This window comes from Streptosporangium sp. NPDC000239 (assembly GCF_040300765.1).
In the GTDB taxonomy this organism is placed as follows: domain Bacteria; phylum Actinomycetota; class Actinomycetes; order Streptosporangiales; family Streptosporangiaceae; genus Streptosporangium.
Genome location: NZ_JBEPEI010000037.1, coordinates 1 through 40,629, shown reverse-complemented (window position 1 = coordinate 40,629; position 40,629 = coordinate 1). Strand labels below are relative to the sequence as shown.

Genomic DNA, 40,629 nt, shown 5'->3' with positions numbered 1-40,629 from the left:
GACGCCGAAGTCGTGCCTGGCTATCCTGCGCAGGTCGTCCAGGTAGGACTGAGGAGTGAGGGAGCGCAGCGGACGAACGACGAGGGAAGACACCGACGCGCCCAAGCCCGCGACGCCGCCAGGCGGAGCAAGGAGACACAACCCGCGACGCCGCCAGGCGGAGCAAGGAGACACAACCCGCGACGCCGCCAGGCGGAGCAAGGAGACACAGCAAAGGGACACAACCCGCGACGCCGAAGGCGTCGCGGAGAGACACAACTAGTTTTCCAGGCGCGGAGAGAAAGCTCCCAGAGGGAGGTCGAGGGTTTGGTCGTGTTCCCTGAGATCTCTCAGGGAGAGTTCGGCGAGGGTCACCAGGTAGCCCGCCTCACCTGGCCAGACGACCGCCCACAGCCAGTTTCCCAGGGCCTCGCCCGCGTAGACCGCCCGGTCGGGGGCCGCTTCGACGCACCACATGGGCGTGGGATGGCCCATGATCTCGACCTTGGCGTGCGGCGGCCCTTCGCCGAAGCCCTCTCCCGGGTCGGTTCCCGCGATTCCGGCGAACCCGGCGCCGAGTCCCACTCCGGGTTCCTCGGCGATGATCAGCATGTCGGCGGGGCCGTGGGTCAGTGAGGGGCCGGAGATCGCGACCACGGTGCCTCTGACGCCGCTGCGTTCGTCGCCCGCCTCCGCGAAGCCCGTCACCAGCCATCCCTGCGGCAGCGGCCACGGAAGCCAGGCCGGGACCCTGGAGTTTCCGAGGACCTCGATCGCAGCCTGAGAGGGGCGTTTCGGCGACTGCAACGGCAGGACGTCACCGTGCGGTCCACACCGCCAGGCGCTCGACCAGGCACTGGGCGGGCGGAGGGGGCCGAAACAACGCGGACAAATGGGCTCGGCTCTCACGCCTACCCACGGTGCTTTGTCCACACCCGGTTCGTCAAGGGCGCTTCTCGTTGCGCAGCCGTAATCTTGTTCATGTGCGCGTAAATTGTGTGGGAGCGATCATCCGTGACGCGGAGGACCGGTTGCTCCTCGTACGGCGAGGCCGTCCCCCGGGGAAGGGCCTGTGGTCCATCCCCGGAGGGCGGGTCGAGCCGGGCGAGTCCGACGCCGAGGCGCTGGCCCGTGAGCTGCGTGAGGAGACGGGCCTGACGGTCAGGGCCGTCGGCCTGGCGGGCACGGTCGACCGTCCGGGCCCCGGCGGCGTCGTCTACGAGATCCACGACTATCTCGCCGAGGCCTCCGGCGGCACGCTCCGCGCCGGGGACGACGCGGAGGACGTCGGCTGGTTCACCGAGGACGACCTGGCCCGGCTGCCTCTCTCGCCGGGCCTGCTCGACGACCTCATCGGCTGGAAGATCATCGAGAGGCCGTCAGGGTCGAGCGCCACAGGGTGAGGTGGTCGCTGTCGTAGGTGGTCGAACGCCCCAGGGCGACGACCTGGTCGCCGGCGACGGTGACGGCGCCGAGCCGTTGCGCGCCCTCCCCGGCGAGGCCGTCCTCCGTCTGGGTGTGCGGCTGCCACTTCAGGCCGTCCTCCGAGGTCCACGCGACGCCGTCCCCCTCGCCCGGCGCTCCCTGCCAGCCGACCGCGACCACGCCGTCGGCCGTCGCCGCCATGTCCAGTACGGCGGCCGCCCCTTCGGCGGGCAGCCAGGAGAACTCCCATGAGATGCCGTTGTCCTCCGACATCGCCCCGAAGGCCCGTTGCCCGTCGCCCGTGACGGCGGTTCCGGTGGCGACGATGGTCGTGCCGTGCTGGACCACGTGTCTCAGGCCCGCCGCCGTCGCGCCCTCGGGCAGCACGGGTTTGCGCGCGACCCAGTTGATCCCGTCGGCGGACACCCAGACCACACCGGTCTCGTGGCCGTCGGTGCCCATGCCGCCGACGGCGACGTACCCGGAGGAGGTGACGGAGACGTCGTACAGGCGCACGCCGACACCGCCTGCGGGCAGACGCGCCGCCCGGGTGAAGCGTTTGAGGTCGGCGGTGAACCACAGCACCGGGACGGTCGCAGACGGCCCCCGGTCCTCTCCGGCCAGCACGTAGCCCGAGGGACCCGCGGCCACCGCGTGGGGGGCGAGGAAGTCGTGTTCCGCGGCGGGGGCGAGGGGGCCGGTCGCGGGAAGCCTGCGCCAGGTCGCGCCGTCGGCCGAGGCGACCAGGAGCGGCCCCGTCGAGGAGGCGTCGGTCATCGTGCCGCCGACGGCGAGCCAGCCCTGCCTGCCCCGGGTGACGTCGCTGAGGGCCTGGCGCCACGAGCCGCCGAGAGCCTGTGCCGGGCCCGCGCCCTTCCAGGTGTGGCCGTCCCTGCTGGTCCATATGCCCGCGTCTCCGGCGACCGCGCCGACGGCGACGAACGCGCCGTTCCCGGCGGCGATCCTGGCGGTGTCGCGGGAGGCCCTGGTCAGGCCGTCGATCCGGTCGAGGGCTACGGGACGCGCCTGTCCTCCCTCGGGGGCCGTGATGAGGACCAGGCGGTTGTCCACGTCGGCGGCGCGTTCGTCTCCGCCGACGACGAGGGTGCCCTCCTCCGAGATGGCCAGGGCCCGGAGCGAGCCGGGCACGTCGCCCAGGTCGGTGGACCTGCGCCAGTCACGGCCGTCCCTGCTGGTGTAGACGGCGTACCGTTCGAAGCCGGATTCGGCGACCGCGGCGATTCCGGCGTCCGAGGAGGCAAGGCGCCTGACCCCGGAGCCCTCCCGGGCCAGGCCGGTGATGCCGCCGCACCGCTCCCAGTCGTCGCCCCTCTCCGAGCAGTAGACGACGACGTCGCCCTTCGCGTCGCGCCGCTGGATCGGGACGAGTACGAACCCCGAGGAGGAGGCCGCGAGCGCGCCCGCCTCAGGGGTGACGCCCGAGGGCGCGGAACCGGCCCGCGTCCAGGTCTTCCCTCCGTCCGCCGAGCGCAGGACGGCCGGGGAGCCGCTCCGTCCCGGGTCGCCGAGCGCGACCACCGAGTCGCCTCTGGCCACGACCGCCTTGAGTCCCCTGACCCGGTCCGGGGTGCCGAGTTCACCGGCTTCGACCCTGCTCCACCCCTGCCCGTCGGGGGAGGTCCAGGCCACGGCCCCCGATGAGCCGTCCTGGAGCACTCTCGTGCCGACCGCGACGAACCCGGAGGAGGTCCTGGCCAGGTCCATGATCTTGTCGCCGGTCATGAACGCGCCCAGTTTCGCCGGGGCCACGGCGGTCCAGGTGGTGCCGTCCTCGCTGGTCCACAGGCCCCGGCCCGCGCCCAGGAGGTCGTTGCCCGCGGCCAGCCAGAGGCCGTCGCCGCCCGCGACCCTGCCCACGGTCGTGGGGCCGTTCTCGTAACCGGCCGGGCCGGTCACCTTGCCCAGCTGCCAGGTCACCCCTCCGTCGGGGGAGACGAGGAACAGCGGCCTGGGCACGGGGCTGGTCGTGTCGCTGCCCACGGCGACCATGACGGAGCCCGCCGAGGCCACGGCGTTGAGCACCTGGCTCGATCCGGTGCCGCCCGCGTCCGCCGGCGGGGCGAAGTCGGTGTCACCGGGACTCACCTCGGCTCCGACGAGTTGCAGGCCGGTGGTGAACGGCCCGCCGTTCCAGCTCCACAGCACCGCCCCCCCGCCGACCGCGGCGGCCAGTACGGCGGCGACCACGACGGGCACGACCAGGCCTCTGCGCCCGCGTCCGGCCGGGCTCGAACGGCGCAGCGCGGAGGGGGCGGTCGTGGAGCGGTGGTGCCGTCCGCCGGACCCTCTCCTGCCCGGCGGCCCCTCGGCGACCAGCAGGTCGGGCCTGGCGGGCCTGCCTCCGGGGGGACGTCCGAGCCGGTGCACCGGCTCAAGGTCGTCGTCCTCCCCCGGTACGGCGGGCTCGTCCTCGTCCGGTTCCCACGGCTGGGCCGGCGCCTCCTCCTGGAGGTCGTGCCACACGTCGTACGGGCCGGTCCGGTCCTCCTGGACGGGCTCGGCGGGGCTGCGCGGCGGCCCCGAGGCCACCAGCAGGTCGGGCCGGTCGCCACGGCGGCGTCTGACCGGTTCACGGGGGACGTCCGGCTCCTCGGTCTCCCCCCAGGACGCGTCGGGACCGGGGGCCGAGAAGACCGCGTGGGCGTCGTCGCGCCCCGAGTGGCCGAGAAGGTCCCCGTAGTCGCCCTCTCCGGTTCTCCTGGGCGTCTCGGCCGCCGGGCCGAGAGGGTCGGAGTCGTCGAACCAGGAGGGGCTCAGGAGGTCTCCGTAGTCGCCGTCACCGGGGGCGTCGTCCCGCTCGCGGGACGGCCCGGAGGCCACCAGCAGGTCGGGGCGTTCGCCGTCCCGCCTGCCGTGCCTGCGCTCGGGCGGGCGGTCCGGCCACAGCTCGGGGCCGGAACGCTGGTCGGGGTCCGGCGGGCTGCCCGCCGGGGAGGCGTACGGCTGGGTGTGGGCGCGACGGCGCTCACCGCCCAGGCCCTCGGGGCGGGCCCTGGGGGGCTCGTCCTCCGGGGTGGGCGCGGCGAACGGCGGCAGCCTCCACGGGGAGGCGAGCGGAAGTCCTCGGGGGTCGTCGTCAGAGGGGCCTGGGGGGGAGTGCTGGATCGTCGGAGGCGAGTCCGGATGCCGCCGGCGTCCGCCTCCGTGCGTCCCTTCGTCGTCCGCCGGCCACTCTCGTGAGCGCGGTTCGTGGGGGCCCGGGGCCACGCTCAGCACCTCCTCGCAGGAAGCCCGTCCAGCCCGGGGTTGGGCACTCCGGACCGTTCCATTCATCTCCGTGACACTCCGTCGCGTCACCGTACGGCCACGGCGAAGCGCAGGAGACCTTACTACTACCCCGTTCCGCGGAAACGATCACCTCCGTGGGGCGGCGGGGGTTCCAACCGTGCACATCAAGAGCAACACGCCGGAGCCCCGATGACGAGACCTCTCTAGTCAGATTTATCGGCGCGGCGCCGGAATTATCACTATCTGTGGCTTTAATTCCGAGATTTCATGACGGGAAAAACCCTCGGGCCGGGAGTCAGGGGGCCGGTGGGGTGAAGGCGGTGGTCCGGGTCATCCCCGCCGCCCTCCCCTTGGCCGTCACGACCAACGCCATCTTGCGGGACGCCTCGTCGATCATCTCGTCACCGAGCATGACCGCGCCGCGCCCCTCGACCGTCGTGTAGTGGTCGTAGGCGTCCAGGATCAGCTCGGCCCGGTCGTAGTCCTCCTGGGACGGCGAGAACACCTCGTTCGCCGCCTCGATCTGCGTGGGGTGGAGCACCCACTTTCCGTCGAAGCCGAGGGCCGCGGAGCGCCCCGCGACCCGGCGGAAGCCGTCCAGGTCCCTGATCGCCAGGTAGGGGCCGTCGACGGCCTGCAGGCCGTGCGTGCGGGCGGCCATCAGGATGCGCATCAGGATGTAGTGGTAGGCGTCGCCCTCGGTGTAGCCGGGAGGCTGTTCCCCCACGACCAGCGTCCGCATGTTGATCGAGGCCATGAAGTCGGCGGGGCCGAAGACCAGCGTCTCAAGCCGCCTGGAGGCTCCGCCGACCGCGTCCACGTTGACCAGGCCCCTGGCGCTCTCGATCTGGGCCTCGATGCCGATCCGGCCGACCGGCAGGCCGTTGGCCTTCTCGATCTGGGTCAGCAGCGTGTCGAGCCAGACCACCTGGGCCGGGTCCTCGACCTTGGGCAGCATCAGGCAGTCGAGGAACTCCCCGGCGCCCTCGACGACCTCGATGACGTCCCGGTAGGTCCACTGCGTGCTCAGGTCGTTGACCCGCACGACCCGGGTCCTGCCCGACCAGTCGCCCTCCCGCAGGGCCGCCACGACGTTCTTGCGCGCGCCCTCCTTGGCCGACGGCGCCACGGAGTCCTCAAGGTCGAGGAAGACCTCGTCCGCGGGCAGCCCCTGGGCCTTCTCCAGGAAGCGGGGATTGCTGCCGGGCACCGCCAGGCACGAACGTCGTGAGCGCATGACCCAACGCTAGCGGCAGCCCGCCCCGCCGGGGACGACGGGCGAAGGCCGTACATTCGTGCCATGGGAGTGATCGAGGAGGGCGCCAGGAAGTCCGGGGTCCTGTGGCTGTCGCTGGACCGGCAGCGGCTCGCCTGGCACGTGTGGCACGACGGCGCGATCTATCTCGTCACCGGCGGGGACGAGCAGGACCTGCCCCGCCTCGCCGAGGCGGAGCGGGTCCAGGTGACGCTCAGGAGCAAGGACAACGGGGCCCGCCTGGTCGTCTTCGACGCGGCCGTCGAGGTGGTCGACCAGGCCGCCTCCCCCGAGGCGGTCGCCGTGCTGGCCAAGGAGCGGCTCAACGCCCCCGACGCCGCGGGTCTGCCCGAGCGCTGGGCCGCCGCCTGCACGGTGGTACGGCTGACGCCCCAGGAACCCGCCTGAGGCCCGGCTGAGGCCTGCCTGGGACCCGCGGCCTCAGCCGACCCTGGCCGGTTCCCCGGCCTCGACGGGGACGGGCAGGTCCGCGGTGGCGCGCTGGGCCAGGTAGGCGCCGAACAGGACGATGAGACCGCCGACGATCTGGAAGGGGCCGAGCGCCTCGCCGACCAGCACCCAGGCGATGATCGCCCCGGCGATGACCTCAAGCGAGGCGACCGTCGAACCGACGGCGGCCGACAGGCGGCGTACCGCGGTGACACCGAGGATGTAGGCGGCGACGGTCGCGATGAGGATCATCCACAGCGCCGCGGCCAGCACGGGCAGGGGATGGCCTCCTGCGGGGGCGACGACCTGGCCGAAGGCCCGCCACGGGATGTTCCACGGCTGGGAGACCGGCACGAGCACGATCGCCGCGCCGACCAGGCCCCAGGCGATCAGGCCGAGCGGGTCGACGTCCCCGCCGAAGCCGTCGCTGAGCAGGAAGTAGCCCGTGCAGCAGGCGGCGGCGCCGAAGGCGAGCAGCAGTCCGAACGGGTCCAGGGCCATGCCCGACCACACCTCGACCACGATGCCGAGACCGACGACCGCGACCACGGCGCCGACGAAGGCGGCGCGCGGCAGCCGTACCCGGCGGACGAAGCGCACCCAGAGCACGACCAGCACCGGGGCGGTGAACTCGATGAGCAGGGTGACGCCGACCGGCAGCCTGGTGATCGCCGCGAAGTACAGCGCCTGCACCCCGGCCACCGCGACGACCGCGTAGGCCACGAAGAGCGGCAGCCGGGAGCGCGGGATGCGCAGCGCGGCGGGCCGCAGGAGCGCCAGTACCCCGGTGAGCAGCAGCCCGGCTCCGGCCATCCGCACCCAGACGGCCTCAAGAGGGGACAGCCCGGCCGCGCCGAGATATTTGGCCATCGGCCCGGAGAACGCGAAACACCAGGACGACGCGAAGGCGATCAGCAGACCGTCACGCCGCACGGATTCACCACCCATGTAACTACCGTTCGCATGCTTTGATGCTGACATATCGGATATGCGCGCAGCAAGGGGACGTCCGAAATGTGAGCGAGCCTTGAACCGCCCCGGCGAGAAGGCGACCTACCCTGCAAATGTGAAGATCTTCATCGCGCGACTCGCGGGAACCCCGGTCTTCGACCCGGTGGGTGACCAGATCGGGCGGGTGAGGGACGTCGTGGTGGCGTTCGCGGGCGCCGCTCCCCCACGCGTGCACGGCCTCGTCGTCGAGGTGCAGCCCAGGCGGCGGGTCTTCCTGCCGATCACCAGGGTCCGCGGCATCGAGGCGGGCTCCGTCGTCTTCAGCGGCCAGATCAACGTGCGGCGCTTCGAGCAGCGGGCCACGGAGAGCCTGGTCATCGGCCAGATGCTCGACCTGGAGGTGCAGGTCGAGGGCGAACGCGTGACCGTCCTGGACCTGGCCATGGAGCAGGTCAGACGCGCCGAGTGGCTCATCACCAAGGTCGCCGTCGTCAGGGTGGGCCAGGGCCTCGGCCTGCGGCGGCGCGGCCCGGCCAGGATCGTCGACTGGGCCGAGGTCAGCGGTTTCAGCGCGGTGCAGAAGGACCAGGGCGCGGCCGGCCTGCTGGTCGCCTTCGAGACGATGCGCGCCGCCGACCTGGCCGGCGCGCTGCACGAGCTGCCCGCCAAACGCCGCACCGAGGTCGCCGCCGCCCTCGACGACGTACGGCTCGCCGACGTGCTCGAAGAGCTCCCGGAACGCGACCAGATCGGCATCCTGGGCAGGCTCACCCCCCGGCGCGCCGCGGACGTCCTTGAGGAGATGAACCCCGACGACGCGGCCGACCTGCTCCAGGACCTCCCGGCCGAACAGGCCGAGGCCCTGATGGCGCTGATGGAGCCCGAGGAGGCCGCCCCCATCCGGCGGCTGCTGGTCTACCCGGAGGACACCGCGGGCGGCATGATGACCAGCGAACCCGTGGTGCTCCCGCCGAGCGCGACCGTCGCCGAGGCGCTCGCCCACATCCGCCAGCGGGAGGTCACGCCCTCCGTGGCCGCGCAGGTCTACGTGGCCAGGCCGCCCATCGAGACCCCGACCGGCCGCTTCCTCGGGCTGGCGCACTTCCAGCGGCTGCTGCGCGAGCCTCCCTCGACGCTGCTCGGCGGGGTCGTGGACAGCTCGCTCGACCCGATCAGGCCCGAGTTCACGCTCAACCAGGTGGCCTCCTACATGGCCACCTACAACCTGATGGCGGTGCCCGTGGTCGACGAGCTCGGCCGTCTGGTCGGCGCCGTCACCGTGGACGACGTTCTCGACCACCTGCTGCCCGAGGACTGGCGGGAGCGCAACCACGAACCGGGAGCCGAACATGGTTGACCGTCTCGACCAGCCGAGACAGCAGGGCCTGCGTCTGCGCGCGCACTACGACCCCGAGGCCTTCGGGAAGCTGTCCGAACGCATCGCGCGTTTCCTCGGCACCGCCAGGTTCCTCGTCTACATGACCGTCTTCGTCGGGGTCTGGGTGGTGTGGAACGCCCTGGTGCCGGGCGAGGGGAGGTTCGACCCCTACCCGTTCATCTTCCTCACCCTGATGCTCTCGCTCCAGGCCTCCTACGCGGCGCCGCTGATCCTGCTCGCCCAGAACCGGCAGGACGACCGGGACCGCGTCCAGACCGACATAGACCGGGCCGCGGCCGAACGCAACCAGGCAGACCTGGAGTACCTGACCCGGGAGATCGCGGCTCTGAGGATCGCCCTTGGCGACGTGGCCACCCGCGACTACGTCCGCTCCGAACTCCAGCGCCTGCTGGAGGACCTCCAGCAGCCCCGGCCCCCGGCGAACGACCTCCTCTGAGGGGTCAGTCGTCCGCGGGGAAGAGTTCGGTCAGGATCGAGGCGCACCGGCGCAGTTCCTCAGGGCCCAGGGTGTCGAGGAGCTGGGCGCGGATGCCCCGCAGATAGGTGGGCCGCGCCTGCGCCAGCCGTACGGCACCGGCCTCGGTGAGCACCGCGAACAGGCCACGCGCGTCGCTGGGACAGGCCTCGCGGTCGACCAGGCCGTCACGCTGGAGGCGGTCGATCAGCCGGGTCAGGCCGCTGCGGGAGAGCAGGACCCGCTCGGCCAGGTCGTTCATGCGCAGTCTGCCCTCCGGCGCCTCCGCCAGATGGGAGAGCACGTCGTAGGAGGCCAGGGCGAGGTCGTGACCGACGAGCAGGTCGGTCTCCAGTGCCCGGGTGACACGCGCCTGGACGCGTTGCAGCACCCTCCAGACCACCAGCTCCTCTGAACTGACGGCCTCCTTCGGCTCGTCCGCCGTAACGGTCACGCAGTAACCTTAGACTGTTGCACGCGCACCTACATAGGGGATCACCCGGGTGCGGGAGCCCGGAATTCCCGGCGTCAACTCCCGGTTCATACCATGGGTCCGTGACCCCTCCCACTCTCAGCCGGGAGCGGCACGAACTGTCCGTGAAACGCCTGGACGACAATAGACAAGGAGGGACGGCAGCCCCGCCGCCTCATCGCGACGCCCGTTGCCGACACTTCGATGGCACCTACCCCGGAACTGGTCACGGCCGCGCTGGCGACCGTCAACGACCCTGAGATCCGTCGGCCGATCACCGAACTCGACATGGTCAAGAGCGTCGACATCTCCCCCGAGGGGGTGGTGCGCGTCGGAATCTACCTCACCGTGTCCGGCTGTCCCATGCGTGACACCATCACACGCGACGTCACCACGGCCGTCTCCAAGGTCGAAGGGGTGACCGGCGTCCAGGTCGAGATGGACGTCATGAGCACCGAGCAGCGCAAGTCTCTCCAGACGAAGCTGCGCGGCAACCGGGGGCCGGAGAAGGAGATCCCCTTCGCCCAGGCCGGTTCCCTGACCCGGGTGTTCGCGGTCGCCTCGGGCAAGGGCGGAGTCGGCAAGTCCTCGGTGACCGTCAACCTCGCCGCCGCGATGGCCGCCGGCGGTCTGAAGGTCGGTGTCGTGGACGCCGACATCTACGGCCACAGCGTGCCCCGCATGCTCGGCGTCTCCGACCGTCCGACCAAGGTCGAAGACATGATCATGCCGCCGGTCGCGCATGACATCAAGGTCATCTCGGTCGGCATGTTCAAGCCGGAGGGCAACACCCCGGTGGTGTGGCGCGGCCCGATGCTGGACAGGGCGCTGCACCAGTTCCTCGCCGACGTCTTCTGGGGCGACCTCGACGTCCTGCTGATGGACCTGCCCCCCGGCACCGGTGACATCGCGATCTCGGTGGCGCAGCGGATGCCCTCTGCCGAGATCCTCGTGGTGACGACCCCGCAGCAGGCCGCCGCCGAGGTGGCCGAGCGCGCCGGTTCGATCGCCGTGCAGACCCACCAGCAGATCGCGGGCGTCATCGAGAACATGGCCTGGCTGCCGTGCCCGCACTGTGACGAGCGGATCGCCGTCTTCGGCGAGGGCGGTGGCCAGACGGTCGCCGACGCGCTCACCCGCACCCTCGGCGCCCGTGTGCCGCTGCTCGGCCAGGTGCCGATCGACATGCGGCTTCGCGAGGGCGGCGACGAGGGCAAGCCGCTCGTGCTGACCGACCCCGACGCCCCGGCCGCCGCCGAGCTGATCAAGATCGCCTCGGGCCTGAGCAGGAGGTCGAACAGCCTCAAGGGCATGCAGCTCGGCATCTCCCCGACCAGGGGCCGCTAGAGCGGGACGTACGGCGGGCCTCAAGAGGCCACTGCGGGGTCACCGAGAGGTCAGGTGGCCTCGGAGTCGTAGGGCGGGAGCTCGCCGTACCCCAGTTCGTCGAAGTCGTCCAGGACGTCGGTCCCCGTGCGGCCGGAGACGGCGGCCCCTCCGGCGACGCCCGCCGTGGCGCCGCGCCATTCGTCCTCCAGGTCACCGGTGAGGTGCTTGCGGACGAAGTTCTTCGGGTTCAGGTCGGTCGGGTCGAAGTTGGCGAACTCCGGCCCGAGGCCGTCCTGCAGGTCCTGCTTGGCGTTGTTGGCCATCTGCCGCAGGGAACGCAGCGTCTTGCCCGCCTGCGCGGCCGCCTGGGGCAGCTTGTCCGGCCCGAAGACGAGGAGCGCGATGACCACAAGCGCCAAGATCTCAGGCCAGCCGAGTCCGAACACCGTGATCTCCTAGCGGGATGACACCAAGGCGGCGCTCCGGGCACACGCCCGGAGCCTTTTCCAGACTAATGCCCACGACCCGTGCCCGCACCAGCCCCTCCATCGATCATGAGGGACTGGGCGTGGGCTGCGGGGACGCGGCACCGACGGTCACGACGACCGTCTTCTCCTGGCCGCCGCGCTGGAACTTCACCGTCAGCCTCTCCCCCGGCGCCTTGTTGCGGATCAGCGCGATCAGCTCGTAGCCGTCCTGCAGCACGATGCCGTTGACCTCGGTGATGATGTCCCCGGGCTTGAGCCCGGCCTTGTCGGCCGGCCCCTCGGGCTCGACGGGCTTGGTGGCGCCCCTGACCTCGGTGTCGATGCGGACGCCCGCGCCCTGGTAGGACTGGTCGATGGTGACGCCGATCCGGGACTTCTTCGCGGTGCCGGTGGTGATCAGCTCCTCGGCGACCCTGCGGGCGTGGTTGACCGGGATGGCGAAGCCGAGGCCGATGCTGCCGCTCTGGCCGCCGACCGACCTGCCGAGGGTGGCGATCGCCGAGTTGACGCCGACCACCTCACCCGCCGAGTTGACCAGCGGTCCGCCCGAGTTACCGGGGTTGATGGCCGCGTCGGTCTGGATGGCGCTCAGCCAGGTCGTGTCGGTGCTGTTCTCCTCACCGGCCTGGACGGGACGGTTGAGGGCGCTGACGATGCCCGAGGTGACGGTCCCGGTCAGGCCGAGCGGGGAGCCGATGGCGACGACCGGGTCGCCGACGACCACGTTGTCGGAGTTGCCGAGGGCGATCTCCGGGGCGCCGAAGGTCTCGTCCGGCTTGACCACCGCGAGGTCGGACTCCGGGTCACGGCCCACGACGTGGGCGGAGGTCGACTTGCGGTTGCTGAACTGGATCTGGATCTGGCTGTTGTTCGGCTCGGCCCCGGCGACCACGTGGTTGTTGGTCACCACGTAACCGCCCTTGATCAGGAAGCCGGAGCCGGTGCTCGCGCTCGTGCCCGCGTTGACCGACAGCGAGACCACGCTGGGCAGGACCTTGGAGGCCACGCCCGCGATCGACTCCGGAGCCCTGGAGTTGGAGCCGCTCGGCGCCGTCCCCAGCCGGTAGGACGGGTCGAGGTCGGAGTTGGCCGGGCGGGTGAGCAGGTAGGTGCCGAAGCTGCCCGCCGCGGAGGCCAGCAGCGCGATCACCACGGCCAGTACGGCCAGCGTGCCGGTGCGCGGGCCACGCCGCTCGGTGACGGCCGACCCGCCGAAGGTCCCGTCGTACGGCCCCGGCCCACCGGGAACCGGAGGCGCGGGCGGCGGTGCCCAGCCCAGCCCGAGGCCGTGCGCCCGCGACGGCGGGGGCGGCTGGTTCCCCGGAAAGCCCCCGGGGGCGGAGAAGACCGCGGTGTCGCGGTAGGTCCTGCCCGACGGGTCTCCCCAGCCGCCGTTGGCGGGAGGCGCGGCCTGACGCCCGGTCCAGTCCTCGTATCCGGGCCCCTCGGGCTCCCGGGCGCCCCAGCGGGCACGCCCCGGGGGCTCACCGAGCTGGCTCCAGCCCTCGCCGTACCCCTGGGAGCCCTGGACTCCGTGGGACCGGTCCACCGGCGAGGGAGGCGTCTGCCCTGCGGGCAGGAACTCCGGCCTGGAGAACTCCGAGGTCGCGCCCGCACCGCCTCTGTCGTCGGTGAGGCCCGACTGCGTACGCCCCTCGGCGTCGTCCGCCTCGTGGGTACGGTTCTCGTCGGTCATCGAATGTTCACCACTCCTCGCCTCGCATGAGGCAACTCACCGGGGGGCACCCGGCAATCTTCCCCTGAACGGCATACGAGAGACGTAAAACGCGCCCTATCCGAAGGGATTGACCCAGGAAAGCAGGCGGTGGGCTCCTCTGCCCAGCCGGTTCCACAGGTTCGGGGCGGGTTCGTGGGGCAGTGCCGCGACCGCGGCGTCGACCGTGTCGGCCGGAGCGTCCGCGAAGACGGTGTAGACATGGTCCCCACTGGCCCAGATCGTCCCCTGCTCGGCTGAGTTCCGCATCCAGATCGTATGCCCGTCATGACGCTGGGCATGCCACCCACGGAGCTTTTCCCCATCAAGCACACCAGAGTCCACGAAAACCGACACGACCGACAACCCATCCGAATATCCCAGATACAAGTATCCGGCAGGTGCGGTGTGCGCCGCGAACAGCTCAAGGCGACCGGGCAACTCGGCGGGGAAACGCCACCCCCGGTCCAGGAGCTCGGGCACCTCGCCCAGGTCGAGCCCGCCCGGAGGCGGCACGGGGACGACGCTCCCACGCGCCACCGGATCGAGGGTCAGGTCGAGGAAGCCGCCCACGTGGACGGTCCGGCCCCGGCCGTCGAACAACTCACGGCGCAGCGCCAGGCCCCCCGACTCGTCCAGCCAGTAACGCGCCGCGGGTGTGCCGTCCATGCGCAGGACGTCCACCAGGTGGGCGGCACGTCCGCCGGTACGGGTCCTGCCCGCGTCGACCACCCGGTAGTTGCGGGCCAGCACCTCAAGCATCGTCTCCGAGGGGGCGGCCATGCTCCCCGCGGGGGTGCCGGGGTCGACCCAGCCCGCCGTACCCGAGGGGCGTGAACTCACCGACAGGCCGCGCCCGGGGACGTTGCGGACCTCGACCATGGAGGAGAAGGACCCGGAACGGCCCCAGGTCGTGACGTACTGGGTGCCCGAGTAACCGCGCCCCCTGGCCGCGGCGGCCGCCTCACGCAGCAGCCGCAGGCCCGTGTCCTCGTCGCGCTCGCCCTGCTGCACAGACTGCTGTACGGCTCGCGCCGGGCTGCCCGCCACCAGGCCCAGCACCATGGCGACCACCACGGCCAGGCAGGCGGGCAGCCGGATCACGGAGTCGGCGAGAAGCTCGGAGTCGCCGAGCCTCCGTACGGGGCGGTGTTCCTGTGCTGGTTGGCGAACATGTCGACCGGAGGCACACGCGGGCCGGGGTCGGGACCGCCGACGACGAACAGCGTGCCGATGGCGACCGCCGCGGAGGCGACGCCGACCGCGACGTAGCCGACCCTGCGGGCACGGCGCGTCGACGCGGCCCGCCCGCGCGGCCGGTTGTCCGGCGGCGCGACGGTGTGCATGCCGGGGATCGGCGCCCCGCCGAAGGTCCGCGAACCGCTGGGAAAAGGCCGCTCACGCGGCGGTAGCGGGTCGCCGGGGTCGGCCATCCGCAGCAGGGACATCGTCAGGTCGGCGGGCATCGCGGGCCCGTCGAGCGACCTCAGGCGGCTCTTCAGCGCCCGCATGGCCTCCACCTCGGCCCTGCAGGAGGCGCAGAAGGCGAGGTGGGACAGCGCCCGGTCACGCTCGTGGTGGTTCAGCTCGCCGTCGACCAGCGCGGAAACACGTTCTCCAAGATGACTCATGACCACTCCTTGCCAAGCGGCTCGTCGTGACATTCGTCATAACTGCGGCTTCTCATGCGAGTTCCTCCCCGCGGGTGATGGTCGGGGGGAGTTGATCTCCGCGGGGCGCGCGGTGTTCCAGCGCGTCACGCAGCTGAGCCCGGCCACGGTGGATACGGCTGCGGACCGTGCCGAGCTTCACGCCGAGTGTCGCGGCGATCTCCTCGTAGGACAGCCCCTCGATGTCACACAGAACGACGGCCGCGCGGAACTCGGGCGCGAGCGCGTCGAGTGCCGCCTGGATGTCGGGTTCGAGATGGGTGTCGTCGTACACCTGGGCGGGGGACGGCTCACGGCCACGCAGCCGTTCCGCCGCGTCGTCCGCCAGGCCCTCGAACCTGATGCGCTGCTTGCGCCGCGCCATGTCGAGGAACAGGTTGGTGGTGATGCGGTGCAGCCAGCCCTCGAAGGTCCCCGGAGTGTAGTTCGACAGGGACCTGAAGACCCGGACGAAGACCTCCTGTGTGAGGTCCTCGGCGTCGTGGACGTTACCGGTCAGCCGATAGGCCAGCCTGTAGACACGCGCCGAATGGGTCCGAACCACCTCCTCCCAGGTGGGAGGTGTCCATTCAGACACGGGAGTATCCGTCTGGTGGTCGAACTCGTCCACCAGCACTCCTCTCTCCGGGACCACCGCTATCGCCATAGTGCCTGGTTTCGTCCCTTCGTGCGCACTCACTACCCTCAGGACCGGCAAAGGCCGCTTAAACCGTGCAACGCACCAGGCATGACATGAGTTCCCGATCGGGCTTGGCTCCCCTAGGCTGCGACCCAGTCCCTATATGGCTCTGTACGGAGAAAGCGGGAAGGAGAGGCCGATGGCAGAGACGCCGACAAGTCCGTTGGAGGCCGCTCTGGCCTATGCCGAGGAATTCCACCGGGAGGACGAGATCCTCTGGGAGGCGCGCCGACGCGCCGCGGAGGTCGGGGTCACCCCCATCCCGCCCGGCACCGGCGCCGCGCTCTGTTTCCTCGCCTCGGCCACCAACGCCAAGGCCGTCGTGGAGGTCGGCACGGGATGCGGTGTGTCCGGGCTGTGGCTGCTGCGCGGCATGCGCCAGGACGGCACGCTCACCAGCGTGGACGTCGAGCCGGAGTACCAGCGCCTCGCCCGGCAGAGTTTCGCCCAGGCGGGCTTCCCCGGCGGCAGGACCCGCCTCATCACGGGACGGGCCCTGGACGTGCTGCCTCGTCTGTCCGACGGCGGCTACGACCTGGTCTTCTGCGACGGAGCCAAGCAGGAGTACGCCGACTACCTGGCCGAGGCGGTCCGCCTGCTGCGTGTCGGCGGCATCGTGATCTTCGACAGCGCGCTGTGGCAGCACAGGGCGACCGACCCCACCCGGCGTGACCCGGACGTCGTGGCCCTGCGGGAGCTGGGCAAGCTGGTCCGCGGTGACGAACGACTGCGCCCCCTGATGATCCCTCTCGGCGACGGCGTCCTGGCCGCCGTCAAACTCGGCTCCTAGCCGCCCGGCTCAGCTCCTGGTCAGCCAGTCGAGCAGCAGGCGCACGCCGTAGCCGGTGGCGCCCTTGCTGAGGAAGCCCTCGTCCGCGGTGCTCCTGCCGACGCCCGCGATGTCCAGGTGCGCCCACGGCCGCCCGCCGGTGAACTCACGCAGGAACAGCGCCGCCGTGATGGAACCGGCGCCGTAGGTCGATCCGGCCTCGATGTTGGCCAGGTCCGCCACGCTCGACTCCAGCGCCGGAGAGTAGTCCTCGATGAGCGGCATCCGCCACAGCCGCTCCCCCGCCTGCGTGCCCGCCTCGGTCAGCTCGGCCGCCAGGGCGTCGTCGGAGGCGAAGACGGCCCCCACGTCCTTGCCCAGGGCCACACTGATCGCGCCGGTGAGCGTCGCGACGTCCACCATGACGTCCGGGTCGAGCTCGGCGTCGGCGTAGGCCAGCGCGTCGGCCATCACCAGCCGGCCCTCCGCGTCGGTGTTGAGCACCTCGACGGTCCGCCCGCCGTACTGGGTGATCACGTCGGAGGGGCGCTGGGCCGTACCGGAGAAGGCGTTCTCCGCGGCGGCGACCAGGGCGGTGACCCGCACCCGCGCGCCCAGCGCGGCGAGCGCGGCGACGGCCGCGATGACGGTCGCGGCGCCCGCCATGTCGGTCTTCATGAACTTCATGCCGTCGCTCGGCTTCAGGGACAGGCCGCCGGTGTCGAAGGTGATGCCCTTGCCGACCAGGACGACGTGCCTGATGGCGCCCTGCGGGCTGTAGGAGAGCCGGACCAGGCGCGGCGGGCTGACCGAACCCTGACCGACCGCCAGGATGCCGCCGAAGCCCTCGGCGCGCAGCTCGCGCTCGTCCCACACCTTCACCTCGACGCCCCCGGCCGCCTCGGCGCGCTCCGTCGCGCGCTCGGCGAGCCACTGCGGCGTCTTGATCGAGGCCGGGGTGTTGGCCAGGTCCCTGGCGAACGAGACGGCCTCGGCGACCACGGCGCCCCTGGCGACCTCGGCCTCGACGCCGTCACCGACGAGCTCGACCAGGGCCGCGGGGGCGGACCTGGTCTCGCCGATCCTGAAGGTGTAGGTGGCCAGCAGCGCGCCCTCGACGAACGCTGCCACCGGCCCCTCCGGCAGCACGACCCTGATGGAGGACCTGCTCCTGCCCCGCCGTACGACCGTGGCGCCGGCCTTGCGCAGCGCGCCCGCCGAGCCGTCGCCGACCCCGTAGAGCAGCACCCGGCCGACGCCGTCGCCGTTGGCCACCGGGACCTCGACGACCTCACCGGCCTCGCCCTTGGCCTCGTAGTGCGCCAGCAGGGCCTCGACGGGCAGTGGCAGCTCCACCTCGGGCGCGCGGTCGGCGGAGAAGGGTACGGCGAGCAGCCCTGCCTCCCCGAGCGGCGGCACCCCCGCCGGGACGGCGGCCCCGGGTTCCGAAGGGGCACCGGTGAGCAGGGTGTACGGAGAGATGGGCATGTGGAACTCCAGTCATCAGCCGGGGGACACCGCGGCCCTGGCACGAGCCGCGCTCCGGCGGTCCGGTGGCCAGGGCCGTGTTCGTCGATCGGGGGCGCACGGGCCGCAGTGGCTGTCGTGCTCCGCGAACGAGATCGAGTCGGGGCCCGGCGTCACCGCTGGTCTCAGGCCGGGATCAGACGACGACCTTCTTCAACTCTTCGCCAAGGGCGCTGGCCTCGTCCGCCGAGAGCTCGACGACGAGCCGGCCGCCACCCTCAAGGGGAACCCGCATGACGATGCCCCTGCCTTCCTTGACGACCTCCAGCGGACCATCACCGGTCCTCGGCTTCATAGCCGCCATGCGTGTATCCCTTCCTGCTTCGGGCTCCGGATCTCCGACTGACCCGAGGGTGGCCGACGCATTCACGTCTTCTGTGATGTCCTATTATCCCGTCTCCGCGCTCGGAATGGGAACGATCAGCCCCAGCATCGACTCATCGGGCAATCAAGACCGTCCTTCGCGCTCGGGGACGGCCCCGCGGACATCCGGGCCGTCGCGGTCCGCGGGACCTCTCACTTCCCTGACCAGGCCACAGAGGTGGCAGGTTACGAAGCGGTCCCGGAGCGGGCGGGACGGGCGCGCGTGGCGGCGCGGAGAATTTACCGGACCGAGACGATCAACTGAACGGCTCGGGGGCCGCCGGGAAGGCGTTCCGGCTCGGCGGGGTCAGGTCCGAGGTCAGTAGGTGCCCCGCACCCAGCAGTCCTCCAGATGGTCGTTGACCAGTCCGATGGCCTGCATCAGGGCGTAGGCGGTCGTCGGGCCGACGAAGCGGAAGCCGTTCGCCTTGAGCTCCTTGGCGAGGGCCTTCGACCCGGGCGTCTGGGGAGGCACGTCCGCCAGTGTCCTGGGGACGGGCGCGCCGGGATCGGCGTGCTTCCAGATCAGGTCGGACAGGTCGACGTCGAGCGCGGCCCGCGCGTTCGCGACGACCGCCTCGATCTTGGCCCGGTTGCGGACGATGCCGGTGTCGGCGAGCAGCCGCTCGACGTCGGCCGCGCCGAACGCCGCGACGGCGGGGATGGAGAAATCGGCGAAGGCCGACCGGAAGTTCTCCCGTTTGCGAAGGATCGTGATCCACGACAGGCCCGACTGGAAGGCCTCAAGGCACAGGCGCTCGAACACCCGGTCGTCACCGGTGACCGGACGGCCCCACTCTTCGTCGTGGTAGGCGATGTACTCGGGCGCGGAGCTCACCCAGCCGCAACGTGTCGGTTCCGTCACCGGCTCTCCTTCACGCCCTGCTTCTCCCGCTTCTTGTCCTTCTCATCTTGCTCGTCCGGGTCCTTGTCGGCGCTCTCGGCGGGCTCGACGGCGCCCGCGGCGGACTCCTCAGGGGACCGTACGGTTTCCAGGGGCTCCTCGGGTTTGGCGGCTTCCTCGGCCGCGGGCTTCCCGGTTTCCTGAGGCTCCGAGGCTTTCCGGGGCGCTGCGGCCTCCCCGGGTTCTTCGGCCTCCTGAACTTCCCGAACGGCCTGGGGCTCGTCCGGCTCCTGAACCTTCCCGGGCGCGTTCGCCTCACCGGTCTCCACCGGTTCGCCGGCTTCGGAAGCCTTCTGAGCTTCCTGAACCTTCCCGGGCTCCACGACCTCGTCCGTGTCCGTCTCTCCGGCCGCCGGCGGCTCCTCGGACTCGGGGTCCGCGCGCCGTACCGTGTCCGTGGACCCGGGGAGGGCCTCGCGCATGACCGGCGGGGCCGTGAGGGCGGCGTCGTGGCGGGCCTGGAGCCTGCCCGCGAGCAGTTCGGCGATCTGCTGTTCGAGGACCGCGATCCTGGTGTCACGCTCGCTCAGCGCGTTCACCACACGGTTGAGGGTCTCGTCGACGCTCTGCGTGTTGTAGCCGATCACGCTCACCGGCAGCTGCAGGGCCATGAAGTCGGCGGCCCCGAGTCTCTTCGGCTCGGGCAGCTCAAGCGGGGGGACGTCGGGGACGAATCTGGCCAGTTCACCACCCCGCCCCATGGAGACCGCCACGACTGCGGCGATGACGGCTAAGGCGGCGAGGGCGAGTACGACCAGCACATACGAATCGTGCCACAACTCCCACTGATCTAGGATCGCCTCATGACCGCTCTCACGGTGCTCACCCCCGGCGACCAGGGCGATTCCTCCTGGGCCGAGGCGAGATCGATCGCCGAGATCGAGAAGTTCGTCCGGGCCGGGCACACCGTCGTCGTCACGCCCGCCGACCTCGCGGGGCACGACGGAGAGGCCGCCGAACTCGCGGCGGCCTCCGTCTGCGCGTGGGCCGGAGCCAGGGTGTTCCGCACCAACCGTCCCGAGCAGGTACGGCTCGCGGTCGAGATGACCGAGTCGCTGGCCGGGCGGCGTCCCCCCGCGCTAACCCGCCGTGGCCTCGCCTAGCTCCTCGATGCCCGGCTCCAGGTGCCTGGTCCGCTTCTCCAGGTGCTCGAAGGCCTCCTCGACCGTGGTGGTCCAGGAGATCGCGTCGAAGACGTTGGGCCGGGTGAAGCCCTCCGCGTGCATGCCCTCGACCAGGCTCCGCAGCGGCGCGTAGAGCCCCCACGGGTCGAGGAGCACCAGCGGCCTGTCGTGGAGACCCAGAGTCCTGGTCGTCCAGATCTCGAACAGCTCCTCCAGCGTCCCGATGCCGCCGGGCAGCACGAGGAAGGCGTCCGAGCGGGCGTCCATGACCCCCTTGCGCTCACGCATGTCGGTGGTGACGACCAGTTCGTCGGAGTCGTGGTCGGCGACCTCGACGTCCACCAGGGCCTGCGGGATCACCCCGACCGTACGGCCGCCGCCCGCCCTGACCGCTCTGGCGACCGCCCCCATGCACGAGACCGTCGCCCCGCCGCTGACCAGGGTGTGCCCGCGCCAGGCCAGTTCGGCCCCGACCTCCTCCGCCAGCGTCAGGTACTTCCTGTCGATCTTCCGGTGTGATGCCAGGAAAACGCATATGAACACATCGGAACCATAGTCGTGGCCCGGGATCGCGGGGAAACCCTTATTCGGCGTCGGCGACCGTGCTCCGCGCGGCCTGCTGTCCCTTCCCGAGACCGCTCGCCCGGTCCCTGTCGGCCTCGACGATGATCCGTACGGCCTCGTCCACGTCGTCGGTCACCTGGATGAGGTCGAGGTCGGCCGGGGAGATCTTGCCGGTGTCCACAAGGGTCGTCCTGATCCACTCGTACAGGCCGCCCCAGAACTCCGTGCCGAGCAGCACGACGGGGAAGGAGGTTACCTTGCGCGTCTGGACCAGCGTAAGCGCCTCGAACAGTTCGTCCAGTGTGCCGAAGCCGCCGGGCAGCGCGACGAAGCCGCGGGAGTACTTCACGAACATGGTCTTGCGTACGAAGAAGTAGCGGAACTCGATGCCGAGGTCCACATATTCGTTCATGTGCTGTTCGAAGGGCAGCTCGATGCCCAGGCCGACGGAGACGCCGCCCGCCTCCCTGGCACCGCGGTTTGCGGCCTCCATGCAGCCGGGACCGCCACCGGTGATCACGGCGTAGCCCGCCTCGGAAAGCCTGCGGCCGAGCTCCACGCCCAGTTTGTAGTCCGACGACTCCTGCGGGGTGCGCGCGGACCCGAAGACGGTCACCGCCTCGGGCAGTTCGGCGAGCTGACCGAATCCCTCGACGAACTCCGCCTGGATGCGCATAACCCGCCACGGGTCCATGTGCAGCCAGTCGGCGGGGCCCCTGCGGTCGAGAAGGCGCTGGTCGTGGGTGGAGTCGGAGACCAGGTCACCGCGGACGACCGCGGCTCCCTGACGGCGTTCGGGGCGTGTCTTCTTCATGCCGAACACGCTAGCGCCGCTTCTGGAAAAATCTTGAAAATTCTGGGGGAAAACCGGGAACCGGATTTCTCCGGAGCCACGTCTAACTGCCGAGGGTGCTGCTCGGGACTGAAAGTGGCTTTCCCCGCCAAATGGCCGGCGAGGAAAGCCACTTTCATTTGTGCCCGTGTACCGTGCGGCGCTCAGCCGCGGAGCCAGCCGATCATCCTGCGTTCACAGTCGGCGATCTTCTCCAACGAGACGTACTCCCCCCGCTGGTGCGCCAGATTGGGGTCGCCGGGACCGTAGTTGACCGCGGGAATCCCAAGCCCGGAGAACAGCGAGACGTCGGTCCAGCCGAGCTTGGCCCTGGGCGTGCCGCCGACCGCGGCGACGAAGGCCCCGGCGACCGGGTCGGTCAGCCCGGGACGCGCGGCCGGGGCGAGGTCGGTGAAACGGAGCTCGAACCCGTCGAAGACCTCGCGCACGTGCTCCTGCGCGGCGTCGAGGGAGAGATCGGGGGCGAAGCGGTAGTTGACGGTCACCACGCACTCGTCGGGGATCACGTTGCCCGCGACGCCGCCGCAGATCGCCACCGCGTTGAGCCCCTCGTGGTATTCGAGCCCGTCCACGACCGGCTGCCTGGCCTGGTAGGCGTTGAGGATCTCCAGCACCGGCATGGTCCGGTGCACGGCGTTGACGCCGAGCCACGACCTGGCGCTGTGCGCCCTCCTGCCCCGCACGGTGATCTCGGCCCTGAGCGTGCCCTGGCAGCCGCCTTCGATCTCGCCGTCGGTCGGCTCCATGAGGACGGCGAAGTCGCCGGTGAGCCAGTCGGGGTGGTCGAGGCTGAGCCTGCGCAGGCCGTTGCGCTCGGCCTCGATCTCCTCGCAGTCGTAGAAGACGTAGGTGACGTCCCTGGCTGGCTCGTCGAGCGCGGCGGCGAGTTTCAGCGCGACCGCGACGCCCGCCTTCATGTCCGAGGTGCCGCAGCCGTACAGCAGGCCGTCCTCGACGTGGCTGGGCAGGTTGTCGGCGACCGGGACGGTGTCGATGTGGCCCGCGATCACCACCCGCTCGCTCCGGCCGAGCCCGGTCCTGGCCACGATCGACTCGCCGTCACGGTCGACACGAAGGTGCGGCAGTGCCCGCAGTGCCTCCTCGACCGCGTCCGCCAGGACCTTCTCGTCTCCGCTGACCGACTCGATGTCCACGATTCGCGCGGTCAGCGCGCCGACGTCCTGTGTGAGGTCCAGCCGCGTACTCATGCGGCGACCCTATCCTCAGCCGGTCTTCGGCCGCCCCGGACCCGGCCGTCCGCCGTCACGAAGGGCGATCCCGTTCGCAAAACCTGTGAAACGATAACAGAGCGCGACGGCTCCTCCGGGGGTTCGCAGGAAGTGCCGTCGCCTTCCCGCTGTCTGCGATCGGTAGGTTCTTCAGCGTGCGTCGGCGCTTCTCCAAAGGGGTCATCGCGATCGTCGCGATCGTGACCGTGCTCGCCGCGGCCATCACCGTGGGGGTCTTCACCCTGATCAACCGGGTGACGCCGTTCCGGGAGACCGGTGAGGGGTGCAAGATCACAACGCCCGGCGGCACGCTCGAACTGGAGATCGACCAGGCCCAGGTCGCCTCGGTCATCGCGGCGGTCGCCGCCCGCAGGAAGCTGCCCGAACGGGCGGTGGTGATCGCCTACGCCACCGGCATCCAGGAGTCCAAGCTGCTGAACCTGCCCTTCGGCGACCGTGACTCCGTCGGGGTCTTCCAGCAGCGGCCCTCACAGGGCTGGGGCACCCCCAAGCAGCTGATCGACCCGGTCTACGCGTCGGGGAAGTTCTTCTCCGCGCTGGTCAAGGTGAAGGGCTACCTCAAGCTGCCGCTCCACGAGGCGGCGCAGCGGGTGCAGCGCTCCGCCGACGGGTCGGCCTACGCCCAGCACGAGGACGAGGGCAAGATCCTGGCGGCGGCCTTCACCGGGCGGGTGCCCAAGGCCGTGCACTGCTGGTTCCCCGAGCCGACCTCGACCCCCCGCACGTCGGGCACGGCCACCACGACACCGCGCCCCCCTGCGGACAGGGCGATGCGCGGGCTCGTGCACGCGCTCGGCGCCAATGCCACGTTCGAGGCGGCGTCCTCACGTGACGGCTGGCTGATGGCGAGCTGGTCGGTCGCCCACGCGCAGAAGTTCGGGCTGCGGCGGGTCCGCTACAGCGGCCAGGCGTGGACGTCCGCCGACGGCGAGAACGGCTGGCGGCCCGACACGACCACCCCCAAGGGCAAGGTCGACATCTCCTAGGCCCGTTTCTGGATGGTGATGGAGCCCGGGGCCAGGGGCTGGGCGTAGGAGGAGGTCCAGGGCTCGTCCTGGGGACGGTCGAAGGAGAGCAGGCGGCCGTCGGAGGCCCGGTAGTCGGCGAAGTCGAGCAGGCCGCGTTCGGGCATGAAGGTGACGCCCTCCGAACGGAAGGCCGCGGTGCCGCGGCCGACGGGGAAGAACTCGACGCCCTCGACGCTCAGCGTGGTCCTGGCCGGGACCATGCCCTGTGTCGGCACCGGCGTCCACAGCAGCACCTCCAGGTGCGGCGCGTCGGAGTCGGAACCGGTCCGCGTCTCGATCGACAGCCACTGGTAGCGGCGGCTGCCGTCGTCGAGGAGGTACTCGGTCCACTCGACGCCCTGCGACGACAGGTACAGGGCGCCCAGGACACGGGTCCGCACGCCCTGGCAGTCGATCGTGTCACCGACCTTGATCGTGCGAGGGTCGGGGTAGTCGATGCCGACATGGCCCGCGCTCGGCCTGGCAGGCTCCGCGGCCTGTGCCGCCTGGACGGGGGACTCGCCGGGGGCCCCGGACCCGCGTGGCCTCCTGTCCTGACGCGTGGTCGCGAACAGCGCGCCCAGCAGCAGAACGAGCGTGACCGCGCTCAGTCCCAGTATCGCGGCGACCTCAGGGGTCATGGCGCGCGATCCTACTGGAGGCGGCTCACCGCCGCACTTATGCGCTCGTCACTCGCGGTCACGGCGATCCGGACGTGTTCCGCGCCGGCCCTGCCGTAGAAGTCTCCGGGCGCGACCAGGATGCCCTTGTCCGCCAGCGAGCGCACCTGCTTCCAGCAGTCGGTGCCGTTGGTCGCCCACAGGTACAGGCCCGCCTCGGAGTGCTCGATCCGCCAGCCGGCCGCCTCAAGGGCGGGGCGCAGGAGCGCGCGACGGGCCGCGTAGCGCGCGCGCTGCTCGTCGGCGTGCGCGTCGTCGTCGAACGCCACGGCCATCGCCGCCTGGACCGGCCCCGGCATGATCATCCCGGCGTGCTTGCGGACTTCGAGCAGCCGCCCGACCAGCGCCGGGTCTCCGGCCACGAAGCCCGCCCGGTAACCGGCCATGTTGGAGCGCTTCGACAGCGAGTGCACCGCGAGCAGGCCCTCGTGCGAGCCGCCGCAGACATCGGGGTGCAGGATCGAGATCGGCTGTTCCTCCCAGCCCAGCTCGATGTAGCACTCGTCGGAGGCCACGACGGCGCCGCGCTCACGGGCCCACGCGACCACCTTGCGCAGGTGCTCGGCGGGCAGGACCTTGCCGCTCGGGTTCGAGGGGGAGTTCACCCAGACGAGCGGCACCCGCTCGGGGCCGAGGGAGAACAACCCGTCCGTCGCGTACGGCTCCGCCCCCGCCAGGCGCGCTCCGACGTCGTAGGTGGGGTAGGCCAGCGCGGGGAAGACCACCCGCTGCCCCGGCCCGACACCGAGCAGGGTCGGCAGCCAGGCGACGAACTCCTTCGAGCCGATCAGCGGCAGCACGTCGGCCTGGTCCAGGTTCACCCCGTGACGGCGGGAGAGCCAGCCCGCGGCCGCGGAGCGCAGCCGTTCGGTGCCGTAGGTCAGCGGGTAGCCGGGACTGTCGGAGGCGTCGGCGAGCGCCTGCCGTACGAGAGGGGGCACCGGGTCGACGGGGGTGCCGACGGAGAGGTCGACGATCCCGTCGGGATGCTCCTGCGCCAGCGTCTTGAGCGGCGTGAGCCGATCCCACGGAAAATCTGGCAGGCCGATCACAGCTCTCCCCGCTGATGACTGTCCCCCCGCCTCACCGGCCGGGAGAAGGGACCTCTTCGCCCGGGACGTCCGGGTGACTGACTCTCGCGGGCGGACGGCGTCGCCCCCCGCCCGCGGGGATGTTTTCTAGTGCTCCTCGGCCTGCGGGGGCAGCGCCGAGACGACGGAGTGGTCCTTGGCGATCTTGCCGATCTTGGAGGCGCCACCCGGGGAGCCCAGGTCGTCGAAGAACTCGACGTTGGCCTTGTAGAAGTCCTTCCACTGGTCGGGAAGGTCGTCCTCGTAGAAGATCGCCTCAACCGGGCAGACGGGTTCGCACGCGCCGCAGTCCACGCACTCGTCGGGGTGGATGTAAAGCATGCGCTCGCCCTCGTAGATGCAATCGACGGGGCATTCCTCGATGCACGCCTTGTCCAGGACGTCCACGCAAGGCTGCGCGATGACGTAGGTCACCTCGGGCTCCTTCTTTTATCCGCACCTAGGCACGACTTCGACCGCGGGTTGCTACGCCCTAGTATTGCCGTGCCCACCAGATGTCTGAAACGGGAGGGGGCAAAAGACGATGATCCTCGGTATCAGCGCTGCCCTCAAAATCACCCTAACCCCTTCCGACGTGGGCAAAAGGGTAACTACCCGGCGTCGTGTTCCCGAGGGCTTCCGTGACGCCGTCGGCGAACTTGAGTTCTGGCGTGACGATCTTCTCGGGGTGCGCAAACGCGACGGCACGCTCGTTGAGATCCGCCGTTCCGAACTCGTCGCGGCGAAGGTCGTCCAGGGCGGACGGCCCGGCCGGACGTAAGTCGTTCCCCAGTCGTTTCCCAAAAAAGGCCGCGCCTCCTCGACCCACCGCGCGATCACCGAGAGTATTCGATGAGTGACCGTACGCATCAGCGCCGCCGCCATGCTCCTCATCGCCACGACCGCCGGATGCGGCGGCACACAGGCACAGGACGACGGGAAGCTCCCGCCGATCAAGCCACAGGCCGCCTCCCTGAAGGACGGCTTCTCGACGATGGACCGCCTCGTCGAGGCCGCCAGGAAAGAGGGTTCGCTCACCGTCATCGGGCTGCCGCGTGACTGGGTGAACTACGGCGAGATCATCGACACCTTCTCCGACGAGTACGGAATCAAGGTCAACCAGGTGGAGCCCGCGGCCAGCAGCCGCCGGGAGATCGAGGCCGCCGCGCAGCTCAAGCCGGACGTGTTCGACCTGAGCCTGGAGGTCGCGGTCGCCAACGCCCCGATGTTCGCCCCCTACCGGGTGCAGCAGTGGCCGGACGTGCCCGACAACCTGAAGGACTACGGCGGGCGCTGGTACGCCGGATACGGCGGCTACATGTCCATCGGTTACGACCCGCGCAAGGTCGCGACGCCCGCCTCCTACCAGGACCTGCTCAAGCCCGGCTACAGCGTCTCGCTGCCCGGCGACCCCCGGCAGACGGCCGCCGCCTTCAACGGGGTGATGGCCGCCTCGCTCAGCGCGGGCAAGGCCGAGGCCGCCAGGGGAGTCGCCTTCTTCGGCCGCCTGAAGAAGGCGGGCAACCTCGCGGCGAACGAGCGGGCGGCCACCGTGGTGGTCGACTGGGACTACCACAACGCCGAGCGGGCGGCCCACGAGGCGAACGGCTGGAAGGTCGCCATCCCCGGCGACAGCGTGCTCAGCGCCTACTACGTCCAGGCCGTCAACAAGGACGCCCCGCACCCGGCGGCGGCCCGCCTCTGGCAGGAGTTCCTCTTCTCCGACCGGGGTCAGAACCTCTTCCTCAAGGGGTACGCCAGACCTGTCAGAATGGAGGCCCTGCAGATGCGTGGCACCCTGGACACCGAGGCCGCCGCCAGACTCCCGGTGACCGGCGCGAAGCCGGTGATCCTGACGATCCCCGAGACCGACACGGCCAAGACCTACCTCAAGAAGGAGTGGGGGGAGAGGGTCGGTTAAGCCGGAGGCTGATGCGACTGATATGTCGGGACATCTTTGAGGCTCTAAAGTGTCTGGGGAGGACCGATAAGAGGCCGTGGCGTCTCGGAATGTGAGCTGATCGTCTTGCGATACGACACCCCGAGTCAGATGAGGTGGAACGCTCGCGCCTACGACAGCAGCTTCGGATACGTCTCGGCCCACGGCGCGCCCCTGGTCGACCTGCTCGACCCCCAGCCGGGGGAGCGTGTCCTCGACCTCGGCTGCGGCACCGGGCTGCTGACCGCCGAGATCAGCTCACGGGGGGCACGGGTGCTCGGCATCGACGGCTCCTCCGCGATGATCGAGAAGGCGCTCTCCCTGCATCCCGGGCTTGAGTTCATCGTGGGGGACGGGCGCGACTTCACGGTCGCGGAGCCGTACAACGCGGTCTTCTCCAACGCGGCCCTGCACTGGATGGGGCGGGAGCCCGACACGGTGATCTCCAACGTGTGGCAGGCGCTGACGCCGGGCGGGCGGTTCGTCGCGGAGATGGGCGGCGCCGGCAACTGCGCCGCGCTGACGGCGGCGCTGTCCACCGCCTGGCGGGAACACGGGCTCCCCGAACCCGATCTTCCGTGGTACTTCCCCAGTCCGGCCGAATACGCCACACGGCTGGAGAAGGGCGGTTTCACCCTCCGCCTGCTTGAGTACTTCGACCGGCCGACCCCGCTCGACGAGTGCCCGGGGGGAGCCGCCGACTGGGTGCGAACGTTCGCCGGTTCCCTGATTCAGGGAAAGCCGGTGGAGCTGGTCGAATCCCTGCTGCTTCGGGTGAACGAACTGGCCGCTCCCGCCCTGCGGCGGGAGACCGGTTGGATGGCCGACTACGTGCGGCTCCGCTTCGCGGCCGTACGACGCTGACCAGACCCGATGCGCTGGGGCGATTTGCCAGACTATGGTCTGTTCCATGAGTCTCGTTCCCCGGCGACGAGGAGTGACTCGGGCGGCTTGAGGGGCTGGTGAAGGGAACGGATGAACTTCTGTCTGAGTGACCTCGTGCCGCCGCTCCGCTGGAGCGACGCGGCCACGATTCCACTCTTGCGCGACCAGTCTGAACTGCCCGGCGCGTGGTGGCGCAGCCTGCCCGTCTCCCGGGTGCTGGCCCTGCTCGGCCCCGAGCGGTTAGCCGGGATCCTCGCCGGGATCACCCTGGAGCACTGGCCCGCCGCCGCCGTCGGCGACGTGTTGCCCGCCCTGTACGTCCTGGACCCCGAGGACGCCGACGAACCCTGTACGGCCATCGCCCTCGACCGCGCGGGCTCGTGGGCGGGGCTGCTGGCCCTGACCGGTCACGAGCTGCGCGAACAGCCCTTCATTCAGCCGCTCCCCGTGCTGAACGCGCTGTTCGGCGCGGTCTTCGCCCGTCTGGCCGCCCCCGGCGTCACACCCGCCCGTACCGGTGGGACCGTCGAGGACGTCGCGGAGAACGCCGAGGCCGCCGGAAACGTCAAGGACGCCAAGGCCACCGAGGCCGCCCAGGACGTCGCGAGCGCCGAAGGTGCCGGGAAGACCGAGGACGTCGCGAGCGCCGAGGGCATCGAGGATGCCGGGGGCATCGGGGGCTCCGAGGATTCCGGGGGTTCCGCGGACTCCGGGGAGGAGGCCGCGCCACAGGACGCCCCTGAGGCTCCTCAGGAAGCCCCTCAGAAGGCCCCGCAGGACGACGCCGAGGCCGTACCCGAAGCCACGCCTGAGGCCGTGTCCGAGGGCATGCCTGAGGCTTCCGAGGCCGAGAAGGAGGACGCGGAGAGGGCCACGGACAAGGCCGGGGAGGAGCCCGTGGAGGCTCCGGCTCCCCCGGACGTCCCGTTGGCCGTCTCCCCTGCCGCTCCCCCGGCCCCGCCCGAGCCCAAGCCGATCCCCCTTCCCGTACGGCCGAAGCGGACCCCCGGGTCCACGCTCCCCAAGCCGCCGCCCCAGGTGGGCTCCACTCCCGAGCGCGGGCTCTTCGAGCCGATGACCGCCATGAGCCCGGAGACCGGACCCGAGCCGAAGCCCGAACCGGAACCTCAGCCCGAGCCTCGGCCCGAGCCTGAGGCCGCACCGGAACCAGAGGCCGCACCGGAACCGGAGGCCCTGCGGGAGCCGGAACCGGAGCCCGTTGAGTCCGTCGAGCCCGTTGAGGCCGTCGCCGAGCGGGCCCCTCAGCCGGACGACCTGTACGCGCTGCTCGACGGTGCCTTCGCCGACCTCGACGACAGGAGCTGGGCCGTCGCGCAGAACAGGGTGTTCACCGACGCGCCCGCGGCCGTCGAGGCCCTGTCCAAGCTCTTCGCGGTGCCGCCCGAGGTCATCGACGAGGTCGAGGCCGCCCTGCGGCACCGGCTCGGCGAGTGGCTCGCCTCAGCGGAGGCGGAGCCGTACCGGGAGCATCTGGCGGAGGTCGGCAGGGCGCTCGGCAAGGCCGCGCCCAAGGCCCGTCTGGCCACGGTCGCGTCCTGGCACGCCCGTGAGCTGCGCTCGCTGGACGTGCCCGCCTGGCAGTTCGTGCTGGCCACCCTGCCCCACCACCGGCTGGCCGAGGACTGGCTCGTCGAGGGGGACATCACCGAGCTGCGTCACCTCACCCGCGACGTGATCAGCGGCGCCAAGCCCCCGCTGACCATGTCCAAGGCCCTCGACCTGGTCGCCTCCCTGGGCATCCACCACGAGGTGGCCAAGGATTGGCTCGCGGGCGTCCCGCAGCTGCGCATCCTCGGCGCCGGGCAGCGTCCTGCGCAGCAGGGGCCCCCACAGCAGGGATCCCCGCCTCCGCGGCAGGAGCAACCCGTCCAGGAGGACGAGGAGCGCAGGGAGGGCCCGTTCCGCCCGCTGAAGGACGTCTCGCTGACCCGGCGCTGCTTCAGGCAGCCCGACGGCCGCTGGTGGCTCAGGATCGACGTCACCGCCGAGCACCTCCAGGGCGTCGAGTGTCCGCTGCCCAGCGGGTTCGCCGCCTATCTCGGCCTGTCGCCGGGGAGCGCCCGCAGGGTGCAGAGCGCGGTCGGCGAGCTGGGCCTGAGCTGGCAGGAGCGTCCCGTCCTCGAATCGCTCAGGACACTCCTTGAGGACGCGGGGGCCAAGCCCGGCGGCCACCTGTTCGTGACGCTGTCCGACGAGGGGGTCCTGCGGGCCAGGCACCTGCCCGCGGCGGGCGGTGACACGGAGCCGGTCGCGCGGGCGCTGCGGCTGGTCGGCTACACGGCACCCGGCGGTACGGCGGAGCAGGCGGCCAGGGTCATCGCCACCCGGGTCGGCATGACCGGGCAGGTCGGCCTGCCGGACCTGCTCGCCCGGTTGAGAGAGCGTGGGGACCGCGACCTGTTGTCCCTGCTGGCCTAGCCCATGCCCCGACTCGCGATCTCCCCGGACTTCCCCGCCGAACTCGGCGCGCTGGCCCAGCCCGCGCGCCGGGACGCCGTCGTCGCGGTACGCCGCTTCATGCAGAACGTGGCGGGGGCTCCGCACCCGGAACGGGTCAGGGGGGCCAGGGACCCCAGGGTCGTCACCCTCAGGCTGGCCGAGGGCCATCGCGGCGTCATGGTCAGGCACCGGGACGTCCACTGGCTGCTGACCGTCCTGCCGGAGACGGAGGCCTGGGCCTACGCGAGACGCCACCGCTTCAGCGTCAACACCGCGCTCGGCGTGGTCGAGATGTGGGACGCCGAGGCGCTCGAACGGATCGAGCCCGCCGTGCTCAGGGCGGCCGGGGCGACCTCGGTCCGGTTGTTCGCCGACACCTGTGACACCGACATGGCCGAGCTCGGCGTCGAACGCGGGCTGCTCGGCCTCGTCAGGCAGATCACCGACGAGCTGACCCTGGAGGCGCTCGAACCCCTGCTGCCCGCCACGCAGTACGCCCCGCTGGCCGCGCTGGCCAGGGGTGAGTCGATGGCCGGGGCCTGGCGGGAGCTTGAGACCTGCCGGGCGACCGCGCCCCCCTCCGGGCCGATCGACCCCGACGACCTGACCGCCGCGCTGCTGCGCAGCCCCGACCGTGCGATCTTCGTGGGCAGCCCGCGTGAGCTGAACCACGTCCTCGACGCGCCCGCCTGGTGCGTGTTCCTCCAGCCGACGCTGCACCGCCTGGCCCGCTGGGAGACCCACGAGCAGCCGACCCTGGTCACCGGCGGGGCCGGGACGGGCAAGACCCTGCTGGCCCTGCACCGGTCGGCCTTCCTGGCCAGGCGTGGCGCGGGTCAGATCCTGCTGGTCACCTTCTCCCAGCGGCTGAGCGCCGACCTCGCCTCCCGTCTCGACCTGCTGATCGAGGACGAGGTGACCCGTAAGCGGATCGAGGTCGGCAACGTGGACCGGCTGGCCCACCGCATCGTCGCCGAGGCCGAGGGACGGGCGCCCGCGCTGGCCGGGGCCGCTGAGGTGAACGCGCTCTGGCTGGAGACCGACACCGGCCACAGCCCGGCCTTCCTGCTGCGCGAGTGGGAACAGGTCGTGCTGGCGCAGAACCTCAAGACTCTGCAGGAGTATCTCGACGCCCCCAGGTCGGGCCGTGGCGTCGGGCTCTCCGCCGAGGAGCGGACCGAGGTGTGGCGGGCCGTCGAGCACGTCACCCTGCGGCTCAGGGAGCGCGGCAAGCGCACCCTGCTCCAGCTCGCGGGCGACGCCTGTCAGCTGCTCGGCCGTACGACCGGGGACCTGCTGGCCGACAGCGCGCCGCGGCGGGAGCCGTACCGGCACATCGTGGTCGACGAGGCGCAGGACCTGCATCCGGCGCAGTGGCGGCTGCTGCGGGCGGCGGTGCCGTACGGGCGGGACGACCTGTTCATCGTGGGAGACCCGCACCAACGGATCTTCGACACCCGGGTGACACTCGGTTCGGTGGGAATCGACGCGATCAGACGGCGTCTGCAGGTGTCGTACCGGCTTCCACAGGAGATCCTCACCTGGGGCGTGCGGTTGCGCGGCGGCGGCCCCGCGGACGGCCTGGTCGACGGAGTGCAGGAGCTGTACGGCTTCCGCGCGACGCGGAACGGGGCACGTCCGATGGTCCGTGCCTACGATTCACCGGAGGAAGAGCTGACCGGTCTGGCCACACAGGTGGGACAGTGGGTCCAGGAGGGCGTGCCGCCCCAGGAGATCGGGGTGGCCGCCAGGACGGCGGGCCTCGTGCGCGACGCCCGTGACGCCCTGCGCGAGGTGGGGGTGAGGGTGACGACGTTGCACGGCATGAAGGGCCTGGAGTTCCGCCGGGTCGCCGTGATCGGAGTCGCCGACGGTGTCGTGCCCGCTCCCGACTCCCTCACCCCGGCCGAGGAGGACCCGACCGCGCGGGCGCACGACCTCCAACGGGAGCGTGGCCTGCTCTATGTCGCGTGTACCCGAGCCAGGGAGCTTCTTTACGTGTCCCACTCCGGACGAGCAAGCCCCTTTCTCCCGACCTAACGACATACTCTGAACTGCGGATATATTCCCCTTTGCCGGTTGGACCTCAATGAACCTCAGCCTGAGCGACATCGCGCCCCCCCTGCGCTGGACCTCTCCCGGCCAGGTAGCGCCGATCGCAACCGACCCCCGTCTTCCCGAGGCGTGGTGGCAGGCGCTCCCGCTCGACCGGGCCTGCTCGACCATCGGGACGTCCGAGGTCGCCGGACGCCTGGCCGACCTCGCCCTGACGTGCTGGGGCCACCTGATGCTCGGCGACGTCCTGCCCCTGCTCAGGTTCTCCGACCCGGCTTCGAGCGTCAGCACGCCGGAGGGCCTGGGACGCGAGGTGGTGCACCGGATGTTCACCGGGGTCATCGAACGCCTCCTGGAGCCCGTCACCGAGGAGAGCGTCGGCCAGACCCGTCCCACCCGCCCTGACCGGCCGCTGCCCGAGCTGATCGACGAGGTCTTCGCGACCCTGGACGAGCGGCAGCGGGCCATCGCCAGGGACCGCCTCTACGCCTCGCAGCGGGCCACGCTGGACGACCTGGCCCAGCGTTTCTCCGTGACCAGGGAGCGCATCAGGCAGATCGAACGCGACCTGCGCGACCACGTCGAGGCCTGGCTGACGAGCGAGGACGCCGCCCCGCTGGTCGGGCACGTCTCCTGGCTGCGCGGCAGGCTCGGCTCCGCGGTCCCCGCCGACGACCTGGCCGCCGCCGTCCCGTGGCACCGCAGCGACCTGGCCACGCTGGGCATCCCGTCCTGGCGGTTCGTGCGGACCCTGCTCACCGGCTACGACCAGGTGGACGGCTGGCTCGTCGCGGGCGGCGCCGACGAGCTGCGGGAGAAGACCAGGCAGCTGTTCACCGACGGGCCGCGCCCCCTTGAGGAGGCCGTCTCGCTGGTCAGCCAGCTCGGCATCCGCGAGGACGTGGCCGAACGCTGGCTCATCGCCGTACCCCAGTTGCGGGTGCTCGACGGGCACGTGGTGCCCTGGCCGCGCAGCGTCAACGACAAGGCCGAGGCGGTGCTCGCGGTCGCGGGCACCGCGCTGACGCCGGAGGAGATCCAGGAGCGCATCGGCGAGGACTACAGCCTGGTCGGCATCCGCAACCAGCTGACCGCCGACGACCGCTTCCTGCGCCTCGACCGCAACAAGTACGGCCTGGCCAGGTGGGGCGGCGAGGAGTATCTCGGCATCCGGGAGATGATCGCCAGGGAGATCGAGCGGGCCAACGGAGAGGCCTCGGTCAACACCATCGTGACGAACCTGACCTCGCGCTACGACGTGAGTGAGAGCTCGGTGCGCGCCTACGCGGGCGGCCCCGGGTTCGAGCGCACCCAGCGCGGCTGGATCAGGGTCGCGGGCTCGGAGCAGTCGGACTACCAGCCCCGCAGGGACGTCTCCTCGACCAGGCGGTGCTTCCGCAGCCGTGACGGGCGCTGGTGGCACCGGGTCGACGTCAACGCCGAGCACCTGCGCGGTTCCGGCTCCCCGCTGCCCACCGGGTTCGCCGCCTACCTGGGCATGGCCCCCGGAGGCCAGCTGACCGCCTCGACCCCGTCCGGCGACGTGGTGATCAGCTGGCACAACCAGCCGACCATGGGCTCCATCCGCCCCATCCTGGTGGCCGCGAACGCGGCGGAGGGCGACCACGTCTTCCTCACGGTCTCCGACGGGGGCGAGCTGCTGACCCGCTACCTGCCCTCGGCGGCGGCGACCCTGCCCCCACTGAACCGGGCCCTGCACCTGATCGGCTACACCGCGCCCGTCGCCTCGGAGGCCGAGGGCATACGTCTCATCGGCGCCCGCATCGGCCTGCCGGACGGCTCTCCGAAGGAGGATGTCGGCGCCCGGCTGCGTGACCGGGGCGATCGCGACATTCTCGTCCTTCTTGAGGGGGCCGTCTGAGGCTTCCCGTAGGCTCGAAGAATGCTACGGCTGTATGACACGCGGCACCGCCGCGTCGAACCGGTCCTCCCGCAGGGTGCCCGTTCGATGCGCGTCTACGGCTGTGGCCCGGCCGCCGGGCGTGTGACGAGCCTGGGCGACCTGCGCGCCGGTCTGCTGGCCGACCTGGTCAGGCGGGTGGTGGAACGGCGGGGCGTCCGGGTCGTCCGCTGCCTGGGCCTCACCGATCTGGGCCGCCCTCCCGCGGGCCACGGGACCGAGGGGCGTGGTCAGCGCGACGCGTTCGAGGCCGAGGCTCTCGCGCTGAACATCCATCCGCCCCAGCACTCCCCCGAGGTCTCCGAGACCGTCGGCCCGGTGATCGAGATGATCGCCAGGCTGGTCGAGCGGGGGCACGCCTATCCGGCCTCCGACGGGTCCGTCCTCTTCGACGCCACCTCCTTCCCCTCCTACGGCGAGTTGTCCGGCAACCGCCCCGAGCGGCTGCGGCCCCGCGCCGGGGAGGCCGGCCCGCGCAAGCGGCACCCCGCCGACTGGGTGCTGTGGCGGCCCACCGAGGAGGAACCCGCCTGGCGGGCGCCGTGGGGGCGGGGGGTGCCCGGCCGTCACATCGGGTGCTCGGCCATGGCCCTGCGCTCCCTCGGCGAACGGATCGACCTGCACGTGGGCGGGATCGACCTGTGCTTCCCGCACCACGAGAACGAACGCGCCCAGTCGGACGCGGTCACCGGGCACGAGGTGGTCGCCCACTGGGCCCACTCCGGTCACCTGCTGTTCGACGGGCACGAACTGGACGGACGCGCGGGCGGGGCGCCGGCGCTCGGGGAGGTCACCCGGGCCGGTCTCGACCCGCTGGCCGTACGGCTGGCGCTGCTCGAACACCGCCACCGCGGGCGGCTGGACCTCACCTGGCAGGCCCTGCGCGTCGCCGACGCCACGCTGCGGCGCTGGCGTTCGCGGGTGGCCGGGTGGGCGGAGGCGCCGAGCCGCCCGATGCCCTCGGGGCCGGTCTCCGCGATCGAGGACGCCTTCGACGACGACCTCGACACACCGCTGGCGCTGCGCCTGCTGCGCGGGCTCGAACGCGACGAGGCGGTCGCGCCCGGCGCCAGGCTTGAGGCGTTCCTGCATCTGGACCGTGTCCTGGGCCTCGACCTGTCCTGCGGGATCGGCCGCTCCGAGAGCCTGCCGCCGGGCGCGGCCGAGCTGCTCCAGCGGCGCCCGAGGGCGCGGGAGGCCGGAGACTGGGCCGCCGCCGACCGTCTCCGCGCGGAGCTGGCCGGTCTCGGGGTGCTCGTCCGTGACACACCCGAGGGGCAGGACTGGTCGGTGCGGCCCTCCTGAAAGCCGTTTGTCGGTGGCGACCGGTAGCGTCCCGATCATGAGTGACAATGGCGTTGTCGTACGGCCGGCCACGGCCGCCGACCTCGACGGGGTCGTGGCGTGCAGTTCGGCCCTCTTCGCCGAGGACGCCGGCAGGCGTGACCCCTCTCTCGACGTGAACTGGCCGAAGGAGCACGGCCCGGTCCACTTCGCCGCCGCGCTGGGCGACCCGGCGCGCCTGGTGATGGTCGCCGACGACGGGGGCAGGGTCGTCGGCCACATGACCGGCTCGCTGTCGGGGCCGACCCCGATGCGGCCGGTCGCGGTCGCGACGCTGGGCAGCATCTACGTGCAGCCCGCCTACCGGGGGCAGAAGATCGGCAGCAGGCTGGTCGCCGAGTTCAGGACGTGGGCCGGGGGCAACGGGGCGCAGTACGCCGGGGTGACGGCCTACGCGGGCAACGAGGGGGCGGTCCGCTTCTACCAGCGCAACGGCTTCGCCACGCGCTCCGTCGTCCTGGAGACACCGCTGTGACCCATCGTCGTCGCCGGTGACCGGCTGTCACCGTCCTCCTTGAGTCGTTCCACCGTCTTTTCCCGTCTCACCGCGGGTTTTCCCCTGTTGTACACGGGGCCGCCACGCGGTTCCCCGGGGGTCGCGGAGGTGGAAGCGGCGTTCTGACGTGCGAAGAGCTGCCAAACTTGTTCGAGCACGCCGCCTAGGAGGTGTTTGTGAAGTTCCGGCCATATGCCCGGATGCCCCGACCGCTCATGTGGCTCGCGCGGGTGGTGACCACCCTCGTGGTGCTCTGCCTGGCTCTGGCCGGAGCGGGGGTGCTGGCCGTACGAGCGTCGTTCCCGCAGGTGTCGGGCGACCTCAAGGTGAAGGGCCTGACCGGAAAAGTCACCGTATATCGCGATAAAACAGGGGTGCCGCATATCTATGCGGACTCCTCGGAGGACCTGTTCCTCGCCCAGGGCTACGTGCACGCCCAGGACCGGTTCTTCGAGATGGACTTCCGCAGGCACGTGACGGCCGGACGCCTGTCCGAGATGTTCGGTCCCTCGACGCTCCCCGAGGACAAGGCCATCAGGACCATGGGCTGGCGGCGGATCGCCGAGCGGGAGCTGCCGATGCTCTCCGAGCAGACCCGCCGCTATCTCGACGCCTATGCCAGGGGCGTCAACTCCTGGATGGAGCAGCACGAGGGCGCCCTCGGCAAGAGCCTGGAGTACGGCCTGCTCAGGCTCACCAACTCCGGCTACCAGCCGGAGCCGTGGACCCCCGTCGACTCGGTCGCCTGGCTCAAGGCCATGGCCTGGGACCTGCGCTCCAACCTCTCCGACGAGATCGGCAGAGCGGTGGCGGCGAGCAAGCTGCCCCGTGAACGGGTCGAGCAGCTCTGGCCCGGCTACCCCTTCGGCACGCACCGGCCGATCGTCACCAAGGGCTCGGTCACCGACCACGGCTTCGACCAGGCCCAGGAGCCGCGTGGCGCCTCGCCCGGCCCCGAGGAGAGCGCCGACCCCACGGCGCTGACCGGGGCCGCCGCGACCGTCGCCGCGGTACCGAGCCTGATGGGCGACCCCAAGGGGGGCAACGGCATCGGCTCGAACTCCTGGGTCGTCGGCGGCGCGCACACCGCCTCGGGCAAGCCGCTGCTGGCCAACGACCCGCACCTGGCGCCGGGGATGCCCTCGATCTGGTACCAGGCCGGGCTGCACTGCCGTACCAAGAGTGAGCGGTGTTCCTTCGACGTCACCGGGTTCACCTTCTCCGGGCTGCCCGGCGTGATCATCGGGCACAACGACCGGGTCGCCTGGGGGTTCACCAACCTCGGCCCCGACGTCGCCGACCTGTATCTCGAACGGGTGAGGGACGACTCCTACCTGTTCATGGGCGAGTGGCGGCCGCTCACCACGAGGGCCGAGAAGATCGAGGTCGCGGGTGGCGATCCGGTCACGCTCACGGTGCGCGAGACCCTGCACGGGCCGATCATCTCCGACGTCATGGGCGACGCGAAGGACGCCCTGCCCGGCGCGGCCGCGGTCTTCAGGGAACCGGCGGACGCGGTCGCCCTCAAGTGGACCGCGCTGGAACCCGGCAGGACCGCGGACGCGATCTTCGACCTCAACACGGCACGTGACTGGCCGAGTTTCAGGGCGGCGGCGAGCAAGTTCGAGGTTCCCTCGCAGAACATGGTCTACGCCGACGTGGACGGCAACATCGGCTACCAGGCGCCCGGCCGCATCCCCGTCAGGACCAGGGGCGACGGCACCTGGCCCGTCCCCGGCTGGACCGGCGAGTACTCCTGGCAGTCGACCATCCCCTTCCAGGACCTGCCCAGCGCCTACAACCCGCCGGAGGGCTACGTCGTGACCGCGAACAACGCGGTCGTCGATCCCGGGCGCTACCCGCACATGCTGACCAAGGACTGGGCGTACGGCTACCGCTCCCAGCGCATCCTCGACCGCCTTGGGGCCGAGATCGCCAAGGGCAAGGTGGACGTCGAGACCATGGGCGCGGTCCAGCAGGACACCGGCAACGGCCTCGCGCCCTTCCTGGTGCCCCGCCTGACGGCCCTGAAGGTGGCCGGGGACCCGGCACGCGCCCTCGACCTGCTGCGTTCCTGGGACGGCTCGCAGGGTGTCGACTCGGCCCCCGCGGCGTACTTCAACGCCGTCTGGCGGCACCTGCTCATCGAGACCTTCAACGACGACCTGCCGGAGGTGGCCTGGCCGACCGGCGGCGACCGGTGGTTCGAGGTGGTCCGCGTCATGCTCGACCGGCCGGAGGACCCGTTCTGGGACGACACGCGGACGCCGCAGCGGGAGACCCGCGACGACATGCTGCGCCGGGCCATGGCGCTCGGCTACGACGAGCTGCGGCGGCTCCTGGGCGAGGACGTCAAGGCGTGGCGCTGGGGTGAGGTGCACACGCTCACCCTGACCAGCCAGACCTTCGGCTCCTCGGGGATCTCTCTGGTCGAACGGCTGTTCAACCGTGGCCCGTTCCCGGTGCCGGGCAACGACGACGCGGTCGACGCCGCGGGCTGGGACGTCCAGGAGGGGTACGAGGTCAGCTGGCTGCCGTCGATGCGGATGGTCGTCGACCTCGCCGACCTGGACAGGTCACGATGGATCAACCTGACGGGCGCCTCGGGACACGCCTTCCACGCCAACTACTGGGACCAGGCGCCCCTGTGGGCCGACGGCGGGACGACGCCGATGCTCTCCCGCGAGGAGTCCGTCAGGAAGGCCGCCGTCGACACCCTGACCCTCACGCCGTGACCCGTCTCACGGCAGGACGCGGGACTCGCCGACGGCCAGGTCCCACAGGTCGGCGCGGTCTCTGCCCGCCGCGGCCCATGCCGCGCGGGCCTGTTCGACCGGGGCCAGCAGCGGCTCGCCGGACAGCAGGAAGGTGCCCCAGTGCATCGTCGCCATCCGCCGCGCCCCGACGTCCGCGCACGCCTGTACGGCCTGCGCCGGATCGACGTGCGAGTTCTTCATGAACCAGCGGGGCTCGAACGCGCCGACCGGCATCAGGGCCAGGTCGACGCCCGCCGGATAGCGCTCCCCGATCTGGGCGAAGCGCTCGCCGTACCCGCTGTCCCCGGCGAAGTAGACCGTCTGGTCCACGGTCCTGATGACCCAGCCGCCCCACAGCGTCCTGCAGGTGTCGCTGATCGACCTGCGGCTCCAGTGGTGGGCGGGGACGAAGTCGAAGGACACCTCGCCGATCTCGGTGCTCTCCCACCAGTCGAGTTCGACGACGTCGGTGAAGCCCCGCCGGGTGAACCAGGGCCTCAGTCTGGCCGGGACGAGGACGGGGGTGTCCCTGGGCAGGCGCCGTACGGTCGGGGCGTCCAGATGGTCGTAGTGGTTGTGGCTGATCACCACGGCGTCGATCCTGGGCAGGTCCGTCCAGGCGACGCCGGGCGGGGTGAGCCTGGGCCTGCCCCCGGGGATGCGCCTGGCCCAGACGGGGTCGGTGAGGATCGTCAGGCCGCCCATCTGCAGGACGTAGGTCGCGTGCCCGACCCAGGTGACCACGGTCTCGGTCGCCACCGGCCTGGGCAGCCCGTTCCTGGTCACCGGGATCAGGTCGGCGTCCCCGGTCTCCGGCCGGAACCCGCCGTGCCACATGGCGGCGAGCAGTTCCTGGAAGGCGGGCAACGGAGAGGTCAGCCGGTCTCTGAAGCTACGTGGCCACGCCCGTTCCGGTGCGCGCGGCGAGATCTCAGGCTGGATCGTCTGAGACATGGGTGACCCCCTTGGCAACCACCGGTCCGGGCGATGATCCCTATATGAGGTGATTTATTCCCATTAAGGTGACTTAAGCCGAAACCGCCAGGGCGATTTACGGGTCCAGTTCCCGTCTTCCAGGTTCGCGAGGCGCTCGGGCACGCGCGGGGCCCCATGCCGGAGGGGCCGGGCCGCGCCCCCGCGCCCCCCCC

General features: G+C 71.2%; 38 protein-coding genes. 17 read left to right on the top strand and 21 right to left on the bottom strand.

Features of this window, described 5'->3' with window-relative positions; translation table 11 throughout:
* Positions 1 to 258: 258 nt before the first annotated feature.
* Positions 259 to 888, bottom strand: coding sequence for a DUF6758 family protein (locus ABT340_RS42080; RefSeq protein WP_352016561.1), 630 nt, complete (start codon positions 886 to 888; stop codon positions 259 to 261).
* An 89-nt stretch (positions 889 to 977) separates the two neighbouring features.
* Between ABT340_RS42080 and ABT340_RS42075 the strand changes: the two genes are divergently transcribed.
* Positions 978 to 1,382 carry an NUDIX hydrolase gene (locus ABT340_RS42075; RefSeq protein ID WP_352016560.1) on the top strand — a complete coding sequence of 135 codons (405 nt, stop codon included), beginning with the start codon at positions 978 to 980 and terminating at the stop codon, positions 1,380 to 1,382.
* On the opposite strand, the gene ABT340_RS42070 is transcribed toward ABT340_RS42075, so the two are convergent.
* Positions 1,345 to 4,632, bottom strand: coding sequence for a WD40/YVTN/BNR-like repeat-containing protein (locus ABT340_RS42070; protein WP_352016559.1), 3,288 nt, complete (start codon positions 4,630 to 4,632; stop codon positions 1,345 to 1,347). The two genes, ABT340_RS42075 and ABT340_RS42070, sit on opposite strands and share 38 nt — an antisense overlap.
* A gap of 316 nt (positions 4,633 to 4,948) precedes the next feature.
* Positions 4,949 to 5,890 (bottom strand): HpcH/HpaI aldolase/citrate lyase family protein, encoded by a 942-nt coding sequence (locus ABT340_RS42065; RefSeq protein ID WP_352016558.1) that lies wholly within the window; start codon positions 5,888 to 5,890, stop codon positions 4,949 to 4,951.
* A 63-nt stretch (positions 5,891 to 5,953) separates the two neighbouring features.
* Here ABT340_RS42065 and ABT340_RS42060 point away from each other — a divergent pair, with 63 nt between their 5' ends.
* The gene (locus ABT340_RS42060; RefSeq protein ID WP_352016557.1) at positions 5,954 to 6,316 is read left to right on the top strand and encodes a hypothetical protein; all 363 of its coding nucleotides are present in this window, start codon (positions 5,954 to 5,956) and stop codon (positions 6,314 to 6,316) included.
* A 33-nt stretch (positions 6,317 to 6,349) separates the two neighbouring features.
* Here ABT340_RS42060 and ABT340_RS42055 read toward each other — a convergent pair whose 3' ends face one another.
* Positions 6,350 to 7,306: an EamA family transporter gene (locus tag ABT340_RS42055; RefSeq protein WP_352016556.1), complete on the bottom strand. Its 957-nt coding sequence runs from the start codon at positions 7,304 to 7,306 to the stop codon at positions 6,350 to 6,352.
* Positions 7,307 to 7,424: 118 nt separating this feature from the next.
* On the opposite strand from ABT340_RS42055, the gene ABT340_RS42050 reads away from it, so the two are divergent.
* Entirely contained in the window at positions 7,425 to 8,666 is a 1,242-nt protein-coding gene (locus ABT340_RS42050; protein WP_352016555.1) for a magnesium transporter MgtE N-terminal domain-containing protein, read from the top strand.
* Positions 8,659 to 9,144 carry a DUF1003 domain-containing protein gene (locus ABT340_RS42045; protein WP_352016554.1) on the top strand — a complete coding sequence of 162 codons (486 nt, stop codon included), beginning with the start codon at positions 8,659 to 8,661 and terminating at the stop codon, positions 9,142 to 9,144. The genes ABT340_RS42050 and ABT340_RS42045 overlap by 8 nt, the downstream gene beginning before the upstream one ends.
* Positions 9,145 to 9,148: 4 nt before the next feature.
* On the opposite strand, the gene ABT340_RS42040 is transcribed toward ABT340_RS42045, so the two are convergent.
* Positions 9,149 to 9,616, bottom strand: a complete 468-nt coding sequence (locus tag ABT340_RS42040; RefSeq protein WP_352016553.1) for a MarR family winged helix-turn-helix transcriptional regulator — start codon at positions 9,614 to 9,616, stop codon at positions 9,149 to 9,151.
* A gap of 222 nt (positions 9,617 to 9,838) precedes the next feature.
* On the opposite strand from ABT340_RS42040, the gene ABT340_RS42035 reads away from it, so the two are divergent.
* A complete protein-coding gene (locus ABT340_RS42035) occupies positions 9,839 to 10,981 on the top strand; it encodes an Mrp/NBP35 family ATP-binding protein (RefSeq protein WP_352016552.1) in 1,143 nt (380 codons plus the stop codon).
* Between the two features lie 50 nt (positions 10,982 to 11,031).
* On the opposite strand, the gene ABT340_RS42030 is transcribed toward ABT340_RS42035, so the two are convergent.
* The 5 genes from ABT340_RS42030 to sigE all read right to left on the bottom strand — a co-directional run bounded on the left by ABT340_RS42030 (position 11,032) and on the right by sigE (position 15,481).
* On the bottom strand, positions 11,032 to 11,409 hold the full coding sequence (locus ABT340_RS42030; protein WP_352016551.1) for a sec-independent translocase: 378 nt from the start codon (positions 11,407 to 11,409) through the stop codon (positions 11,032 to 11,034).
* Between the two features lie 106 nt (positions 11,410 to 11,515).
* On the bottom strand, positions 11,516 to 13,147 hold the full coding sequence (locus tag ABT340_RS42025; protein WP_352016550.1) for a S1C family serine protease: 1,632 nt from the start codon (positions 13,145 to 13,147) through the stop codon (positions 11,516 to 11,518).
* A gap of 96 nt (positions 13,148 to 13,243) precedes the next feature.
* Positions 13,244 to 14,269 (bottom strand): sigma-E factor regulatory protein RseB domain-containing protein, encoded by a 1,026-nt coding sequence (locus ABT340_RS42020; protein WP_352016549.1) that lies wholly within the window; start codon positions 14,267 to 14,269, stop codon positions 13,244 to 13,246.
* A complete protein-coding gene (locus ABT340_RS42015) occupies positions 14,266 to 14,796 on the bottom strand; it encodes an anti-sigma factor family protein (RefSeq protein ID WP_352016548.1) in 531 nt (176 codons plus the stop codon). The genes ABT340_RS42020 and ABT340_RS42015 overlap by 4 nt, the downstream gene beginning before the upstream one ends.
* Positions 14,797 to 14,848: 52 nt before the next feature.
* On the bottom strand, positions 14,849 to 15,481 hold the full coding sequence (gene sigE, locus ABT340_RS42010; RefSeq protein ID WP_352016547.1) for an RNA polymerase sigma factor SigE: 633 nt from the start codon (positions 15,479 to 15,481) through the stop codon (positions 14,849 to 14,851).
* Positions 15,482 to 15,653: 172 nt separating this feature from the next.
* On the opposite strand from sigE, the gene ABT340_RS42005 reads away from it, so the two are divergent.
* On the top strand, positions 15,654 to 16,304 hold the full coding sequence (locus ABT340_RS42005) for an O-methyltransferase (protein ID WP_352016546.1): 651 nt from the start codon (positions 15,654 to 15,656) through the stop codon (positions 16,302 to 16,304).
* Positions 16,305 to 16,313: 9 nt separating this feature from the next.
* Here ABT340_RS42005 and ABT340_RS42000 read toward each other — a convergent pair whose 3' ends face one another.
* From ABT340_RS42000 to ABT340_RS41985, 4 genes are all read right to left on the bottom strand, one after another.
* A complete protein-coding gene (locus ABT340_RS42000) occupies positions 16,314 to 17,771 on the bottom strand; it encodes a leucyl aminopeptidase (RefSeq protein WP_352016545.1) in 1,458 nt (485 codons plus the stop codon).
* 175 nt (positions 17,772 to 17,946) lie between these two features.
* The gene (locus tag ABT340_RS41995) at positions 17,947 to 18,114 is read right to left on the bottom strand and encodes a DUF3117 domain-containing protein (protein ID WP_012894793.1); all 168 of its coding nucleotides are present in this window, start codon (positions 18,112 to 18,114) and stop codon (positions 17,947 to 17,949) included.
* A gap of 378 nt (positions 18,115 to 18,492) precedes the next feature.
* Positions 18,493 to 19,038, bottom strand: coding sequence for a DNA-3-methyladenine glycosylase I (locus ABT340_RS41990; RefSeq protein WP_352016544.1), 546 nt, complete (start codon positions 19,036 to 19,038; stop codon positions 18,493 to 18,495).
* On the bottom strand, positions 19,035 to 19,838 hold the full coding sequence (locus tag ABT340_RS41985; protein ID WP_352016543.1) for a hypothetical protein: 804 nt from the start codon (positions 19,836 to 19,838) through the stop codon (positions 19,035 to 19,037). The genes ABT340_RS41990 and ABT340_RS41985 overlap by 4 nt, the downstream gene beginning before the upstream one ends.
* Positions 19,839 to 19,880: 42 nt before the next feature.
* Here ABT340_RS41985 and ABT340_RS41980 point away from each other — a divergent pair, with 42 nt between their 5' ends.
* On the top strand, positions 19,881 to 20,180 hold the full coding sequence (locus ABT340_RS41980) for a hypothetical protein (RefSeq protein ID WP_352016542.1): 300 nt from the start codon (positions 19,881 to 19,883) through the stop codon (positions 20,178 to 20,180).
* On the opposite strand, the gene ABT340_RS41975 is transcribed toward ABT340_RS41980, so the two are convergent.
* The 3 genes from ABT340_RS41975 to dapE form a co-directional block, all read right to left on the bottom strand.
* Positions 20,157 to 20,744: an LOG family protein gene (locus ABT340_RS41975; protein ID WP_352016541.1), complete on the bottom strand. Its 588-nt coding sequence runs from the start codon at positions 20,742 to 20,744 to the stop codon at positions 20,157 to 20,159. The genes ABT340_RS41980 and ABT340_RS41975 overlap by 24 nt on opposite strands.
* Before the next feature lie 40 nt (positions 20,745 to 20,784).
* On the bottom strand, positions 20,785 to 21,579 hold the full coding sequence (locus ABT340_RS41970; protein WP_352016540.1) for an LOG family protein: 795 nt from the start codon (positions 21,577 to 21,579) through the stop codon (positions 20,785 to 20,787).
* Between the two features lie 182 nt (positions 21,580 to 21,761).
* The gene (dapE, locus tag ABT340_RS41965; RefSeq protein ID WP_352016539.1) at positions 21,762 to 22,826 is read right to left on the bottom strand and encodes a succinyl-diaminopimelate desuccinylase; all 1,065 of its coding nucleotides are present in this window, start codon (positions 22,824 to 22,826) and stop codon (positions 21,762 to 21,764) included.
* A gap of 176 nt (positions 22,827 to 23,002) precedes the next feature.
* Here dapE and ABT340_RS41960 point away from each other — a divergent pair, with 176 nt between their 5' ends.
* Positions 23,003 to 23,854, top strand: coding sequence for a hypothetical protein (locus tag ABT340_RS41960; RefSeq protein ID WP_352016538.1), 852 nt, complete (start codon positions 23,003 to 23,005; stop codon positions 23,852 to 23,854).
* On the opposite strand, the gene ABT340_RS41955 is transcribed toward ABT340_RS41960, so the two are convergent.
* The 3 genes from ABT340_RS41955 to fdxA form a co-directional block, all read right to left on the bottom strand.
* Positions 23,851 to 24,516: a DUF4178 domain-containing protein gene (locus ABT340_RS41955; RefSeq protein WP_352016537.1), complete on the bottom strand. Its 666-nt coding sequence runs from the start codon at positions 24,514 to 24,516 to the stop codon at positions 23,851 to 23,853. The genes ABT340_RS41960 and ABT340_RS41955 overlap by 4 nt on opposite strands.
* 11 nt (positions 24,517 to 24,527) lie before the next feature.
* On the bottom strand, positions 24,528 to 25,607 hold the full coding sequence (gene dapC, locus ABT340_RS41950; RefSeq protein WP_352016536.1) for a succinyldiaminopimelate transaminase: 1,080 nt from the start codon (positions 25,605 to 25,607) through the stop codon (positions 24,528 to 24,530).
* A gap of 126 nt (positions 25,608 to 25,733) precedes the next feature.
* Positions 25,734 to 26,060: a ferredoxin gene (gene fdxA, locus ABT340_RS41945; RefSeq protein WP_352016535.1), complete on the bottom strand. Its 327-nt coding sequence runs from the start codon at positions 26,058 to 26,060 to the stop codon at positions 25,734 to 25,736.
* Positions 26,061 to 26,169: 109 nt separating this feature from the next.
* On the opposite strand from fdxA, the gene ABT340_RS41940 reads away from it, so the two are divergent.
* From ABT340_RS41940 to ABT340_RS41900, 9 genes are all read left to right on the top strand, one after another.
* The gene (locus ABT340_RS41940; RefSeq protein ID WP_352016534.1) at positions 26,170 to 26,406 is read left to right on the top strand and encodes a putative acetyltransferase; all 237 of its coding nucleotides are present in this window, start codon (positions 26,170 to 26,172) and stop codon (positions 26,404 to 26,406) included.
* A gap of 75 nt (positions 26,407 to 26,481) precedes the next feature.
* A complete protein-coding gene (locus tag ABT340_RS41935; RefSeq protein WP_352016533.1) occupies positions 26,482 to 27,546 on the top strand; it encodes an ABC transporter substrate-binding protein in 1,065 nt (354 codons plus the stop codon).
* A gap of 129 nt (positions 27,547 to 27,675) precedes the next feature.
* Positions 27,676 to 28,428: a class I SAM-dependent methyltransferase gene (locus ABT340_RS41930; protein ID WP_352016532.1), complete on the top strand. Its 753-nt coding sequence runs from the start codon at positions 27,676 to 27,678 to the stop codon at positions 28,426 to 28,428.
* 177 nt (positions 28,429 to 28,605) lie between these two features.
* Positions 28,606 to 30,888, top strand: a complete 2,283-nt coding sequence (locus ABT340_RS41925; RefSeq protein WP_352016531.1) for a hypothetical protein — start codon at positions 28,606 to 28,608, stop codon at positions 30,886 to 30,888.
* Between the two features lie 3 nt (positions 30,889 to 30,891).
* Positions 30,892 to 32,949, top strand: coding sequence for a UvrD-helicase domain-containing protein (locus ABT340_RS41920; RefSeq protein WP_352016530.1), 2,058 nt, complete (start codon positions 30,892 to 30,894; stop codon positions 32,947 to 32,949).
* A gap of 49 nt (positions 32,950 to 32,998) precedes the next feature.
* On the top strand, positions 32,999 to 34,846 hold the full coding sequence (locus ABT340_RS41915) for a sigma factor-like helix-turn-helix DNA-binding protein (protein ID WP_352016529.1): 1,848 nt from the start codon (positions 32,999 to 33,001) through the stop codon (positions 34,844 to 34,846).
* 21 nt (positions 34,847 to 34,867) lie between these two features.
* Positions 34,868 to 36,190, top strand: a complete 1,323-nt coding sequence (locus tag ABT340_RS41910) for a CysS/YqeB C-terminal domain-containing protein (RefSeq protein WP_352016528.1) — start codon at positions 34,868 to 34,870, stop codon at positions 36,188 to 36,190.
* Between the two features lie 37 nt (positions 36,191 to 36,227).
* Positions 36,228 to 36,704 carry a GNAT family N-acetyltransferase gene (locus ABT340_RS41905; RefSeq protein ID WP_352016527.1) on the top strand — a complete coding sequence of 159 codons (477 nt, stop codon included), beginning with the start codon at positions 36,228 to 36,230 and terminating at the stop codon, positions 36,702 to 36,704.
* A 221-nt stretch (positions 36,705 to 36,925) separates the two neighbouring features.
* Positions 36,926 to 39,460, top strand: a complete 2,535-nt coding sequence (locus ABT340_RS41900) for a penicillin acylase family protein (RefSeq protein ID WP_352016526.1) — start codon at positions 36,926 to 36,928, stop codon at positions 39,458 to 39,460.
* Between the two features lie 6 nt (positions 39,461 to 39,466).
* Here ABT340_RS41900 and ABT340_RS41895 read toward each other — a convergent pair whose 3' ends face one another.
* Complete coding sequence (locus ABT340_RS41895; RefSeq protein WP_352016525.1) at positions 39,467 to 40,435, bottom strand: MBL fold metallo-hydrolase; 969 nt, start codon at positions 40,433 to 40,435, stop codon at positions 39,467 to 39,469.
* Positions 40,436 to 40,629: the final 194 nt, after the last annotated feature.

What these genes read in the sequence shown, in the direction of transcription:
- ABT340_RS42065 (WP_352016558.1), bottom strand. Translation starts at nt 5,890, where the DNA reads ATGCGCTCACGACGTTCGTGCCTGGCGGTGCCCGGCAGCAATCCCCGC.
- ABT340_RS42060 (WP_352016557.1), top strand. Translation starts at nt 5,954, where the DNA reads ATGGGAGTGATCGAGGAGGGCGCCAGGAAGTCCGGGGTCCTGTGGCTG.
- ABT340_RS42055 (WP_352016556.1), bottom strand. Translation starts at nt 7,306, where the DNA reads ATGGGTGGTGAATCCGTGCGGCGTGACGGTCTGCTGATCGCCTTCGCG.
- ABT340_RS42045 (WP_352016554.1), top strand. Translation starts at nt 8,659, where the DNA reads ATGGTTGACCGTCTCGACCAGCCGAGACAGCAGGGCCTGCGTCTGCGC.
- ABT340_RS42035 (WP_352016552.1), top strand. Translation starts at nt 9,839, where the DNA reads ATGGCACCTACCCCGGAACTGGTCACGGCCGCGCTGGCGACCGTCAAC.
- ABT340_RS42025 (WP_352016550.1), bottom strand. Translation starts at nt 13,147, where the DNA reads ATGACCGACGAGAACCGTACCCACGAGGCGGACGACGCCGAGGGGCGT.
- ABT340_RS42015 (WP_352016548.1), bottom strand. Translation starts at nt 14,796, where the DNA reads ATGAGTCATCTTGGAGAACGTGTTTCCGCGCTGGTCGACGGCGAGCTG.
- sigE (WP_352016547.1), bottom strand. Translation starts at nt 15,481, where the DNA reads ATGGCGATAGCGGTGGTCCCGGAGAGAGGAGTGCTGGTGGACGAGTTC.
- ABT340_RS42005 (WP_352016546.1), top strand. Translation starts at nt 15,654, where the DNA reads ATGGCAGAGACGCCGACAAGTCCGTTGGAGGCCGCTCTGGCCTATGCC.
- ABT340_RS42000 (WP_352016545.1), bottom strand. Translation starts at nt 17,771, where the DNA reads ATGCCCATCTCTCCGTACACCCTGCTCACCGGTGCCCCTTCGGAACCC.
- ABT340_RS41995 (WP_012894793.1), bottom strand. Translation starts at nt 18,114, where the DNA reads ATGGCGGCTATGAAGCCGAGGACCGGTGATGGTCCGCTGGAGGTCGTC.
- ABT340_RS41980 (WP_352016542.1), top strand. Translation starts at nt 19,881, where the DNA reads ATGACCGCTCTCACGGTGCTCACCCCCGGCGACCAGGGCGATTCCTCC.
- ABT340_RS41970 (WP_352016540.1), bottom strand. Translation starts at nt 21,579, where the DNA reads ATGAAGAAGACACGCCCCGAACGCCGTCAGGGAGCCGCGGTCGTCCGC.
- dapE (WP_352016539.1), bottom strand. Translation starts at nt 22,826, where the DNA reads ATGAGTACGCGGCTGGACCTCACACAGGACGTCGGCGCGCTGACCGCG.
- ABT340_RS41955 (WP_352016537.1), bottom strand. Translation starts at nt 24,516, where the DNA reads ATGACCCCTGAGGTCGCCGCGATACTGGGACTGAGCGCGGTCACGCTC.
- ABT340_RS41940 (WP_352016534.1), top strand. Translation starts at nt 26,170, where the DNA reads ATGATCCTCGGTATCAGCGCTGCCCTCAAAATCACCCTAACCCCTTCC.
- ABT340_RS41930 (WP_352016532.1), top strand. Translation starts at nt 27,676, where the DNA reads ATGAGGTGGAACGCTCGCGCCTACGACAGCAGCTTCGGATACGTCTCG.
- ABT340_RS41920 (WP_352016530.1), top strand. Translation starts at nt 30,892, where the DNA reads ATGCCCCGACTCGCGATCTCCCCGGACTTCCCCGCCGAACTCGGCGCG.
- ABT340_RS41915 (WP_352016529.1), top strand. Translation starts at nt 32,999, where the DNA reads ATGAACCTCAGCCTGAGCGACATCGCGCCCCCCCTGCGCTGGACCTCT.
- ABT340_RS41910 (WP_352016528.1), top strand. Translation starts at nt 34,868, where the DNA reads ATGCTACGGCTGTATGACACGCGGCACCGCCGCGTCGAACCGGTCCTC.
- ABT340_RS41905 (WP_352016527.1), top strand. Translation starts at nt 36,228, where the DNA reads ATGAGTGACAATGGCGTTGTCGTACGGCCGGCCACGGCCGCCGACCTC.
- ABT340_RS41900 (WP_352016526.1), top strand. Translation starts at nt 36,926, where the DNA reads ATGCCCCGACCGCTCATGTGGCTCGCGCGGGTGGTGACCACCCTCGTG.
- ABT340_RS41895 (WP_352016525.1), bottom strand. Translation starts at nt 40,435, where the DNA reads ATGTCTCAGACGATCCAGCCTGAGATCTCGCCGCGCGCACCGGAACGG.